The organism is Ruegeria sp. BG8 (genome assembly GCF_056538325.1).
In genome coordinates this window covers 284,835-339,989 of the sequence record NZ_JBQFSZ010000004.1, presented here as the reverse complement: position 1 = coordinate 339,989, position 55,155 = coordinate 284,835, and the positions used below count along the sequence as shown (strand labels likewise).

Genomic DNA, 55,155 nt, shown 5'->3' with positions numbered 1-55,155 from the left:
GCAGCGCATAGGCCCCGCCGTCGCGCCAAGTGACGTCGATTTCCTTGAGCGCATAGTCCTGCGGGCCTTGCGGCTCAGGCATATAGCTGTGCCGTAGGTTCGAAAGTTTGATCTGTGCCATGTCAGGCCACCCTTTTGCCGTCTTGGCCGAAATACCGACAGTGCGCCGGGTTCATGTAGAAACTGTGATCTTCGCCGACCTGATAGGGATGCACGCCAGCCGCCAGTGAAACCCAGTCATCCGAGCCATGCCGGAAATGCGCGCTGGAATCCGAGCCCGACAGCTCGGTCACGATCACGCGGCCCGTCAGTTCCACATCTGCATCCGACGTGCGGAACGGTGTCACCCGGTGCGGGCGCACGGCGACCATGTAGTCTCCGTCGGCCATGTCAGAGACAGCCCAGCCTCCGCCACCTGCCAGTTGCGCCTGCGCGCCTGATACGGTGATTTGGGCCACGTTGATCGGCGGGTCCGAGAACACACGCGCCGCGGCGATGTTTTCGGGGTTGCGATAGATGTCGGCGGTGGGGCCGAACTGCGTCACGCGACCATCCTCCATCAGGGCGGTGTAGCCGCCCAGCAGCAGCGCCTCTTCGGGCTCGGACGTGGCATAGACCACGACGGCCCCGCGCCCTGCGAACAGGTCAGGCAGTTGCTCGCGCAATTCCTCGCGCAGTTTGTAGTCGAGGTTGGCCAGGGGCTCGTCCAGAAACACAGCGCGGCTTTCCTTGGCAATCGCCCGGGCCAGCGCTGTTCGCTGCTGCTGTCCGCCCGACAACTCGTGCGGTCGGCGGTGCAACATCGGGCGCAGTTGCAGCAGGTCGGCGGCCTCTTCCACGCGGCCTTCGATCTCGGATTGCGCCATGCCCGCCACGCGCAGGGGCGAGGCAATGTTGTCGAATACGGTCATATGCGGGTAGTTCACGAAGAACTGGTGCACCAGGCTGATCTGCCGCTTTTGCGTGTTCAGCCGCGTGACGTCCTGCCCATCCATCAGAACCTTGCCTGAGGCGATCGGGTCCAGCCCGGCCATCATCTTGATCAGAGAGGTCTTGCCTGATCCCGTCGCGCCCAGCAGCACATTGAAATGGCCGGTCTGCAGCGTCAGATTGGTGGGCTTGATATGAATAACGTTGCCAACCCGTTTGGTGGCATCTTGAAGTTCGATCATGTCCGTGGGTTCCGGTCGTTCAGTGCCGCGCACTGGTCGTAGGGTGGGGATGCCGCGCACGGCATCCCCGGTTGCATTGGCTTAGTTGGCCTGCCAGCGGGCAACCAGTTCGTCATAGTTGACGGTCTGGCCCTGCGGCTTTTCGTTTTCCAGCTTGGCCTTGGGCGAGCCTGCTTTTTCCAGCCAGAAGGCAGGATCCTGCGGTTCGTTCAGGCGTGGGCCACAGCCGCCATAGACACCGGCGCTTTCATCCGCGGCCTGCATGCGGGCCATGGTGATGTCCATTTCCTCGGCCAGACGGTCCATCGCCTCTTGCGGGGTGAAGGCGCCCGAGTTCACGTCACCGATCTGCTGCCACCAGATCTGGGCCAGCTTCGGATAGTCCGGAACGTTGATACCGGTCGGCGACCATGCCACACGATCAGGCGAGCGGTAGAACTCGACCAGACCACCCAGCTTGGGGGCGCGTTCGGTGAAAGACTCGTGGTTGACCGAGCTGTCGCGGATGAAGGTCAGACCCACATGGGACTTCTTCACATCGACAGTCTTGGACGTCACGAACTGAGCGTAGAGCCACGCGGCCTGCGCACGATCCGAAGGCGTCGATTTCAGGAAGGTCCACGACCCAACGTCCTGATAACCAACCTTCTGGCCTTCTTCCCAATAGGGGCCATGCGGGCTGGGCGCCATCCGCCACAGCGGCGTGCCCTCGTCATCCACGGTGTTGTTGCCTTCGGACTTCGGCTTCACCATGTCGGCGGTAAAGGCGGTGTACCAGAAGATCTGCTGGGCCACGTTGCCTTGGCTAAGTGCCGGCAGCGACTGGTAGAAGTCATAAGACGCCGAACCCGGAGGGGCGTAGTTCCGCAGCCACTCATCCCACTTGCGGATCGCATAGACCGCAGCTGGACCGTTTGCAGCACCACCGCGCGACACGGATGCACCGACAGGGTTACAGGTACCCGCTTCCATGCGGATGCCCCATTCGTCGACGGGAACGCCGTTCGGCTCACCCACGTCACCGGCGCCGGCCATCGACAGCCACGCGTCGGTCATACGCCAGCCAAGGTCAGGCGCGCGCTTGCCATAGTCCATGTGGCCATAGATCGCGACACCGTCGATTTCCTTCACGTCATTGGTGAAGAATTCAGCTATGTCCTCATAGGCTGACCAGTTGACAGGAACGCCCAGTTCATAGCCGTACTTTTCTTTAAAAGCGGCTTTGTTCGCCTCATCGTCGAACCAGTCTTTGCGGAACCAGTAGAGGTTCGCGAACTGCTGGTCGGGCAACTGATACAGGTTGCCATCCGGGCCAGTGGTAAACTGAATGCCCATAAAGTCGTCCAGATCCAGCGTCGGCGATGTGGTCGCCGCCCAGTCACCACCCATCTGTTCGGTCAGGTTATAAGCCAGCTGCAGGCGCGAGTGCGTGCCGATCAGGTCGCTGTCATTGACGTAGCCGTCATACAGGTTCCTACCGGTCTGCATCTGGGTCTGTACAGCCTGAACCACTTCGCCCTCACCAAGGATCTGGTGATTGACTTTGATGCCAGTGATTTCCTCGAAAGCCTTGGTCAGAACCTCGGATTCATACGAGTGGGTTGGGATACCTTCCGACAGGACGTTAATTTCCATGCCGGCGTAAGGTTGTGCAGCTTCGATGAACCACTTCATTTCGCCCATCTGTTCGTCTTTCGACAAAGTCGATGGCTGGAATTCGTCGTCAATCCAACGTTGTGCTGCGGCTTCGTCGGCCCAAGCAGGACCGTGCCCCGCAATGACGGCAGCCGCCGCCACTGCGGAAAGTAGATGTCTCCGCATCTGTCTCCTCCCAAAGATTATGTGATCCGGCGCGGACCGGATGACGATCAGCATCAGCGATTTTCTGCGCAGCTGTCAAACTAATTTTTTAGTAAATGAGTTGGATGGAGGTTAAAATACTGATTTATTTAAATATTATTGCCTAACTGTGGAGGAGTTAAAGATGTATCTCAACATAAACTTTATTTTTTGCCCATGATGCAGTTGCAGCAATTTGAGCGTTGATTCCTTCACAATCGAATATGAATCAAATGATCAGATGGGGGCCAAACCCATGTTCGAAAAGTGTCGGTGACAAGAATTGTCTGACCCGCCGATGCCAACGCCGGTGGTAACATCTAGTAGGCAATCAGATCTGAAGAAAATGGTAGCCCGTAGGGGAATCGAACCCCTCTTTCCAGGTTGAAAACCTGGCGTCCTAACCGATAGACGAACGGGCCATTTAGGCCAAACAAGCACAAGTGGTAGCCCGTAGGGGAATCGAACCCCTCTTTCCAGGTTGAAAACCTGGCGTCCTAACCGATAGACGAACGGGCCACGCTGGCTTGTGGAGGGCCTTTTACGGTTTCACTCAGACCCCCGCAAGCCGAAAAATGCAAGGATGTGAAAGTTTTTTGGCGCGGTCGAAAACGCTGTTAGTGCGCCTCGGCGGCATCTTCCAGCCGAAGTTGCACAGTTTGACGGCCACCCCACGTGTTCACCTCTAGCCGACCCGCGAAATGGAAGCGTGCGCCACCGTGATTTGAGAGTTTTTCACCCATCGGCCCGTCGAACGCACCAAACGCGATTGCGTCTAGGCCAGCCCCAACGCCGTCTGACAGCGATAGCTTCAAATGGGACTCGCCCACGCGTTTGGCAAAACGGACTTGTAGATCTGGCAGAGCATAGCGCGGGGCAGGGGCACCGGCCCCGAACGGCCCTGCTTTTTCAATCTGCTCAATCAATTCTACAGTCGCGGCACCAGGCATGAGGGTGCCATCCAGTTTAAGGTCAGCTGGCCCTGCATCGCCAGCACCTTGTTTGGCCAGCAACTCGCTCAGGCGTGCCATAGCGGGCTCAAGCTGATCGCGCATGACTGTCAGGCCTGCCGCCATCTTGTGCCCTCCACCTTTGACCAACAAACCCTCGGATGCCAAACGCTGGATCGATGCGCCAAGATCTACACCCGTGACCGAGCGCCCCGAACCTTTTCCTTCCTCTCCGTCAAAGCCAATGACAATGGCCGGGCGGTTCGCTGCGTCTTTCAGGCGCGAGGCCACGATTCCCACGACACCGGGATGCCAGCCATCGGCAGCGGCCCAAACCAAAGGTGCGTCCAGCCCCCGTTCCTGGGCCTGTTCCATGGCTGACGCGCGCACGGCGTTTTCGATATCGCGACGCTCGGTGTTCAATTCGTCCAGCCGTTGCGACAAGGCTTCGGCCTCGTGCTTTGAATCGGTGCTGAGCAATCGTGCGCCCAAATCGGCCTGTCCAATCCGCCCACCGGCGTTGACGCGCGGCCCAAGAAGAAAGCCGAGGTGATAGCTGTTGGGCGCGGCATCCATCCGCGCGACATCCGACAACGCCACAAGGCCCGGTCGCTGCCGTTGGGCCATGACCTTGAGCCCCTGCCGTACCAAGGCGCGGTTGGCCTCTATCAACGGCGCGACATCTGAGACAGTGGCCAGCGCCACAAGGTCCAGCAGTGAGATTAAGTCCGGCCCTTTCAGACCTGCGTCCCGCAATTGGCGGCCTGCCTCAACAAGCATAAGAAACACAACACCCGCTGCGCAAAGGTACCCCAGATCGCCGCTTTCGTCCTGCCGGTTCGGGTTCACCACAGCCACACAGTCGGGCAGTGTTTCGCCGCCAAGGTGGTGGTCCAGCACGATGACATCCGCACCTTTGGCAGCAGCAATCGGGTCGTGACTGAGCGTTCCGCAATCGACACAGATGATCAGGTCATGTTTCGCAGCAAGCGACTGCATTGCAGGCACGTTGGGGCCGTAGCCCTCATCAATGCGGTCAGGCACATAAAGCGTCGCCTGAAGGCCCATCTGACGCAGCCAGACGATCAGCAACGCGGCCGAGCTTCCGCCGTCAACGTCATAGTCCGCAAAGACCGCAATTCGTTGCTTTTCTCGAACGGCCTTCAAAAACCGGTTCGCAGCAATCTCCATGTCCTTCATCGCGCGGGGGTCGGGCAACAGTTCTTTCAGCTTGGGGTCCAGAAAGCCAGGGGCCTCCATCGCCGGAACTCCACGTCGCGCCAAGACCTGGCAGACCGCGCGTGGCAGGCCGGCCTGTTGCACAAGCATCTCGGTTGCGCGTTCCACATCTGCCGTCGGGCCGACCCAGCGCCGCCCGGACAAAGACTGTTCAACCCCTAGAAAGCTCATGACCTGCCCCTGATATGCCAAGGCCGGACCCTCGCGGACCCGGCCTCTTTGTCTGTATGGATACTCCCGAGGTCATCGGGCGCGCAAGCGGTTATGGTGTGTCGTGCGACCACATCGGCGTGCGGTAGGACATGCGCCGGACCGAGCCAGTTTTTGAACGCATCAGCAGGGTCGTGGTTTCGACCCAACCCGGTTCGCGCTTGATGCGCGGCAGCAGGGATCCGCCTGTTACACCGGTTGCAGCAAAGATCACGTCCGCAGTCACCATCTCGTCCCGCGCATAGACGCGGTCGAGGTCCTTAATACCAGCCTTTGCGGCGCGGCCTCTTTCGTCATCGTTGCGGAACAACAGGCGACCAAAAATCTGACCACCCATGCACTTTAGCGCAGCCGCAGCCAGCACGCCTTCGGGCGCGCCGCCTTGACCCATATACATATCGATACCGGTCACTTCGCTTTCGGCACAGTGCATAACTCCGGCGACGTCACCGTCGGTGATCAGGCGGATCGAAGCGCCTGTCTCGCGTACTTCGGCGATCATGGCCTCGTGCCTTGGTCGTTCAAGGATGCACACAGTGATGTCTGCGGGTTCGCAGCCCTTGGCTTTGGCCAGCGCCTCAACCCGTTCGCTTGGGCTCATGTCCAGGCTAACGACACCCTCGGGAAAACCGGGGCCAACGGCCAGTTTATCCATGTAAACGTCAGGTGCATGCAGCATCGACCCGCGCGGACCCATTGCGATCACGGTCAGAGCGTTGGGCATGTCTTTGGCCGTCAGCGTCGTACCTTCCAGCGGGTCCAGCGCGATATCCACGCCGGGGCCGTTACCAGTGCCAACTTCTTCGCCGATATACAGCATCGGCGCTTCGTCACGCTCGCCTTCGCCGATGACAACGACACCCGCAATGTCCAGCAGGTTCAACTGTTCGCGCATCGCGTTGACAGCCGCCTGATCCGCTGCTTTTTCGTCACCGCGCCCAACCAGCGAGGCAGAGGCCAGCGCGGCCTGTTCTGCGACCCGCGCAAGCCCCAGCGACAGCAGGCGGTCGTTGAAATCAATCTTGGCAGCACTCATTTTTCACTATCCTTAGGTCATTATAGGCGTTTTCTTCGGCATAACCTGCGTATTGGTCAGGCCGCAAGGGTCAAACCTCTTCGATGCGTAAGGCAACGGGTTCGCCTGCAACCACATCCGTATCCCGGAAACCCGACAACGCTATGTCCAAAGTGGCCCGTGTGGTTTTGTGCGTGACGATCAAAACAGGGGCGGTGCTGTCGGAGTGCCCGTACTGGCGCATCCGGTCAATGGACACGCCCGCATCGCCCAGGATTGCCGCGACTTTGGCTAGCGCGCCGGGTTTGTCATACAGTGCCAGTCGCAAGTAGTACGGGGCGGGCAGGCCGGTTATTGCGGGGGTCGACTCTTGCAGAGTGGTTGCTGGGCGCCCAAAGGTCGGGATTTGCAGCCCGCGCGCCAGATCACACACATCCCCCATGACAGCGCTGGCTGTAGGGCCTTCGCCGGCGCCTGGGCCGCGGAGGACAACTTGTTCAACCGCGTCGCCCTCAATCACCACCATGTTTGTGCCGCCTTCGAGTTGGCCCAAAGGTGATCCGCTGGGAACCAGACACGGCTGCATCCGCTGTTCCAGACCGCGCGCCGTTCGCTGTGCCACGCCCAGCAACTTGATACGGTAGCCCATATCGTCGGCCTGATGGATGTCATCCAGACTGATTTGCTGAATGCCCTCAATCTCGATTCCATCAAAGTTAGGCTTGGTGCCAAACGCGATCGAAGACAACAGCGCGAGCTTGTGCGCCGCGTCGATGCCACCGACATCCAGATTGGGGTCTGCTTCCAGATATCCAAGCTGGGCGCATTCCTCAAACAAGGCGTTGTAGCCCAATTCCTGCGATTGCATCCGGGTCAGGATATAATTGCATGTACCGTTCATTACGCCCATGACGCGGGTGATCTCGTTACCCGCAAGGCCTTCGGTCAGCGACTTGATCACCGGGATGCCGCCAGCTACGGCGGCTTCGAACCGGATCACGCGACCCGCGGCTTCGGCCTTTTCGGCCAGTTCCTGCGCGTGTATCGCAAGCAGCGCCTTGTTTGCGGTGACAACATCCTTGCCACTGGCCAACGCCGCCTCGACCGAGGCTTTGGCAGGGCCGTTTTCGCCACCCATCAGCTCGACGAAAACATCGACATCGTCGCGTTTGGCCAACGCGACAGGATCCGTTTCCCACGCGTAATCGGACAGGTTCACACCACGGTCTTTGGTCGCGTCGCGCGCCGAGACAGCGGTAATTTCCACGGGCCGCCCAGTACGCGCCTGCAACAGATCAGCATGGCGACTTACGATCTTGACGACACCCACGCCAACCGTTCCCAAGCCCGCAATTCCAAGCCGCAGCGCCTGTGTCATTCCGTGGGTTCCTTTCCGCTCGAATTCCTTGTTTACGGGCTCAGCCCGTTCTCCGCTGCCTTAGCGGGTTCGGCGCAAGGGTGCAATGCGTCGCGAACCGGTTCGGTTCGAGAAACGCAGGACATCAGTTGATTTGTTCTTGTTGCAGCTGATCCGCCTTTTTCTGCAGCGCTTCGCGTCGTGCGATCAGGTCTTCCTCGACCTCTGCTGCTTCGTTCACCGGATCAACCGGAGGGCCAAGGTTTTCCTGCAGGGGGATCAGCTTGGGGTATCGCGCGGATTTCAGGCTTGTCGGTTCGCTGCCCTCCAGTTCTGGGAAGTCGACGCACCCGGCAAGGGCAAACATCGCGATCAGGAATGGCAGGGGTTTCATTCACAGCCCTTTCGATAACACGTGTAACTGTGTTGCATCTTTTCCATCGTTCATTCAAGCGGGGTTCTATCTGAACGAACGTTCAGATACGGTTGCAGAATGGCACGCACACAAGGCTCTCATTCAGACATCACTGGCCCGCGTATCCGCAAAGCTGCGCTGGCCCTTTTCGCACGTCACGGCTATGCCGCTGTTTCCATGCGCCAAATCGCAAGCGTGGTAGGGGTGCAGGCTGGGGCGCTTTATAACTACACGCCTGACAAACAAAGCCTGCTCTACCGTTTGATGCATGATCACATGAAGGACTTGCTTGCCACATACAAAGGACGAAAAAAACCCAACAGCCCGGTTGAAGCCCTGCGCCAGTTTGTGGGGTTCCACATCCGGTTCCACCTTGAACGCCCGGATGAGGTGTTCATTGCCTACATGGAGCTGCGCAATCTTACGGCCGAGAATTTCTCTGAGATTGAAGCACTCCGCCGTGATTATGAGGATTCACTGGAAGCAATCCTGCAAGAAGGTGAGCGGGCAGGGGTATTCGATATTTCCGATACCAAGATCGCCACGCTGGCCGTAATCGCGATGCTGAATGGTGTTATGACGTGGTACCGCGCCGGCGGACGCCTGTCACTCGACGAGGTGGAACAGGTCTATTGGGATATGGTCCGGCGCGCGGTTACAGCCTGATCAATGAGCGGGCCTTATGAAAGTGCCGTTCTGCAACTCACGGAAGGCTTGTTCCAGCTCGGCGCGCGTATTCATTACGATGGGGCCGTGCCAGGCGACGGGCTCTTCTATCGGTGCCCCTGAGATCAGCAGGAACCGGACGCCCTCCGGACCGGCCTGAACCGTGATTTCGTCACCGGTACCGAAACGCACAAGCGTTCGGTCGCCCGACATGTCGCGTATGTTGACCTCTTGCCCGGCAACCTCTTTCTCCAAAAGAACGCCTGTTGGCTGGGACGCGTCCGCAAACGCAGCTTGTCCCTGAAACACATACGCAAAAGCGCGTCTGTATGTGTCTATTCGGAAGGTCTTTTTTACGCCGGCGGGGATTGAGATATCCAGATATTGAGGATCAGCCGCAATGCCGTCGACAGGGCCTGTCTTCCCCCAGAATTCCCCGACGATAACGCGCACAGTTGTACCGTCATCATCGGTTACTTCGGGGATGTCCTTGCTCTGCACGTCCTGGTAGCGCGGCGAGGTCATTTTCTGATCCGACGGAAGATTTCCCCAAAGTTGGAAGCCGTGCATCTGGCCGACTGCATTTCCCTTGGGCATCTCTTGGTGCAAGATGCCCGAGCCCGCCGTCATCCATTGCACGTCACCGGCACCCAGTGTCCCTGTGTTTCCCAGCGAGTCGGAATGCTCGACCGTGCCGGACAAGACGTAGGTAATGGTTTCAATCCCACGGTGTGGGTGCCAGGGAAAGCCCGCTTGGTAGTCCTGCGGGCGTTCATTCCGAAAGTCGTCGAACAAAAGGAACGGGTCCAGCTCGGACGGATCTTGAAACCCGAATGCACGATGCAATTTGACCCCGGCACCTTCAAGGGTGGGGACGGATTTTCGTGTTTCCAAGGTTGGTCTTAAGGACATGCTGGCCTCCTGTTTTCACACAGATCATGTAACGCTGGGGTGCTGTGCGTCAATTTGCAGACGGGCACGGCAGGTGTGCGAAAAATTGCAGGTCCGACCCCTCTGTCTTTCACGGTTCAAAGCCGTTACACCCACATAAAGGAAATGAGGGGATGAACATGCAGGAAGAAGTGCTGGCGACTGTAAAGGCATCAACGTCACGGCGATGGCTTGGGGTCGGAATGCTGGGTGTCGTTGGCGCAATGGTTCTGTATGTCGTCCTGGCCGCACCACCAGAGCCCCTCTGGCAGGTGTTTCTGCTGGTAGTAGGGGGCGCGTCCTTTTGGCTTGCGCATCGCATGTGGCACGCAACCAATGACAGTATCGAATTGACAAAAACCGAGCTGAGGACCGGCCAAGGCCGCGTAATCGCCCTGGTTCAGGATATCGAAGTTGTGGATCGCGGTGTCTTTGCCTTTAAACCCTCAAACGGGTTTCTTGTGCGCACGCGAAACAAACAAGCAAATGTTTGGGCCCCAGGCCTTTGGTGGCGGCTGGGCCGCCGGGTGGGTATTGGCGGCATGACTGCAGCCGCCGAAACCAAATTTATGTCGGAGTTGCTATCGGTTCTTCTTGCGGACAGACGCCAGAGCTAACTTGGGGGCCAAGATCGTCGGCGATTGAGTTGGTGAAGCGGGGTCTCGTAAACACGAAATTCTCGAACGTGAGGTCATCGGAAACCCAGGTGCCTACCACCCAGTTAGAACCAAGGACGGGTGTGTATGCGTTGGACGTTTCAACAAGAATAAGGGTGTCTTGATCCGGCATTGGGGGAAGGCTTGCGCGCAACGCGCCAATGTTGTCATTGTCCAGCTGCTCACAAAAACCGCGGATTGCCGACCACTCAACGTAGTGACGATCATCGCCACTATCAAAAACAATCAACGAGACACGCAATCTAACTTCGTTGGGATTGTCGACCATCGCAGCTAGAAGCTCTTGCATCGAATTGATATACGTATCCGTAATACTGCCCGTTTCGCGAGAGATAAGATCACCAACTGTGTAGGCCGCTTTTAAGTTCGCTGCGCTTTGTCGAAATCCGTCAAAAAATGCGAAGGTTCCCGTGACCGTCCAAAGCAATATCGGGAAAATTAGCACTGCCTCTACTGCCAAAACTCCGCGTTCGTCGCGTCTGGCAGCAAATAAGAATTTTCTCATTCTGGAAAATAAGGTCATGATCTTACGTTGGCTCCTGAACGAAGGCGGTCGTCGCTGTCAACGCGATTTGACCTGTTTCATCAACAAGGGCTCTGCCCATGGCCGAAGTCGGAAAGACGGGATCTACACGAGCGCAGGCGCGTAATATCATCAATTCATTCGACAATCCGTTTTGAAATGTGCGAACTGGCTTTACTTCTTCTGAATTGTCCGTGCAATCCGGTACTTCAGGCAGGTTAACACCCGTAAACGCGCTCTGTTGGATCATCTCCAGTCGGAGGTTCTCTGTGCAGTTGCGGACCACTGTCGTGTTTTCGCAAATAGATGCCTTGATCGTATCATGGTCGGGGTTGGTGCCGGTCCCGAGTCGAATATCGCGCACGGTAATGTCAACCGCACGCTCAAGCATCGCTTGTTGTATTGTCACAATTGCATATTCCGTCGCACTTAGAATGAAGAATATGAAAATAGGAAAGATAAGTACGAACTCGACGACGACATTACCCTCCTCAGACGTCCTATACTTTCGAAGGCGGGAAGAGATGTTTCTAATCATTGGGTTAGCCTCAACTTTTTGATCGATGACGCAATGGAGGTAAATGCTTCTTCCAGAGAGATTCCTTCTGGGTCATCAAATTCGTCTACTTCATAGACATGGCTGTCTGAACTGGCGCAGTTCTTGATCGTTGTCAGTCCGGCGTCCGGCGCTTCAAACGCGATACCATAGACTATGGTGCCCTGATCTTTGGTCGCCGAGCATACATTGGTTGTCCGAGTGTTTTTTGATGTGGTCCCTGTGAAGCGGTAAGCGTCACGATACCAAATGGAAACATTGTTGTTTAGCCAACGATAGTTGTTGATAGCGTTCCAATACAGGGATGCCTGATTAAACAACTCTGGGTAAGTAAGACGTGTCGCGTTTCCCGGCTCGCTGTCGCCGTATGGATGATCCCGAAACACGCGTTGGCGCGTCCAAAAATACTGGGCAGGGTTATTAGAAATTCGGGTGCTGTACTCACCGATCGAGCCATCGGTATGGACGTAGTCTGGGTTGTACCAAACATCGGAATTTCCGCTGCGCAAATCTGACCGAAGTCTGAATTGAGACGTGTTTTGTCCGTCGGTCATGACAATTGCTACCTTGAGCACGTCGTCATTATAACCCAGCGGGCGATCCTTGAATTTGTCTGGTACTGCACCGTCAGTAGCGAGTCCGCTCACAATGGGTTCAAATGATGGGTCGAGCAAAGCTGCACCCCATTTCATTCCGACGTCGATTGAGGTGTTTCCATTAGCGGTCAACTCATCGATTTGTCTGTGTAATACGGTAATGTCGTCGGTAACTGGCGTTATTTCGCTGCCTGCCCTAACAGGGCAAACTGGCAGGATGATTGGGTTTTCCGAATTGGTAAACACATCGAAATGCCCGGTACGGTTAAGCGAAGTGCTGGGGTTAAGAGAAGCGTCTTGGAATTGGGAGGAAGTGAAATTTACACAATGGGAATAGTCATGTTCGCTCGAGACATTCGTGAATTTGTCCAGGATTTGAGCCCCCGCATTCACTTGAGTGGCGTAGGGAATAATGGACATTGAAATCTCGCTTCCCTCCTGCTTTTCCAGCATAAGGGTGACAAATTTCTTTGCCGCGTCCTGAAGTACCTCGAGCTTGGTTCTATTGGGTTCTGCTGAATCTTCGTTCATCGATCCAGACATATCCAAGACCAGAGAAATCTCTACCGCACCAATGGACTCTTCGGCGGTGCTGGCAGCGTTCGCTGTTAGAAAATCATATCCTGAAAGCCGCATGAAATGGGTTTTAACATCCGTCCTGGCAGTTGCTGCAACCGTGCGAGATCCAAGCCCTTCTCGTACGTCTACTGATGTTAGCTTGCCGGACAAACCAGACTTATCAAGGTAGGACTCAACTACTTGGCGGGGAGGCAACGTCTGGTCGAGGTCGGCTGCTGCCAGAACCGCCCTGTCTAATGTTGATTGCAGGGTCGCTCGGTCGCGTTCGTAGTTCATGATATCGACGCCGATGCCCGTTGTCGCAAATATTACAATTAGGCCTAGCAAGACAAATATCGTGAAAGACCCGTCTTCGCTGTGCGTAAAACATCCTAACTTAGACTTCGTATATTCACCTTTTTTAGAGTGATCTCTAAAAACACGGTTAGTCATCTCGCCGACCTCGCTGAACAGTCATCCACTACTGCTAAGGAATAGTTAACGAAGAGAAATTAGCGCCGAAACGTGGCGGTAATTGGGCGAAAACAGCGCGCATAAGTCCTATTTCCAGGCAATTGATAGATAATCCGGGCCGCGTTTGGCTTCTGTTTTTCGAGCGTTGACAATACGCAAGCCGGTGCAGGTCTGGGCCGACTCAGTCTCAAGAGGACGAGGCCGACCAGATTTTGAACTTTTATTTCTGCTTAATTATTGATCGTTTATGAAAGGGGTGCGACAAAGCGTCTGAACGCTAATTTTACGTTCGCACGGAGGTTAATAATGACGACCAAAAATGAACCCAGTTTTCGCGAGAGTGTTGATTTAATGTTTAACAGGGCGGCAGCCCTGATGGATTTACCTCCGGGGCTTGAACAGAAGATACGGGTCTGCAACGCGACTTATACCGTGCGCTTCGGCGTTCGCTTGCGCGGGGAAATCCATACGTTCACCGGGTATCGCTCAGTCCACTCTGAGCATATGGAGCCCGTGAAAGGCGGTATTCGCTACGCCTTGGCGGTGAATCAGGATGAGGTCGAAGCGCTCGCCGCGCTTATGACGTATAAATGCGCGTTGGTTGAGACACCTTTCGGCGGATCCAAGGGCGGTTTGTGCATCGATCCCAGGAAATACGAAGAACATGAGCTTGAGCAGATCACCCGCCGGTTCGCGTATGAGCTGGCTAAAAGGGACCTGATTAATCCTTCTCAAAACGTACCGGCCCCCGACATGGGAACGGGTGAGCGTGAGATGGCCTGGATGGCTGACCAGTACGCACGGATGAACACGACCGACATCAACGCGCGGGCCTGCGTGACCGGCAAGCCGTTGAACGCGGGCGGGATTGCCGGTCGGGTTGAAGCAACCGGCCGCGGTATTCAGTATGCCTTGAGGGAATTCTTCCGGCACCCTGAAGATATCGCCAAGGCAGGTTTGTCCGGCAAGCTGGATGGCAAACGCGTTGTCGTGCAGGGGTTGGGCAACGTGGGCTACCACGCGGCAAAATTCCTGAGCGAGGAAGACGGCAGCCGCATCGTTGGCATCATTGAATGGGACGGCGCGCTGTATAATCCCGAAGGCATTGATGTTGAGTCAGTGCGCCAATGGATCGTCAAGCACGGCGGTGTCAGCAACTATCCCGATGCAACGCACTCCGCCGAAGGTGCAGACGTTCTGGAGGCTGATTGCGACATCCTGATCCCGGCTGCTTTGGAAGGTGTGATTAACCTTTCGAATGCGGAGCGGATCAAAGCTCCGTTGATCATCGAAGCGGCGAATGGCCCGGTGACGGCTGGCGCGGATGAAATCCTGCGCAAGAAAGGAACCGTGATTATTCCGGACATGTACGCGAATGCCGGCGGTGTGACGGTCTCGTATTTCGAGTGGGTCAAAAACCTCAGCCATATTCGGTTCGGTCGGATGCAACGCCGCCAGGAAGAGGCGCGGCATGAGCTGATCGTAAGCGAGCTGGAGCGTCTGGATCGGTATCTGGGCGATGCCTGGTCGATGTCTCCGGACTTCAAAGCCAAGTATCTTAAGGGCGCGGATGAGCTTGAACTGGTGCGCTCGGGCCTGGATGACACAATGCGGATCGCCTACCAGTCGATGCGTGAGGTCTGGCATGGCCGCGACGACGTCCAAGACCTGCGGACGGCGGCTTATATCGTGGCTATCGACCGGGTCTCGAAAAGCTATCGGGCCAAGGGGCTGTAAGCTTATATCGGGCGACTGGACGTATCTGGTCGCCCGAACTGCTTGCGCTAATTCGCAACACGAAGCCGCGAGGCATAAAACGGCGATGGCGGGGGCGGTTGCGCGCAGGTAAGCTGTCGCGAAACAAACGATTCCGGGAGACCCCCATGCTGCGCATCGCAATTGCGGCCATCGTCCTGGCCACGCCTCTGGCTGCTCAGGAAACCACCGCTCAGGAAACCAAAGAACAAAGCTGCAAGTTCCAGGCCGATGTGGTCGCTGCCATTCAACAAGCGCGCCTTGATCGGGTGAAAGAGCGTGATGTGGCACAGGCTGTCGCGGAATCGGGGCCGACCTGGCCAGAAAACTACAATGCCGCGATCCCACTGATCACGCCTTGGGTCTATGAACAAAAGATGCGCGACGTGCGCAAGCAAGACCTCGGAGCCGCGTGGCTTGAGCTGTGCTTGCAGCAATAATCCCCAGACACGCGATTTCGTTGTGGACAAACACTTGCCAGTCTCTTGGCGAGCGTTTGCATTTCTGGCAGGTTTGACGAATGTCTTTGCCTCCCGGTTTTCTTGATGAGCTGCGCACCCGGTTAAGCCTGTCACAGGTTGTTGGCCGCAAAGTGATGTGGGATGCCCGCAAATCCAATCAGGGCAAGGGTGACATGTGGGCGCCGTGCCCGTTCCACCACGAGAAGACCGCGTCGTTCCACGTGGATGACCAGAAAGGGTTCTACTACTGTTTTGGGTGTCACGCCAAAGGGGATGCCATCAGCTTTGTGAAAGAGACTGAGAACGTCTCGTTCATCGAAGCAGTTGAGATTCTGGCGCGTGAGGCTGGAATGCCTATGCCGCAACGCGACCCTAAGGCGCGGGAAAAGCAGGACCGCCGGGCACAACTGGCCGAAGTAATGGAGCAGGCTGTTCAGTTCTTCCGGCTTCAGCTGAAAACCGGGGCAGGGGGTGCTGCACGCGATTACCTGACCCGCCGGGGATTGGACGCGCAGGCGCTGGATCGGTGGGAGATCGGATTTGCCCCGGACGGTTGGCAGGCCCTTTGGGATCACTTGACCGGCAAGAACGTGGCTGAGGACCTGATTCTTGGGGCAGGACTGGCTAAACCGTCGAACAAGGGTAAGAAGCCTTACGACACGTTCCGCAATCGTATCATATACCCAATCCGCGATCCGCGCGGACGCTGTATCGCGTTTGGCGGTCGGGCGATGGACCCCAATGACAACGCCAAATACCTGAACTCGCCCGAGACCGAGTTGTTCGACAAGGGGCGCAGCCTCTATAACCACGGCCCCGCGCGACAGGCGGCGGGGAAGGGGCAGCCGCTCATCGTGGCCGAAGGGTATATGGACGTGATCGCGCTGGCCGAGGCTGGGTTTGGCGCGTCGGTTGCGCCGTTGGGCACCGCGATCACCGAGCATCAGTTGCAGCTTCTGTGGCGGATTTCCGATGAGCCGATCATCGCGTTGGATGGCGATACGGCAGGTCTGCGTGCGGCTATGCGCGCGGTTGATCTTGCGTTGCCGCTGTTAGAGGCAGGGAAGTCCCTGCGCTTTGCGCTGATGCCCGAAGGGAAAGATCCCGATGATCTGCTGCGCGCCGAAGGGCCGGGGGCCGTTCAAGCCGTACTTGAAGGCGCGATCCCGATGGTCAAGCTGCTGTGGCAGCGCGAAACCGAAGGCAAGGTTTTCGACAGTCCGGAACGAAAAGCTGCGCTGGACAAGTCGTTGCGAGAAAAGATCAAGCTGATCCGCGATCCGTCGATCCGGTCGCATTACGGGCAAGAGATCAAGGACCTTCGCTGGCAACTTTTTCGTCCGCAACGGCAGCAACAGGGTCGCCAGTGGCAGCCTCGGGATAAGTGGCAACCGCCTAAACCGGCGGCAACACCGGGGGCAAGATCGTCTTTTCTGGCCTCGTCCGAAAATGCGGATATCCAATTGCGCGAGGCTGCAATTCTGGCGATCGCCATTCTCAATCCCAAGGTCGTCGTCCAATTCGAACATCAGCTGGAAGAGATGGACTGCCACGACCCGGATCACGCGGCGCTACGACATGCCATCCTGCGCCATGCCATTGATGACCCGGACAACCTGCAAGACCACATCATTCAAACTTTGGGACCTGAACCCCTTGAAAACCTGCTGGCCCTTCGCCATGTCGCAGTGATCCCTTGTGTGCATAAACCGGGCGATGTCGAAAAGGCCGAAATGACGCTGGCCGAGGAACTCGCAAAGATCAAAGCTCTCAGGGGGTTGGACGCAGAGATTGCCGAAGCCGCAGAGGAGCTGTCTGATCTGGCAGATGAGGCGCTGACATATCGGTTGGCTCAGGCCGCCGAAGAGCGCAACCGCACAAGCCGTAGCCAGAACGAAGACAGGGCTGTATTCGACGTTGCCGACAATGGTGCGCGAATCAACCGTGACGAGAAGGACGCGTTTGAGGCAATCATGTCCGGGATCAATTTCGAGCGAAAACGCCGGTAAAGTGGTGTTTTCGTAAGGCACTGGAAAAGAAAAACGGGTAAACGGGTGGCCGAATCACTTCTACGCGCTAATGATTCGGTTCAAACGAATCACCCATCCCTGCAGGAGCATTGAATGGCCGCCAAGGATACCAACGAAGACCGCAAATCCGACGAGCAGGAGCAGGAAATCTCGCTGGACATGAGCCAGGCCCAGGTCAAGAAGATGATCGCCGAGGCCCGCGAGAAAGGTTACATCACATATGACCAGTTGAATCAGGTTCTGCCACCTGATCAGGTCAGTTCGGAACAGATCGAAGACGTGATGTCGATGCTGTCCGAAATGGGCATCAACATCATCGAAGATGAAGAGGCCGAAGAAGAAGAAAACAAAGGCTCGACCGAGCTTGTGTCGACCGAAAGCAACCGTGAGGTTGCGCTGGCAGGCGCCGCGACTGAAAAACTGGATCGCACCGATGACCCTGTGCGCATGTATCTACGCGAGATGGGTAGCGTCGAACTGCTGAGCCGGGAAGGCGAGATTGCCATCGCCAAACGGATCGAAGCAGGCCGGAACACGATGATCCAAGGGCTTTGCGAAAGCCCGCTGACCTTCCAGGCGATCACCATCTGGCATGACGAACTTCTGTCCGAAGACATCCTGTTACGTGACGTAATCGATCTGGAGGCCACTTTTGGCAACCAAATGGACGAAGACGGCGATGTGGATGAACCGGTCGTGGATACGTCGAATGTGCAGGCCGCCAAACCAGCCAAGGACGAAGGTCCCGAGTTGGACGCTGACGGCAATCCGCTGAACAATGACGATGACGACGATGATGATGATCAAGCCAACATGTCATTGGCCGCGATGGAAGCGGCGCTGAAAGATCAGGTTCTGACAACGCTGGAGCGTATCTCGACGGACTTCGCGCAACTGAGCGAAATGCAGGACAGCCGGATTTCGGCGACCCTGAACGAAGACGGGACATTTAGCGCGCAAGACGAAGAGACCTATCAGAAACTGCGGGCCGAGATTGTTGAGCTGGTGAACGGTCTTCACCTGCATAACAACCGGATCGAGGCTCTGATCGACCAGCTTTACGGCATTAACCGCCGGGTCATGTCCTTGGACAGCTCGATGGTGAAGCTGGCGGATCAGGCGCGGATCAATCGTCGTGAGTTCATCGACGCCTATCGTGGCCGCGAACTTGACCCCAACTGGCTGGCCGAGATGGCGGAAAAGCCGGGTCGGGGCTGGCAGATGTTCATCGAACGCTCGACCGCCAAGGTCGAGGAACTGCGCAACGATATGGCTCAGGTCGGGCAATATGTCGGTCTGGACATCCCTGAATTCCGCCGCATCGTGCAGCAGGTTCAAAAGGGTGAGAAAGAGGCGCGACAGGCCAAAAAGGAAATGGTCGAAGCCAACCTGCGTCTGGTGATCTCGATCGCCAAAAAGTACACGAACCGCGGCTTGCAATTCCTTGATCTTATTCAGGAAGGTAACATCGGCCTGATGAAGGCGGTGGACAAGTTCGAATACCGTCGCGGTTACAAGTTCTCGACCTATGCGACATGGTGGATCCGCCAGGCGATCACGCGATCAATCGCGGATCAGGCGCGGACGATCCGTATTCCGGTGCATATGATCGAAACGATCAACAAGCTGGTTCGGACCGGCCGTCAGATGCTGCACGAGATCGGTCGCGAGCCGACGCCAGAGGAATTGGCCGAAAAGCTGCAAATGCCGCTTGAGAAGGTCCGCAAGGTGATGAAAATCGCCAAAGAGCCGATCTCACTGGAAACGCCAATCGGCGACGAGGAAGACAGCCAACTGGGCGATTTCATCGAGGACAAGAATGCCGTGCTGCCTTTGGACAGCGCCATTCAGGAAAACCTTAAAGAAACCACAACTCGCGTTCTGGCTTCGCTTACGCCACGTGAAGAGCGGGTTCTGCGGATGCGTTTTGGCATCGGCATGAACACCGACCACACGCTGGAAGAGGTGGGTCAGCAGTTTAGCGTGACCCGCGAACGGATCCGTCAGATCGAGGCGAAGGCGCTGCGGAAGCTGAAACACCCCAGCAGGTCGCGGAAACTACGATCCTTCCTGGATCAGTAAGAAAAAGGCGCCTCAACCGAGGCGCCTTTTTTCTTGCGTGTCTGATGTCATGTTTGACACTCAAATTGGCAAAAATTCACAAGAGGCGTGTTCCGTCGTGGCCTATATCCGCGGTGTCCACTCATGGGACGGGCCGGGGCGAGGTCGCATTGGCTGATGACCCCCGGTCTCAGGCCCGGTTCAGAAGTCCAACCGGCTGCGGAAGGCACTGGGGGCTTGCCCGGTCCACCGTTTGAATGCGGTCGAAAACGCCGGTTGATCCGCGTAACCCAAGGAAAACGCAATTTCGGACAGCGGCATGCCATTTGTTATGAACGTCTGCGCAAGGTCGCATCGCAAGTCGTCTACAATCTCGCGATAGCTCGTACCTTCATCTTTCAAGCGGCGCGCAAACGTGCGCGTGCTTAGGCCCAAATTGGCGGCGGCATCATCCGCGTGGATGATTGCCCCGGGCAATGAGCGCGTGATCAAGCCTTCGACTTGGGCCCGTAGCTTTTGCACCGGCTGCCTTCGTTCGGCCAGAACGCGATCGCCGTATTCCAGCAGATGTTGGCGTAGCTTGGGGTCGTAGGTGGGGACCGGCAAATCAAGTGAGGACAACGCTAAAACGATTTCTTGTCGCTCGGCGCCAAATGTGACGGGAAACCCTGCAAGCTTTTGATAGTGTTTTCGGTTTTCGCCAACTTCGTGTTGAAAACGTATTTCAATCGGAAAAAAATCGATCTGTGTAAGGTCACGCATACGTGCCAGTCCCGCAAACATCAGGAACTCAGTGCGTCGATGATACCGGGCATAGCTTGCGTCTTTCCATTCGGCTTCGATCGCGGCAAAATTTCCGGCAACGCGCAGGCTGAACATCAGGGCTGGGTCAATGATGCCGTGAAAGCGCGATGTGTTCTCGAGAACTTGTTTGAGATCCCGAGAGTATTTGCTGATGTAGGCTGTTAGGCTTGAAGACGATTTGAAGTCCAGCCCGGCCTCTGCGGCAAAGGTCGCGTCGCCCAAAGTGTCGCAAGCATAGCGAACAAACAGAGCCTCTTTCTGAGCGCTATACAGGGCCGCGGGCGTTTGGATGTCTTCACGAGTCAGACCACATTTTTCCAGTACGCGATCCGTGACAGACGTATCCTGCGCCCTGTTGTCGAGCGATCGTGTGAGAACCTGAAGGCGTGCAATATCGACTTCCATGTTGGTAATCATACTGCGTTGATTTTGTTTTTGCACCCGGCTTGCACGGTCAGACGGTGATATCTGAATTTCAGAATTGTCGGGATTTCGAATGGGCTTGGCGGAAAGTCACAAGAATAAGCTAGTTCGGAAATCTATCTGTACGGCGTTGTCGGGTCGAACCTTTCGGGGATGAGGTCAGAGCCCAGCCCATAAGTCGAGCAGGTCTGCTGCGGCTCCCCGACACGCTATTCCTAACTCTGGTGCCCATGTCGCATTGCCGGGAAACGGTTGTATTGCGACATTGTCTGCAATCAAAATGCAGGGAATGCCGGACGTGGCGTTGAGTAGGTTGGCAAATGATCAGGACTTTATCGTTTTTGACGGTGAGTGCGTTCTGTGCAGCCGCTTTTTTCAGTTCATGATCAATCACGATACAGCGCAAAGGTTCAAATTCGCAACTGCGCAGTCCGCTCTTGGGCAAGAACTTTACACTGAACTGGGTCTGCCGACCGACGACTATGAAACCAACTTAGTTGTTGTCCGAGGCAGAGTTTACCGGGAGCTGGATGCTTTCGCCGCTGCGATGCGGGCATTGCCGGGGCCTTGGCCGGTTTTATCACTTTGCAGATTCCTGCCCGCGTTTCTCAAAGGCTTTTTGTACCGAGCAATCGCGCGAAACAGATACAACGTTTTTGGCCGGAGCGAAGCTTGTCTGATTCCCGATCAGAAGATTGTCGACCGATTTATGCCCGATGGGTTTTAGATGATGCCGGATGCATTTTGCGAGTGCTTGCCCGAAGATGCGCAACTGCCTCCTGCATTAGCGCGTTTGCACGGCGATGTCGGGCGGTATGTCGGGCAGTGTGATGTGAAGCGCGGTAAAGGGTGGTTGAAGGGACTGGCTTTGCGGTTTGGGGGCTTTCCACCAGATGGGCAGCGGATGCGCGTGGAATTAACTGTTTCGCAGGCTGGGCCGGACCGTATCTGGATCAGGCAGTTTGCCGATCATGTCACACGCTCACGCATTTCCTACGACAGCAAATCCCACTGCGTGCACGAGCGTATGGGGTGGCTGCGCTTATGGATGAAGCCGGTGTTTTCAGAGGGGCGCCTCTCGATTGAAATTGTACATCTGGCGGTTTTGGGGCCGCCATGTCCAAAGGTATTGCTGCCCAGATCATCGACGGTCGAGTGGCAGGATGAGCAGGGGAGATTTCGCTTCGATGTCTCTGCGGACATGCCATTTTTGGGGCGTTTGATCCGATATCACGGGTGGCTAACACCCGATCACGCCAACCCGTTTTAGGGCTGAATTGATCGTGAACCGCCTTTGCTGGTCATTCGGCTATACTATTTTCAATCGTACCTCGTAACAGGAAAGAGTATGATTATGAAACAGGTTATCACTTACGCCGCACTTGCTGCGGTCGTACTGAGCACACCGGTCACGGCGGGTGGCTTTGCTCGGTTCAACTATCAAACCGTACCGGTCAGTAACAGCGTGTTCGAAGTAATCCCAAGAGGCCGCACCGCTGTCGAAGGCTATTGGTGCGCGGCGGCTGACTATGCCCGCAGAACGTTGGGTTTGGGTTGGCAACAACCGATTTACGTAGCACGCGGGTATGGACCAAGCGAGGCGACTGGACGCAAGACAGCCGTGCAGTTCTCGACCACGCCACCGGCAGGTGTTAGTCTTGACACCAAGACCGTATCCATTGGTTTTGTACCCGGCCAAAGCAGATCGGTGCAAAGCGCAAACGGACTGTGCTTCCGGACGCAAATTGATGATGACTAAAGGGGCGTAGCCACGTCTTGCAGACCGAGTTTTTAATTTCGACGCACGGACCTGGGTTGTATGAGTTCACCCGGAATGTGCGCAACTGGCTTAACTCGGTCGATCAGGACGGGCTGCTGACTCTGTTTGTGCGCCACACGTCGTGTTCCCTCGTGATACAGGAAAACGCGGATCCTGAGGTGCAAACCGATCTGGGCGCTTTCTTCGAGCGCCTTGTGCCGGCTTCGGATCATCCTTCGATGTCCTATCTGAAGCATACCTATGAAGGCCCAGATGATATGCCCGCGCATATAAAGGCGGCGCTGTTGCCAGTGTCGCTCAGTATCCCGGTGGTGGCGGGTCAACCCGTGCTGGGAACATGGCAGGGGATTTACCTGTTTGAACATCGCTCCATGTCGCATAACCGCAAGGTTGCCGCGCATTTCGCGTGACCCCTTTATCTTGCGGTGAAAAATTCCGACTACCCAAACTCTAGCGGCTGCCCTATAGTTGTGGATAAGTAAGCCAAAGTGCTTACAAAAAGAGGCGGAATTAGGGACGAGGAGACGGCGGATGCGCTGCCCGTTTTGCGGAAATATCGACACTCAGGTGAAAGATTCACGACCTGCAGAGGACCACGTCGCAATCCGTCGACGCCGTTTCTGCCCGGCCTGCGGTGGACGCTTCACAACGTATGAGCGCGTTCAGCTACGCGATCTTGTGGTGATCAAAACCAACGGCAAACGCGAAGACTTTGACCGGGACAAGCTGGAACGCTCGATCCGAATCTCCATGCAGAAACGCCCCATTGATCCAGAGCGTATCGACCAGATGATCTCGGGCATCGTGCGCCGTTTGGAAAGCATGGGCGAGACTGACATCCCGTCCAGCAAGATCGGTGAGATTGTCATGGAAGCTCTGGCGCGTATTGACACCGTCGCCTATGTTCGCTTTGCGAGCGTATACAAGAATTTCCAGGCGGCCGATGATTTCGAGGAATTTGTCCACGAACTGCGCCCGCCGCAGCCTTCGACTGACGAGTGAGCGAAACAGATAAGCGATATATGGCGTTGGCCTTGTCTTTGGGTCGGCGCGGCTGGGGGACGTGTTGGCCCAACCCGTCGGTGGGTTGTGTGATTGTTAACGATGACCGGATCGTTGGTCGCGGGTGGACGCAACATGGCGGACGTCCACATGCCGAAACCGAGGCATTGTCACAAGCGGGGGCGGCGGCAAAAGGTGCCACCGCATATGTGTCGCTTGAACCCTGCGCCCACCACGGCAAGACGCCACCCTGTACCGAGGCGCTGATTGATGCTGGTGTGAAACGCGTTGTCTCTCCGATCGAGGATAGCGATCCGCGCGTTGCAGGGCGTGGTTTTGCAAGGTTGCGAGAAGCAGGGGTCGAAGTCACGACCGGCGTACTGTCGGAGTTGGCCGAGCGGGACCACGCGGGCTTTTTCCTCAAGATTGAACAAGGACGACCGTTCGTTACCCTAAAACTGGCCAGCAGTTTTGACGGACGGATCGCAACGGCCAGCGGTCACAGCAAGTGGATCACCGGGCCACAGGCAAGGCGCGAGGTTCACGCAATGCGCGCCGTCCATGACGCCGTTATGGTCGGTGCGGGTACGGCTCGGGCTGATGATCCTTCGCTCACGGTTCGTGACCTCGGGGTTGAGGCGCAACCTGTTCGTGTCGTTGTCTCGCGGCATCTTGACCTGCCTCTGATGGGGCATCTGGCCCGCACCGCGGCGCAAGTGCCGGTTTGGTTATGCCACGGGCCCTCACCCGATGCGGAACGGGCGCAAGCGTGGAAAAATCTGGGCGCGCGTCTGATCCCTTGTGCCTTGAAAGATCACCACATAGATGCGTTGGATTTGTTGCAACAACTCGGACACGCGGGCCTGACTCGTGTCTTCTGCGAGGGGGGCTCCGCCCTGGCGGCGTCGCTGCTTGAACGCGATTTGGTAGACGAACTGGTAGGTTTTAGCGCTGGCTTAACCATTGGTGCAGAAGGTTTGCCTGCCATCGGCACCCTCGGCCTTGAAACGCTTGAGGCTGCACCTCGGTTCGAACTTGCTGAAACGCGGGCCGTTGGTCCGGACGTTCTGCATCGTTGGAGGCGATCCCTGCGCTAACGTCGCCAGAGGTGCGCGTAAGTGGCCAGAGCACCTTGTAGCTTTGACAGCAGGCGCAACGCAGGTCCTCGGTTTGTCCCGTCACCATCCTCTAGCCGCGCCAATGCGACTTCCACTGGGCAGGGTTGACCAGTGGCAGGGTCAAAATAACGCGGGTAATCGATCAGTGCAGCGTGAACCAAACCCATAAGCGAAGGGCGCGCGCCACGTCGCGCGGGTACGTTCCCAAGGTCGTTGGTCAGCCCCCAGCCTGCATAAAAGGGCGCCCCTAGGGTCGTGACACTTATCCCTCGCAGCAGCGCTTCAAAGCCCAGCAGGGACGTCATTGTCCAGACCTCGTCGACTTGCGACAGAAGCAATGCGGGGTCTGTCTGCGGCGCGACGATGTCTGCGAGGTCGTTTGCATCTATTGCCCCATCGCGCAGCCCCGCTTCGACATCCGGATGTGGTTTGTAGATCACGATCGTATTGGGGTTTTCTTGGCGTGCAACGCGCAGCAGGTCGGCGTTGGTACGAACACTGCCAGCCCCCAACAAAACAGATGCGTCGTTCTCAACCTGGCCGGGCACCAATATCCGATACCCATCGGGCAGGGCAGGAGGGGAGCCGCCGACATTATACTTGCTGATCTGCCCGGAAATAATACGCGACACCAGTTTTTCAGCGCGCAACTCTTGATCCGGCCGCAGTTTTTCCCGACGTGAGATGAGCTCTTCCAGTTTACTGGGGCGTGTCGGATCGTAGTAAATTCCTTGATCGTCAGTCACCAGCGATAGGGGCGGTACCAATTGCGCGCCCAGCCCTTTGGATCGCAATAGCCCATCCTCGACACGGATGACATTTTCAAGGCCATCGGCGTGGCGGGCCCAAATCATGTGAGGTTTGGCGGAAGACGGGGGCGGGCCTTTGGTAAATTCGACCTTATGGACGCTTCCAAAGACATCTTGCAGGTGTTTACGCTTCCACAGCCGCATGCCGGAAGCTGTCCAACCGGCATGATCCTGTCGCCACGCACGGGTGCACGCTTCTAAAGTGTCCAGCACAGTCTCCAACTGGCACAGCTCATCCCGGTAAGGATCATACCAGGTGGGGTACAGGATCATTGCAACTGCGAATAGCTGAGCAGCCGTTAGTGTGCGTTGGCGGCGTGGAAAATATGCTTCGTCCTGGGTCAGGCCCCACCCAGCGTAAAACGGCTGGCCGAATACACGTGGCTTATGCCCTGCCAGGATCGCTTCGAACCCGAACTGAGAGGACAGCGTGTAGACCCCGACCGCGCCCTCTAGCAGCGACCAGGGGCTAATAGGATCACTAAATTCTGACACGCGGTCCGTCAGATCCTGTTCCGAGTAATACCCGCTGCGGTGCCCGGCGATCGTCTCGGGGTGAGTCTTGATCAGGACACGGGCACCCGGGTTTTCCTCTTGCGCCATAACCAGCATTTCGCGAAAGCGCGCTGTGTCACCTGCGCTGGCGGTGACTGATGCATCATCGCGTGCCTGATCGACAACGAGAACGTATCCCGGGTCCGGCGGAGGGCGCGTCGGATCGAAAGCCGAATACTTACTAAGATGTAATTCCTTTATCCGCGCAATCGCGCCACGTGCTCGGTTCAACAGGGCCGTGTCGTCCAGCGGGTGGGTCGCCAACAACGTCTCGACATCCGATGACTGGGCTGGATCAAAATGGACCCCAGAGCGATCCAGAAGCAACCCCAGAGGCGGCTCGCCGCTGCGACCCGGATGGAGCGATCGCAAAAACGCGTCTTCGACGCGCAGGACAGGCGCGCTGTGTCTCTCGGCGACGCCCAGACCGCGATGGGCGGTGGGGCTATTGCCCCAGACGCCAACAACACTGTCAGCTTCCTTGGGTTTGCCCAGCTTTATGTCGTACCCGGCCAGCGAAAGGATACGCCGAACCCGACGGTCTGTCAGAAAACCACCGTTGTAGACAAACAGCTGTGTGCGTTCATCGTTTACCGGTATGTCGGATGACATCACCCGCCCGTTAACGTGGTGACATTGGCAAGTGGGGTGAGGCCGCCCGCGATCAATGAGATCGACTTGCTCCACTGAGCGTACGGGGCTTCGGTCACGTAAATCGTGTCGTCGTCTCGAATGACAAAATCACGCGCAATGAACAGGCCATTCGGGGCGGTCAGGTTCAGCAGGTAAATCACGCGTTGATCGCCTTGCAGGTCTGCCCGTCCCATTACGGTTCTGGCAATGTCCTGTCGCTCTTTCCTGAGGACAAAAATGCCTGTTGGATCCGAGGACAAAGATTGCAAGCCGCCGACCTGAGCCAAAGCTTCAAGAGCCGAGAGATCCTGACTGTCAAAGGCGACGCGTGATTGTCCCGTCGCGCCAAGTGCTACATATGAGCGGCTGTCGGCCTCGACCAGAATGCGGTCACCGGCGCGCAAGGCGATATCCAGTTCCGGGTTGCTGAAGAGGTCGTCGTACCAGACCGTGCCCCTTTGGTTTCCACGCAGCACCGTTACCAGCGCTATATCAGACCCGACAGACACGCCGCCAGCTTGCGACAACATCCCTGCCAATGTGCGCGTGGGGCTTTCGATTGGGTAAATGCCCGGCGCCCCGATTTCGCCGTTCAATGATACAGTTGAGCCGTTTCCGGCAGACCTGCGAACCTCGACCTGAGGGTCAGGGGTCTGCTCGCGCAGCTCACCGGTAATCAACTGGCGCAGCTGCTCGGGCGTGTTTCCTGCCGCGCGAACACGGCCAGCGTAGGGCACAAAGATAAAGCCATCGCTGTCGACCTGGATATCGTTCAGCGAAGTGGCGCCGCCTGCCTGGGACGTCAAAAGGCCGTCATCCACGTTTTCCCAAATGGAGAGGCTTAGAACATCACCCGGCCGAACGGTATCCGCTTTCAGGTTCTCTGCGCTGCGAAACGATTGTGAGAATCCGAAATGTGGGATCGCAGACGTGGCTTGAGCCACTCGGTCATCCACTTCGACGACAAAGGCGTTGCCGCCATTTTCCACCGAACCGGCAAGTATTTCGTTTTTGCTGGGGCCAGACTTAGGGAGCTGGCACGCGGCCAGCAGACCAAAAGCGGCAACAAGGGAAATCCCCCGCACCCATTGGGTAGGAAAGCGCTGCACTGCCGAATATCCTCAGTCTTCTTTTGTTTGTTTCAAGTTACCCGGTCGATGCTTCAAACTCCAGCACCAACCTGTTTATGCCCACCAACGACCTTCAACTGTGTCGTCCGCGCCTCTTTCGGCTTGAGAAGAGCCTGATAGGGATCCTCTGCTGACAACATCATGTCCGTCACACGCCTAAGTAGCTGGCGCCTTCCTCGTCTGGAATAAAAACCCCCAGGGATCTGAGAGGTTTTCAAAAGAAACTGACGGTAGGTTTGATATGCGGCTACATCGGGTGGCGTCGGATTGGCAAAAAAGTCAGCTATGGACTGTCGCGAGTTGAACTCGGGTTTGTCGTAAACGGATCGCCCAAACGCCCGCAGTGGGATGCCGCGCCAAAGCACTTGCTGGCCAGCGGTAGAATTGATCGTTATTGCCGAATTCGCGTCATTCAGCAGGCGGGCAAGTTTTCCTCCGGGGACATAGTGGACCCGGTCGGCGACCCCATATTGGGCGGCAATCTCTCGACTGAGTCGGCCCAACGGTTCCCGATGATTTTCAAGCGGATGCTCTTTAATGACCAGTTGGTGATGCTGGGGTGCGCCTTTTGCAAAGCCTTGGATGGCGTGCTCCAAAAACTCGGACGTACACTTATAGTCCGAGTGAGATTGAACAGAACTGTCATGCCCAAGCTGCAGTAGCGCAAGGTGATAGGGCATGCCGCTTTTCCGCGCGCGCAGCGTGGCCCAGCGGCGGTGAATTCTGTGGAACGGCATGAACATCAACCGTTTGAAATAAAGGCAGAACTCTTTTGAGACCGGAAGGTCGCGGTGACGGCGAAAGTTTCGGTACTTTTGATTAAGAAACAGAACAAACCAGTGATAGAGAGCCCCGTAAAAGATGTGCTGTCGCATGTCGCCCCAATGGGATGGTGGGGGCGGCTCTTGCGTATCGGATCGTTCCAGGGCGTGCTCCATATCCGCTACGTCTAGCGTCATAAGACGCGAGTTTCCGTTGGATCCCGCACGCTCATACGTCACCCACCAAGGCCGCAAATAGCCTTCTTCGAAGACGTGAACTGTGATGTTGCGGTCGTTCGCGATCTCCACGGCATGTGCGTGGATTGGACGCGTATCGCCGTAAAGCACGATATCGGTGACGCCCAGAGAAGTTATCAGCTCATATAACCGAGCGGGCCATTGTTCGGGGCGGTCGGTGTAGGGAATGTAACTGCCAGGGTCGCTCCAAAAAGCCTTGTCACCAGCGTTGAACCCGACGCGCCACGTCTCAGCCCCGGTTTTACGCAGAGCGTGCGCCAAGCTGCTGAAAAACGGGCCATGTGGTCCCTGTAAAAACAGGAAAACGCGGCCCTGATTGCCGGTGGTGAGTGGTGGCATCTGTGCTGCTCTTGTCTTTGGGTTCCAAATTTATGCCTTTTTGCGCCGCGTGCGGCAAGGCAGGGCTTGCCCGGACGGGCGGTTACCCTTACCTCGGCACTGACAACGGCTCATAGTCTAAACACCGAGGGTAAAGTAAATGTTCACTGGGATCGTCACCGATGTTGGCACCGTAACCGAGCTTGACCAGCAGGGTGATCTGCGGGCCCGCATCAAAACGGGCTATGACACTGCCGGAATCGATATCGGCGCGTCCATTGCCAGCGATGGTGTGTGCCTGACCGTGATTGCGCTGGGCGACGACTGGTACGATGTCCAGATCAGCGCCGAGACCGTGTCGAAGACCAATCTGGACGTTTGGCAACTCGGTAAACGCGTCAATCTGGAACGTGCGCTTAAGGTCGGGGATGAGCTGGGCGGTCACATCGTTTCTGGTCACGTAGATGGCGTAGCCGAAGTTGTTGCCGTGCAGGATGAGGGTGACAGCACCCGCGTTACACTTCGTGCGCCTAAGGATCTGGCGCGGTTCATCGCGCCTAAGGGGTCTGTCGCACTGAACGGCACATCTCTGACCGTGAATGACGTGGACGATTGCGATTTCGGCATCAACTTCATCCCGCACACCAAAGAGGTGACAACCTGGGGTGATGTCTCGGTTGGGGACAAGGTGAACCTTGAGATCGACACGCTGGCCCGTTACGTGGCGCGTCTGGCCGAAATGTCCTGATTGAAACGCCGCGTTCTGACCGGTTCGCGGCGTTTGCAGACTGGCCTTTGCGCGCGCGGTGGTCTATCCACCCGTGCAAACTTGCTCAGCGAAAGGCTGCCCAATGAGCTTTGAAACCCCCGGACCCGTCGAAGCGCAACTGCGCGACGCGATCAGCCCGATCGAAGAGATCATCGAAGAGGCGCGCAAAGGCCGGATGTATATTCTGGTCGACCACGAAGATCGCGAGAACGAAGGCGATCTGGTCATCGCGGCCGAGTTTGCGGATGCCGAGGCGATCAATTTCATGGCCACCCATGGGCGCGGGCTGATCTGTCTGCCGATGACGGCGGAACGTGTGGATGCACTGGGCCTGCCGATGATGGCCGTGAACAACTCATCGCGTCACGAGACAGCGTTCACCGTGTCAATCGAAGCGCGTGAGGGTGTCTCGACTGGGATTTCCGCCGCAGATCGCGCGCTTACCGTAGCAACAGCGATCAACGAACAGAACACGATGGCGCATATCGCAACACCGGGTCACATCTTCCCCTTACGGGCCAAGCGGGGTGGGGTGCTGGTGCGCGCGGGTCATACCGAAGCTGCCGTGGATATCTCACGCCTCGCTGGTCTGAATCCTTCGGGTGTAATCTGCGAGATCATGAAGCCGGACGGCACAATGGCACGACTGCCCGATCTGGTGGAGTTCGCCAAAACCCATGACATGAAGATCGGCACGATCAGCGATCTGATCAGTTACCGATCGCGCAATGATAACCTTGTCGTCGAAACCTCGCGCGAAACGGTCACCTCCGAATATGGGGGCGAATGGGAGATGCGGATTTTCACCGATCAGACCCACGGCATCGAACATGTGGTGATGATCAAAGGCGACATCACGACGCCTGAACCGGTTCTAACCCGCACCCACGCGCTGCACGAAGCACCTGATATTCTGGGTCTTGGCCCCAAGTCCTCGCGCGAATTGCCACGCGCGATGGAGAAGATCGCCGAGGAAGGCAGGGGCGTCGTCTGCCTGTTCCGCCAGCCGCGCAACTCGCTTTACGCGCCGGAAGATGAAGGCCCGCGGACCATCAAGCAAACCGGCCTTGGTTCGCAGATCCTGTCCAAGATGGGCATTCAGGAACTGGTACTGCTGACCGACTCGCCTGAAACCGTATATCTGGGGCTCGACGCCTTTGGTCTGTCCATCGTCGGCACCCGTTCCATTCTCAAGGAAGACTGATTGTGGCTGAACAAGACAAACACGGCGTCCTGCCGACTCCGACATTCGACAAGCCGGTGAAACTGCTGCTGGTGGTGGCTCCGTTTTATCGCGCCATCGCCGACAATATGGTCGCCGGTGCCAAGGCCGAGATTGAGGCCGCAGGCGGCACCTTTGACGTGGTCGAAGTACCCGGTGCGCTGGAAATCCCGACCGCCATCGCCATGGCCGATCGTCAGTGCAACTATGACGGCTATGTCGCGCTGGGCTGCGTTATTCGCGGCGAGACGACGCATTATGAAACCGTGTGCAACGATTCCAGCCGCGCCATTCAGCTGATGGGCCTGCAGGGCCTTCTGATTGGCAACGGCATCCTGACCGTCGAAAATGACGAACAGGCTGAGGTTCGCGCCAATCCAGAAAAGATGAATAAAGGTGGCGGAGCGGCCGCTGCGGCCTTGCATCTGATCGCGCTCAGCCGTAAGTGGGGCTCTTCCAAAAAGGGCGTGGGCTTTAAGCCCCCGTCCGAGTCCATCCTTGTGGCGGGCGACAGCAACGGACCCACGACAGCATGACCCAGACAGACGCGCCGAAACCGGCCAACCAGAAACGCCTGATGAAATCTGCCGCCCGGCTTTATGCCGTGCAGGCGTTGTTCCAAATGGAGCAGTCAGGCCAGACGACCGAGCAGGTTGTGACCGAGTTTCTGGATCACCGGTTTGGTGCCGTCTACGAGGGCGAAGAAATGCTGGACGGTGACATCCGCCTGTTCCGCAAACTGGTTGAGGATGCGGTGAACTATCAGGCCCCCATTGACCAGATGACGGACCGTGCACTGGTGGCCAAATGGCCGATCGCACGCATCGACCCGACCCTGCGTGCCACTTTCCGCGCTGCGGGCGCTGAGCTGACCCAAAATGACACGCCGCCCAAGGTCGTCATCAACGAATTTGTAGACGTGGCCCGCGCCTTTTTCCCCGAAGGCAAAGAGCCGAAGTTCGTCAACGCCGTTTTGGACCACATGGCCCGCGAAGCCCAGCCCGAGGCGTTCTGACGCCTTTACCAGCAACCGACTTGCGCTACAGTTACGGTCGTAGCGCAAGGAGGCCCAACATGCCCAAACTGATCCGCTTGTATATCACCCAAGTCGCGTGGGGCTTCGTCATCGCGGCCGTTTTCGTAGGTATGTTGCTGGCATTGAACGTCGGAAACTTGCGTCATCTGATCACCGGCTCTGACATAGGCCTGATCGCTTTGTTCATGATATGGTTCATGAATGGGATCGTGTTTGCAGGCGTACAATTCGCGTATAAAATCATGAGCATGGCCGAAAAACCCCAAGGCCCGCGCCGCGGGACGACGATTACGCCGAACAAACGCCTTTCCCTGGTTCACCAAGAGATAAAAAGATAAGAAGTTGTGTTCTGCGATTTTTCTTAAAGAATTCAGAATATTGACCTGAATCGCTCTGGTATGACAAATGTCTTTTGACCAACAAAGTTTGCATGCTTCCATATTCCTCGTTTTTCTTCGAACCGCCACCGCTTCTCGATCTTCCGACGAAAACGCTTGAATGAGAAATCGGTTGTTTCTGGAGGGCCAAATTCGGCAAGGTCACGAAGCTGGGCATCCACTTGCGCAACTGTTCTCATCCAGCCGGCGCCGGCCACACCTTGAACAATATCTGCTTCGGAGTTTATCGTATGTTGATAACGTAGTTTTTGCCGTTCTAGCAGGATTTCTCGATCAAAGAACCGCAGATGGAATAGAAATAGATCAGACGACAAGTGTAGCGTAGGGTAATTGGAATAATGCTGACCCAAGCTCCAGTTTATTGGCGTACGTGTAATGCACGGTTTGCAATATGACGCTTTAGTGCGCCCATGCGTGCGTTGTTCCAATATAGGACGCTTGTTGTCGAGCGGTTGATCAATATCTAAGCGGTGCACAACTTCTATCGCAAACGGAGAAATTACTTTCTCATATGTATTCTGCAGGATGTACTGGATTGGGTTATTCCCGACCAAGGGATCCAGAACGATAAGTTCGTCTACGTCGCCGCCGATCACCACCTCAAACCTGTAAGTCAATGCACTTACAAACTGAGACAAAAAACTCCAACGCTTTCGGTCCCATCCTGGCCCCGGAGGAATGTGTGGAAAGGTGATAATCTGACAGCCATGCAGATTTACTGGAAGTGCACTATCTGCTCCATCAACTAAAATATATAGGTTCTCTCGCGGAACGAAGCGAGAATAATAGTCGATCCATAATTTAAGAAAAACCTCATCGTTCCGGACCATTGTCCAGATAGCAGCGCTATGACTCACGATTGTCCGATCATATTCAAACCTGTTTCTTGTCAGGGCATTGATAACCGACGGACCTACCCAAGTCCATTGGGTCCCGCCGCGTAGAAGGACAGTCTATATGAGGATGTGGCGGGACCACCAGTCAACCGTGCGGTTTGATTCCCGAGGACCTGTATGTACAGGTGGGCGCCGGGTAATCAGGCCAGGACCTGAACAGAGCCAGCCCCCTCGGAATTGCTTAAGGCCACCAGAATGCTACCTGTCACAAGAAGGGCAGAACCCGCCAAGCGCTTACCTAGGGCGTCCGGAGGGTTCGCACAAGGGGGCAGGCATCAACTGTTTCGTTCAAAGCCGTGCTCGTTCCATCAGCTAATCTGTTTCGGTTCGATAACCGCAACCGGCATAGACCATAGTGCAAAGATAAAAGGTTGTTCTCTTCTGTGCGACTCAACGGTCTTCAAGACACCATTCCATTGCGCCGTATAACGTTTTTTGGGGCGGTAAGAGACATTTCGATACGATTGGACCACTGAAAGATGGACATGCCTAACCGCATCAATTCCAAACTTTGGATTCAATGTGTTGCTCCTTGCCTTTTGTTCTCTAATTGTTCACATTTCTGAAATGACGTTGGATCTTCAACCCGGACAAAAACTTGCGCGAGGCGTCGCGCGGCATTTGTCGGCGCATGGGTTTGTGTCTGTGGAAGAGTTCGTACCCACACGCGGTCTTCGTGTGGATGTTATGGGATTGGGTCCCCGGGGCGAGCTTTGGGTTGTCGAGTGTAAGTCCGGTCGGGCTGACTATCAGTCAGACGCGAAATGGCAGGGTTACTTGGAATGGTGTGACAGGTTTTTCTGGGCCGTCGATATTGATTTTCCAACGGAACTGCTGCCTGCGCAAACCGGTCTGATTGTTGCTGACGCTTATGACGCGGAAATCGTGCGTATGGCCCCGGAAGAAAAGGTGGCTCCGGCGCGGCGTAAGAAAATGATTCAGAAATTTGCGATGGACGCCGCGCGCAGATTACAAACCTTGCGCGACCCAAGGCTTTAGGTCGTCAGCTTTTTACGGCCAGTGCGGCTTGCGCCGCAGCGCGAATTTCTTCTGCGATTTCCTCGGCTTCTTCGGGTTCAAAGTCCATGGGAATCTCGACGCCATCGGCTTCGATGAACAGGCGTACCATTCCCTGATCGGTGGGGCCGATCTGCAGGTTGGCCTGAATGTCACGTTCGGTGTTGATGCCCATTTGCGCCTCCGGAGATGAAGGTTCGTGCTAGCGCGCAAAGACTTGAGAATCAAGCCGCCGATGCGATCAGATGGGGTATGCATGATATTCAGCTTCGACCGTTTGATGCGAATGATGTTCCTTGGCTGGTTGAACAGCACGGTACCCTATACGAACGCGACGAAGGGTTCGACAAAAGCTTTGCGCAGTTAGTGCATCAAATTCTGGATGATTTTGTGGTGAACCATGATCCCAGTTTCGAACGCGGATGGATTGCAGAAGATAGCGGCCGCAAACTGGGCAGCATATTTTGCGTAAAACTTGATGAACAAACTGCCAAGCTACGCCTGTTTTTTCTTGTCCCAGAGGCCCGCGGAAAAGGGTTGGGAAAACAGATGTTAACGGCGTGTATGTCGCATGCGCGGGACAGGGGTTTTGTCAAAATGGAGCTTTGGACGCATGAAAGTCACAAGGCTGCATGCGCGCTTTACAAGTCCATGGGCTGGCAATTGACCGACAGTCGTCTGGTCCATTCTTTCGGCGTCGATCTGGTTGAACAAAGCTGGAAAATTCAGCTTTAATCCTCTTGCATTCCCCGGGCGCGTTCGGTACATCGCCCTTCACGAGTGCCGCCTTAGCTCAGTTGGTTAGAGCGCTGGATTGTGGATCCAGAGGTCCCCTGTTCAAGCCAGGGAGGCGGTACCATTACCCCCAAAAGCTTCGGAAACATGGCGCAACGTCTGAATGTTAACTTGCGTTGGAATGAAAAAAACGTGCCCGCAAAAGCACGCCCGTTAGGTCACTGCGAATGGCGCCCTGCATCAACGTGCGAGGTTCAGTCGGAACCTCATTTTCGATTTCTGGGCAGTGGGAAGGTGCCGGTTCAACCGCTTGTTAACCATGCCGAAACCCCAGACGATCACAAGTGTCAGCAGGATGAAATAGAACGCCAGAATCGGGTAGGGGACGAACGGATTAAACGTCTTATCCGCAAAGTAACTCGCGTAATACAGCGCGTCTCCTCGCTGCTGCCACGCTGGGAAGGCTGAGAAAAAGACCAACGTGGTGGACTGAAACAGAAAGATCGCTTCATTCGTGTATGCAGGCCACGCAAGGCGTAGCATTGTTGGCCAGACAATGCGGCGGAACCGCGACCAACCTGTCATGCCATAAGCATCAGCAGCCTCAATGTCGCCTTTGGGGATCGACCGAAGCGCACCGTAGAAGATTTCCCCCGAATAGGCGGCCGTGTTCAGGAACAAGACAATCAACGCACCAAGCCAAGCTGATGTAAGCGCGTCGAACATTGGGTAGGATTTCTTCAATGACAGGAAGAGGAAATAGGCAAAGAAGAACTGAATAAACAAGGGCGAGCCGCGGAAGATAAAGATAAACCATTCCGAAGGCTTACGTATCCATTTATTCGGTGAGGCCTTTCCCAGCGCGACAGCCGTCGCCAAAAAGAACCCGGTCGCCAATGCAACAAAACCGAAATAGACGTTCCAGATCATCCCTGAGCCAATCAGGGTAAAATGCTCGCACAGCGTAAAGTCGGTCTTGGGTAGCAGCCGCTCGCCATAACCGATCGACCGCAGGCCGTAATCCTGAATTGTTTGCAAGCAGCTCATGCCGTCGTCTCCTTGCGCAGAAGCTCTCCGCCTGCGGTGGCCTGACCGTGAGACAAACGCCGCATCAGTTTCTCAAGTCCGATTTCGGAAACGCGGGTCATGCCAAGGTAGAAAATCAGCAGGAACAGGAAGTACCACATGCGCCAGTCGCCGTGAGGGTAGCTTGTAAAGCGCGAGGTCTTGGTGCCACCCAGTTCGCGCGCCCAATAGACGATGTCTTCGATGCCCAGCAGGAACAGCAGCGGAGTGGCTTTGATCAACACCATCCAAAGGTTCGACAAGCCGGGCAGGGCGTAGACCCACATTTGGGGCACAAGGATGCGCCAGAACGTCTGGCGACGAGTCATGCCATAGGCTTCGGCCGTTTCCAGTTGGGCATGCGGCACTGCACGCATACCCCCGAAGAGAACGTTGGCCGCAAACGCGCCGAACACGATCGAGAATGTAACGACCGCCAGAAAAAACCCGTATGTTTCGTGAATCCATTCAGGGGCGCTGCCAAGCGGCAGTTTCGCAGCCTGACATACGATAAAGTCGTTGCCTTGTCGTACTGGGTCTGTCCATTCGGGGCACATCACCTGATGCCGTGTCCATTCAAAAGCCTGATCCAGCGCGATCACGAAGAACAGAAAGAATGCGATGTCAGGAACACCCCTGACAACGGCAATATACCCTTTCCCTAGCCAGCTGAGCGGCAGGAAATGCGAACGGGCGGCCATTGCGCCGGCAAAGCCGAAACTCAGCGCCACGGGGGCTGTGACAGCCAGCAGAGCCAGAACCTTGATAAAGGACAGGTAGAAGGACCAATGAACGCCATTGGTCAGATAGCACGAGAACCACCGGAACGTACCGAGCGTGTCTGGATCAGCGCAATAGGAGAACATCGGGCGTCTTTCGAACGTCAGGCCGGGTTATCGGCCAAGGTGGCCCGGCACACGATGGGGCGCCGGGCCATGAGATGGCACTTAGTTGGTTACGATCGAACCATCAGTGTCGTAAGTCGGTGTACCTTCGCCGAACCATTTGATCAGCATTTCGTTCAAGGTACCGTCGGCTTTCATCGAGGTGATTGCCTCGTCAAATTTGCCGCGTAACTCACCGTCGCTTTCGCGAATGCCCAGACCAATGCCGCCGCCCAGCGGTACATCGGGGCCCACAAAGATCAGTTCGCCACCTGATTCCTCGACCAGCGGGGCAAGGTAGTCTTTGTCGGCGAAGACAGCGTCAGCCTCACCGTTGCGCACAGCTGCGATGGTTTCTTCGGGTGTCGCGAACTCTACCAGTGTCGCGCCGCTTTCGGCGATGTGTCCGGCCTGAATGGTTGCTGTCTGCGCGGCTACGATGCCACCTTCCAGATCAACACCTTCCGAAGCTGCGACGTAGGCCGAAGCGGTGGGCGGGAAATAGTTCTGGGTAAAGTCGATGACCTCGTCGCGTTCATCAGTGATCGACATACCGGCAATGATCGTGTCGTAGTTGCCCGAGACGAGGTTCGGGATGATCGAATCCCAATCGTTTTTGACCCATTCGCATTCCAAGTTGGCGCGTTTGCACAGCTCATCGCCCACTTCGCGCTCGAACCCGTCAATCTCACCTGCATCGTTGATGAAGTTATACGGAGGGTAAGCGCCTTCCGTGCCCATGCGCACGGTGTCGGCCATAGCGATACCAGCCGTCAGGGCCAGTGCTGCAGTGGTCAGAATCAGGTTTTTCATTGGTTACTCCCCAGTTTAGTTCTGTCCAGAATTTACGCCGCCTTAGTGGCGGAGAGAAAGCCCTGAAGCCGTTCGGATTCAGGGGTAGTGAAGATGTCTTCCGGCAGGCCTTCTTCTTCGATGAGGCCCTGATGAAGGAAGACAACATGGCTGGAAATATCCGCTGCCATCTTCATGTCATGCGTGACGATGATCATGGTGCGGCCTTCTGCGGCAAGGTCTTTGATGACCTTGATCACTTCCTGTTCCAGCTCGGGATCAAGCGCTGATGTCGGTTCGTCAAACAACAGTGCCTCAGGCTCCATGCACAGTCCACGCGCAATCGCCGCGCGCTGTTGCTGACCCCCGGAAAGCTGGGCCGGATAGACATCGCACTTGTCGCCGATCCCTACCTTATCCAGATATTTGCGCGCGCTGTCTTCAACCTCTGCTTTGTCGCGGCCCAGAACGGTGACAGGCGCTTCCATCACGTTTTGCAGGATGGTCATATGAGCCCAAAGGTTGAATTGCTGAAACACCATCGACAGGTTGGTACGGATGCGCAAAACCTGCTTAGGATCGGCGGGACGGCGATTGTGGCCTTTTCCGCTCCAGCGTACGGGTTCACCTTTGAACAGGATTTCCCCTTGTTGACTGTCTTCCAACAGATTGCAGCACCGCAAAAGCGTCGATTTTCCTGAACCGGACGAGCCGATCAGTGACACGACGTCACCCCGTCTTGCTGTAATGTCCACCCCTTTCAGCACTTCGAGATTGCCGAAACTCTTGTGTAGGTTTTTGATCTCGATGACCGGAGTGGAATCTGTCACGGGTTGTCCAGGTTTGGTTGGTGTTGGTGCGGTACTAGGGCTTAAAATTCAGCTCAATGCAATGCGCAAATGACACGTTCAGGGTCTGAAACCGACGAAATGACCAGACGTTCTTACCAAATTGGTCAGGGATTGAGCAGGTCGACCGCCGTTTGGGGCGGGTTCGGCACAGACAGGTATGCATCCGCTGGAACTGAGATCAGGTCGCGTACGTGCAGTAAATCACGATCCTGATCAGACAGCATGTTGATGGCGGACTGAACGGACTGGGCAACGCGCTGAGCATCCTGTCCAAGTGATGTGATGTACGGCAAGGCAGGGGTGGGTTCAGTGACCTCGACAGTGCGTAAACCCTCGCCAAGGGTGGTGTGCTCTTTCAAAAGTTCCCACGTCAGGGCGTCCAGCGCAGCAAAATCGGCAGTTCTATCTGCGACCGCCTGCGCCGATAAGGCGTGACCTCCTGTTTTCGCAACGACACTGAGGCTTAGATGCAGCCGCGCCAGAGAGACGGTCGGAGCAGCCCAACCCGATTGAGACATTGAGTCGTTAATAGCAAACGTCCCCTTAACTAATTCCTCCAACCCCCGCGGATCGCATTTTCTTGCGACAAAAATCGACCGGTAGTATCCCGGCGGGCATCCTCTGAGCCCATAGTCGGGTGTGCCGACAAGCTGCACCTTGCCGTGTAAACAATTGCGATAAGGCATCCCGCAGGTCTGGGCGAACACGAGGCCTTCATCTTGCCAGACCTTCCAGTCGTCAACGCCTCGGGACAACTCCTCGGGGCCGTAGCCAAGGTTTTGACGAATCAAACGCCAGAAACGGTCATTTGCGGGCTGTAGCGCGGGCAAGTCATACATGCCCAACGACGCGATCACGAACTGGCGGCTTTCTGGCGGGCCAATGCGGAATCCACATCACTGACGCCTAACAAACTGACCACAAGCCGCAGCAGAGAGTCTTCTTCACCTGTCCGTTGCCCGTCCGCCAACGCGACTGACCACATGGCCTGAACCACCGCCAGCCGGTCTTCGTAAGCAACGGCCTCTTTGATTGCGCGGGTAAAGCGAACTGTGTCAGGGGCTTCAGCCTCGAGGTCTTCGGCTCGGGCGCGCAATGCAGCGGCTTCAAATGGCGAAAGACCATAGCGCTCGGCAGAAACCCGGTCGATTCTGGCCATTTCGCTGTCTGCGTAATCGTTGTCAGACCGTGCAATACGCACCAACAAGGCCGTCAGGGCCAAACGGGCATCTTCATCGGCAAGCGGATCGGGCTTCGGCTGCGTCAGCCGGGACAGAAAATCACTAAACATGAACCAGATATAGAGGTGAGCTAGGTCTCTTCCAAGCGTCTTTGCACACGCTCGCGGGCGGTTTGGCTGTCTTTGAAACTCAGGCCCATTGCGATGCGGGCCTCTTCGACGATTTTCATCTCGCCCTCATCGGACTCGCCATCGGCCAGAACGACCTCCCACAATGCATCCAGCGCGGCCAAACGTTCGTGTTGATCCGTTGTTTCGCGGATCAGCTTTCCAAACGTATTCGTCTCGGGCGCGGCTGCATGTAGCTTTTCGCAGGTGGCCCGCACCTTTGCCGCTTCGATCGCGTTGTGCTGGTAGAGGCGGGCCAATATGCGGTCGATCAGGCTGATTTCTTCCAGTTTGTAATCGCGATCCGCCTGAGCCACACGAACCATCAGCGCCCCAAGCGCAAGCTCGGCATCTGGATCAGGTAGTTTATCATGCTGCGGCGGGCGGAAAGCCTGAAAGAACTTTTTCAACATACTGCGAGGTTAGTCTATATTTGGTACCCCGCCAAGCACGGACTACCGCACATAGCCGCATATGTTCATACGGCCACATAACGTGCTTCACCCGCACAAAAAATCGACGACGGTAAAAGAGTTAGCCAGCGGATTGAATTGCGTGTTCCGCTTGCTCCTGCAGCCATCCAAGCATCTGGCGATACGGAACAGGGCCATAGCTTATGCGTGCAACACCCAGTCTTGCCAAAGTCGCTGTATCGGGCGTGCCGGGTAAGGCGATGATGTTGACCGGCAAATCGGTCGAGTCGCACAGGCGCGCAATCAGTTTTTCATCCTTTAGACCCGGAGCGAAGAACCCACTTGCCCCTGCGTCGGCATAGGCTTTTGCGCGGGAAATTGCATCGTCCAGCATCGCTTCGTCATGTGTTTCCGGCTTGGCTTTCAGAAAGATATCCGTGCGCGCGTTGATAAAGGCCGAAACACCTGCCGCATCGCATCCTTCACGCATGGCAGCGACCCGGGCGGCCTGGGTCTCGATGTCATAAAGGTCTTTTGTTCCAATAATTTGGTCTTCAAAGTTGAATCCAACGACACCCGTTTCCAGCGCGAGGCGCGCGTTTGCTGCAATGTTGGCGGGGTCCTCAGCGTAGCCACCTTCGAAGTCCAGAGTGACCGGCAGATCAACCGCTGAAACGATGCGCCGGACATTGTCCAGTGCAAACTCCATCGGGATGTTCTGCCCGTCTCCAAAACCCTGCGCCATGGCGACCGGAGCACTACCCGTCGCTATGGCCTTTGCACCTGCATCGCGGACGGCACCTGCGCTACCAGCGTCCCAGATGTTATACAGAATGACCGGCTCGCCCTTTTTGTGCAGGGCGGCAAAGGTTGCTGCGCGGGTTGCTTGATCGGTCATAGCAGGTCTCCTGTCTGGTCATTTGGCGACAGTTAACCCTGTAAGAGGGTGTTTCGAACAGTAAATTCCGAAACAGCCCTCAATTTGCGGTGAGTTACACCAGTCGCGACGTCTCTTTGGCGGCGCGTACGAATTCACGGAACAGCGGATGCGGCTCGAATGGTTTGGACTTCAGTTCCGGGTGGTACTGGACGCCAATGAACCAGGGATGGTCGGACCATTCGACGATCTCGGGCAGGCGGCCATCGGGCGACATGCCCGAAAAGTTAAGGCCGGCCTTTTCAAGTTGTTCGCGATATTTGATGTCGACTTCATAGCGATGACGATGGCGTTCTTCGATGTTGGTGCCGCCATAGACCTCGGCGACCTTTGAGCCATCCGCAAGCACCGCATCATACGCACCCAAACGCATGGTGCCGCCCTTGTCGTCACCGACCTTGCGTTCGACCTTGTGGTTACCCTGAACCCATTCCTTGAGGTGATAAACAACTGGCTCAAAACGTTTTTTACCGGCCTCGTGGTCGAATTCCTCGGATCCGGCTTCGGTGATGCCAGCCGCATTGCGGGCTGCTTCGATCACTGCCATCTGCATGCCAAGGCAGATACCAAGGTAGGGTACCTTGTGCTCGCGCGCGTATTGGGCTGCTTTGATTTTACCCTCTGTACCACGTTCGCCGAAACCACCCGGAACAAGAATTGCGTGGAAACCTTCCAGATGTGGCGCGGCATCCTCGGTGTCGAACACTTCGGCGTCGACCCATTCAACCTTGACCTTGACGCGGTTTGCCATGCCGCCGTGGGTCAGTGCCTCAGCAATCGACTTATAGGCGTCTTCAAGCTGGGTATACTTACCGACGATAGCGACCTTCACTTCACCTTCGGCGTTATGGATACGGTCGCTGACGTCTTCCCACTTGGCCAGATCGGGCTTGGGGGCAGGGCTGATCTGGAACGCGTCCAGAACCGCCTGATCCAACCCCTCGCGGTGATAGGCCAGCGGAGCGTCGTAGATGGTGCTGAGGTCTTGCGCTGCAATCACGCTGTCGGGGCGTACGTTACAGAACAGCGCCAGTTTTTCGCGTTCCTTGGCGGGAATCGGCCCCTCGGAACGGCAAACCAAAATATCAGGGGCCAGACCGATCGAGCGCAGCTCTTTCACTGAGTGCTGGGTCGGCTTGGTTTTCAACTCACCCGAGGCTTTGATGTAGGGCAACAGTGTCAGGTGCATAAAGATACACTGACCGCGCGGCTTGTCCTGGCTGAACTGACGAATGGCTTCGAAAAAGGGCAGGCCCTCGATATCGCCGACGGTGCCGCCGATCTCACACAGCATGAAATCAACCTCATCCTCGCCAATGGCGATGAAATCCTTGATCTCGTTGGTGACGTGCGGGATCACCTGAATGGTCTTACCGAGGTAATCGCCCCGACGCTCTTTCTCGAGCACGTTGGAATAAATCCGGCCCGAGCTGACCGAGTCGGTCTTACGCGCGGCAACACCGGTGAAGCGCTCATAATGGCCAAGGTCCAGATCGGTTTCAGCACCATCGTCGGTGACAAACACTTCGCCATGTTCAAACGGCGACATGGTGCCCGGGTCGACGTTCAGGTAGGGGTCTAGTTTGCGCAGGCGAACCGAGTATCCTCTGGCCTGCAACAGCGCACCCAAGGCCGCCGAAGCCAGTCCTTTGCCCAAGGATGAAACCACACCACCAGTGATGAAAATAAATCGCGCCATGTTTTTTCGGCTGCTCCCGTGAGACGTCAATATCAACTGCCCGGCGGCTTGAAAAAACCGCAGCACCACGGGACTTCACATATAAAGGATTCGCGCCAATAGCGCAAGAGAACCGCAAGATGCTGTTGCAGTTCTCTTTCAGATTTCTAAGTGTAGTGGATCAGTCGGCCTGCGGCAGCAACGGAGCGTTGTCACCCTGAGCCGGAGGCAGAAGATCGTCGGCAGATGGAACTGCAGGTGCACTTTCCTCAGCCGGGGCTGGGGCAGGAACACCCAGACGATCAATGACCGAGCTGCCCGAGGACTTCTGGGCTGCCAGAATGGTCAGCGTGATCGACGTTACGATAAAGCACGCGGCCAGTATCCAGGTGACCTTGCCCAAAGCTGTCGCTGCCGCGCGGCCCGTCATGGCACCACCGCCGCCGCCACCCATGCCAAGACCACCGCCTTCGGACCGCTGCATCAGAACAACAGCGATCAGGCCCAAAGCCAAAAGAAGATGGATGATGAGAACGACGTTTTCCATGGTGGTCCTGTACAGCGTGGCGTGTATCGCGTGGTACTTATGCAAGTTTGGTTCCGGGGGCAAGGGAGGAGTTCGCATCACGGTTGGTGATGATGCGTATCACGTCAAAGGGACTGGACAGATCGGTACATGATCGCGCAACCTCCACCCATGCCACATGACGATCACGACCACCCGCACGCCCTTTTGCCACCTGAACCTGCGCTGCGGGTCAAAGCGTTGGAAACGATTCTGACTCGGAAGGGTTTGATTGATCCCGCGGCATTGGATGAAATCATAGACACCTATCAAAACAAGATAGGTCCGCAGAACGGCGCGCGCGTTGTGGCCAAGGCTTGGGTGGACCCAGAATTCCGACAGGCACTGTTAGAAGATGCAACACCCGTCGTCGCAGATCTGGGCTTTTTCGGCCGCCAGGGTGAGCATATTGTTGCGGTCGAAAACACGCCGTCGCTGCACAACATGGTGGTGTGTACGCTGTGTAGTTGCTACCCGTGGCCGCTGTTGGGAATACCTCCGGGTTGGTACAAGTCTGATGCCTATCGGGCCCGGGCCGTGCGCGAACCACGCAAAGTTCTGGCCGACTTCGGTGTGACGCTCGACGAAGATACATCTGTTCGCGTTTGGGATTCGACCGCCGAAATACGCTATCTTGTTCTTCCATTGAGGCCAGAGGGCACTGAAGGTCTAACCGAGGATGAACTCGCGGCGCTGGTAACCCGTGACAGCATGATTGGCACCGGACTGCCACGGGTGCCATCATGACCCGTGTTCACGATATGGGCGGCCGCTTTGGCGACGGTCCGGTCATACCAGACGCCGAAGACGCGCCGGTATTCCCGCAAGAGTGGCACGGTCGCGCCCTTGCGGTCACTCTGGCCGCTGGTTTTCTGGGGCAATGGAATATCGACACGTCGCGCCACGCACGCGAGAAATTGTCACCGGAAGACTACGCCCGGTTTTCGTATTACGAGAAATGGATATCCGCGTTGGCCGACCTTTTGGTCGAACAGGGCGTTTTGACCGTGGATGACTTAAAGGGGGTGCAAACAGACAAACCTCATCCCCTGACGTCGCGCATGTTGAAGGCCGATTCTGTAGCAGCCGCGTTGTCCAAAGGCGCTCCGGCGGACCGACCGTCAAACATCCCGGTACAATTCGAACCCGGCCAGGCGGTTCGAACGTTACGACCGGCATCAAACCGTCTTAAAGACGGCGGGCATACGCGCTTGCCTGCTTACGCATCAGGTGCAGTTGGTCGAATAGTCAGGGTGCACGGAACACATGTGCTTCCAGATTCCAGCGCACACGGATTAGGGGAAGCACCCGAGCCTTTGTACGCAGTCGGCTTTCCAGCGTCTGAACTTTGGGTAAACCCGGAAAGCCCACATGACGAGGTCGTGCTCGATCTTTGGCAAAGCTATCTGGAACCTGCATGAGCGACTGCTTTACACATTCCGCCCCGGAACCCGTCTTCGCGGCTCCTTGGCATGCCGATCTATTTGCATTGACCGTCGCGCTAAACGAGTCTGGATGTTTCAGTTGGCCGGATTGGGCCACACAGTTTTCCGCTACGTTAAAACGTCATGGGCTCGATAAGGAGCTGGATGGCGGAGACGATTATTTCAAAGCTTGGCTGGAGACTTTGGAAACTTTCCTGGCCGAGATAGGTGAAACCAGCGTACAGGACGTTACCGATTTCTCGGCGGCCTGGGAGCAAGCCTACCTCACGACGCCCCACGGACAACCTGTCAAGTTGGCGGCAGGGTAGGTAGGGGGGCTCTGCCCCCGCCGCCCGTTCCGGGCGACTCCCCCGGGATATTTGTGGCCAGATGAAGCAGGGGATCCGAACTTCATCTGGCTGAAAATATCCCCGCCGGAGGCTTCGCGCGTATGCGCGAATGTCATCTGCGGCGAAATATCGGTTTCCCTGCCGTCTGAGCCTCGCTATACGAGCCGGGTTTGAATACTCAGCGCGAAAAGGACCGGATATGGCCAACGTGGTTGTTGTCGGCGCCCAATGGGGTGACGAGGGAAAGGGCAAGATCGTCGACTGGCTCAGTGAACGGGCCGATGTGATTGCGCGTTTTCAAGGCGGGCACAATGCCGGGCATACTTTGGTAATTGATGGTGCGGTCTACAAACTGCACGCGTTGCCGTCGGGTGTTGTTCGCGGTGGCAAGTTAAGTGTGATCGGCAACGGCGTTGTTCTGGACCCCTGGCACTTGCTTAAAGAGATTGCGACTATTCGTGCGCAGGGCGTGGAGATTTCACCTGATACGTTGATGATCGCGGAAAACACGCCGCTGATTCTGCCGATCCACGGGGAATTGGACCGGGCGCGTGAAGAAGCTGCCAGCAAGGGGACAAAGATCGGAACAACCGGGCGGGGCATCGGGCCTGCATATGAGGACAAGGTTGGTCGACGGTCCGTGCGTGTTGCCGATCTGGCTGATGAAGCAACCCTAGAGGCGCGCGTTGACCGGGCGCTGCAGCATCATGATCCGCTTCGGAAGGGTCTGGGGATCGCGCCCGTAGATCGCGACGCTCTTGTCGCGCAACTCAAGGAAATCGCGTCTGAAATCCTACCTTTTTCTGCTCCTGTCTGGAAGGTGCTGAACGAAAAGCGCAAAGCCGGGAAGCGCATTCTCTTTGAAGGTGCGCAAGGCGCGTTGCTGGACATTGATTTTGGTACATATCCTTTTGTGACCTCGTCGAATGTAATCGCGGGGCAGGCTGCGACCGGTGTTGGTATCGGCCCCGGGTCGATCGATTTTGTGCTGGGAATTGTCAAAGCCTATACCACCCGTGTTGGAGAGGGTCCTTTCCCGACCGAACTGGAAGACGCCGACGGTCAGCGCCTAGGTGAGCGCGGGCATGAATTTGGTACGACAACAGGGCGCAAGCGTCGCTGCGGCTGGTTTGACGCGTGTCTTGTGCGCCAGACTTGTGCCACCAGCGGTGTGAATGGAATTTCTTTGACAAAACTTGACGTTCTGGACGGTTTCGAAACCCTGAAGATCTGCGTTGGATACGAGTTGGATGGCGAGCGTCTGGACTATTTGCCTACTGCCGCTGATCAACAAGCGCGGTGCACGCCAATTTACGAAGAAATGCCGGGGTGGAGCGAATCGACAGAGGGTGCCCGCAGCTGGGCAGATCTGCCCGCCAATGCGATCAAATACGTCCGCCGTGTAGAAGAACTGATCGAATGCCCTGTGGCCTTGTTGTCGACCAGCCCGGAGAGGGATGACACCATATTGGTGACAGACCCGTTTGCAGACTGATGGCTGACGAACAGAAATCGGGCCTCAGCTACAAAGCCCGCCGACGTTGGTCATTGGTTTTGCTGCTGGTTGGCTTGCCGCTCTACATCGTTGCCGTGGTGACTGTGGTTAATTGGCTGGACCGTCCGCCAATTTGGCTGGAGTTTGTGGTTTACGTTGTGCTGGGCATTTTGTGGGCCCTGCCGTTCAAGTTTGTCTTCAAAGGTGTTGGCAAAGAAGACCCGAACGATCCAAACGGTTAACGTTATCCGCTACCGGCTAGCGGTGGAATCCAATCCCGGCCATCGAAGAATTGCGCGGGCCATTGCGTGGTACTCTCCGGAAATTTCCTCGGCAACGCTGAATGGGGTTGGCCATGGCGTGGCCAGTGTAGCCTCGATCTGACCGGTGATCAGGTTCAGGTCCGCATCGTGTTTTGATGCCAGACGACGCATCTTTTGGTTGGTTGCCAAACACAGCATATGCACTTCTCGAATGCCTCGGTTCCGGGCAGCTGCAATTATTCGGGACAAAAGTGCATCACCAATCCCGCGGTCCTGCCAGGAGGTTTCGACCGAAAAGGCGACTTCTGCGACGTGGTTGGTATTGTCCGGCACCACTCGCATCTCGCCAACACCGCGCAAGCACGCGTCGGGAAACGCGCCATAAACAAGCGCTGCATTGTCGAAAATATCAGATAGATAGGCCTGAATGAATTCGGGTTTAACCGAAACACCGAACCTCGACAGGAGCGCGTCGGTGTCCAAGCTATTGAAATGGCTCTCTATCTTTGGCTTGTCGTAAATTCTAAGACGTCTAATTGGAAGTTCATACATGGCGCAGCCTCTGTTTGAACACGGGAAGACTTAAAACTGTCGTACTAGGGCTATCATAACAGATTTTTCTGCAGTGCAGCATAAATTTCTGAAAGTTGATCAGGAAAAGCAGTCGTCCGCGTAAATTCGCGCAAAAGAAAAGGCCGGGGAAATCCCCGGCCTAACTCTATTGTTGGTCAATTTCAGCCTGCTGCGCGTTCGTCGTCATCCGGGCGGAAACCAATATGAGTCGACGCGGCAAACCGGCCACCGCCTGCTTTTTCGATTTTGCCGTCACGAAGCAGTTGGCCGAATGAGCGCAGGCTTTCTTCGCGATTGAATTCGTCCTGTTTGAGCGAGCGAATCTTGTTCATCAGCTGAGGGCGCGAGAACTGCTCCTGTCCCTCGATGAACGACAGATAAGATGCGGCGGCTTCCAGTAGATCCGGAAGGGACTGAGCACCTTGTTCTTGTGCGTAATTCGCAAATCCGCCTTCCTCTGTCGCCATTTCTTCGTCCTGTGCGCGAACACGACGCGGAGTGATCGGGGCGGCTTCGTCAGCGGGTGTATCTATACGCTGCTCGGCCACAAGTTTCAGCGGGGCCAAAGTGTCAGATTGCGGACGCATGCTGGTGACTTCGATTTCGGGACGGCGCGGGCTGACCGACGACGTGAAATCCCGGTATTCGGCTTCATCAGTTTCTTCGGCTTCTGGTGCTTTTTCTTTGCGTTCCGCCTCGGTAGCGGCAACGGCGGCGCGCAACTGCGAATAGGTTTCACGCTGATCACTGGTCGCGGGATCGTCCATCTGCACATTCGCCTTGTCCATCAGGCGGGATACATCCTGATCTGGACCGGAATCGTCAGAAGATTCGGTTGCCCGCTTTGCCAGGAACGCTTCAACGTTCGAGATTTCGCTTAACAGGTCTTGCTCATCCGCTGCCGTCAGGATGCCTTCCTCAAACTCTTCTACAGGTTCTTCTTCCTGCTCGTCCGAGACGTCATCCATGGCGTAGTCGCCCAGAATGTTGACCGGCTCATCCTCTTCCTCGGCGGGTTCGTCATCTTCAAGAAGATCTTCTTCTTCAGACGTTTCGTCTTCGACCTGGGGCTCTTCCTCGGTCACCTCTTCTTGCAGAGCGATCTCTTCATCGACAGAAGGTTCTAGGTCTTCGCCGACCTGTTCATCGTCTTCAATGGCGAACTCGGACGCCATCTCATCTTCCGACGCAGGTTCTTCTTCCGCTTCGACCGGGCTGGCTTGCATGTCTTCGGCGATGGCATCCATCGCTTCTTCGGATTCGTCTTCGAAATCCGATGCGCTAAGCGAACCAGCCTCAAACGCAGCAGCAACGGCGTCCGTTGGCGCGGCGGCTGCGTTCATCAGTGTGGTTTCTTCGTCTTCGGCATAGATGACCGAGTTTTCGTCGGTATGAGATACGACAGCCCGAATACGCTGCAGTTTGGCAGCAATGCTGTCGGCTGCTGGGGCAGGTGTCTCTTCGACGGGTTCAGACGTTTCAGCAACGGGTTCTGCGGGCGCAGTTTGCTGCATAAAACCAGAGACTTCGTTCGGCGTGGGAGCCGCAGAAATCGTCGCGGGCGCGGCTTGTTCTGTAGCTCGCAGGACAAGGCCGTGGTCGTTCTGGCTGGCTTCGACACGACGCGATGCGTCGCGTTGGGCGATACGAGCCAGCATTTCTGCGTCAGGCTGCGGAGGTTCGGATCCAAAGTAACGATCTTCGGCAGCGAGATCGCGAAAATACTCGGCAATCGCTTTCATCGTCTCGAACGAGTCGTCAAAGCCTTCCAATGTGCATGAGAAGGTTCCGTATGAAACGGTTAAAACCTTGTTATTCTGTACCATCAGACGCACGTCCTTTACAAACTACGACAGCCAACCCGCCCTGTGCCGGGCACACCTATTGGCTCAAACCTCTGCCTATGAACCTACCATTTTGTGGTCTCAATGTGTCCAAATCCGGGAAAAATGATCAATCTTACGAAAAATATGCCAATTGTACGGTCAGACGACCCAATAACGCTGGTTGGCGGCGGTCTAATCATGCCCGAAGACCTGAAATTGGCGCTGATTCGTACACAAACAATAGTCGCCGCAGATGGCGGAGCGATACCTTTGGTCGAAAATGGGCGCATTCCGGATGCTGTCATCGGCGATTTCGATTCGCTTGAGCCGCGTATCCAAGACCTTATACCATCGGAACGTCAGTTTCCGATCAAGGAACAAGACAGCACTGACTTTGATAAGGCGCTTCGTAGTATCGACACCCCCCTGGTTTTGGGAATCGGATTTCTTGGACACAGGTTGGACCATCAACTCGCGGTCCTTAACACACTGGTTCGCCAGCAAGATCGCCCCTGTGTTTTGCTGGGCGCGCATGAGGTCGTTTTTCACGCGCCACCTCGTCTTGCGTTAAATCTATCGGTTGGAGATATCGTGTCCTTGTTTCCACTTGAGCGCGTGACAGGACGAAGCAAGGGGTTGGAATGGCCCATTGATGGCTTGGTGTTCGAACCCGGCGGGCAAATCGGTACGTCCAATCGGGTCATCGCTGAGGTCGAGTTGAACATCGACGGCCCGGGTATGATCGTTATGGTTCCGCGCGGCGCGCTAGAGCAGGTTATGCAGGTGTTTCAGTCGGAGCAGACCGGGCGCTGGCCCTCTCGCGCAGGATGACATAAAGGCCCGAAGCGACCGTGATTGCAATCCCAAGTGCGGCCAGCCCGTCTGGTAAGTCGTGAAAGATGATCCAACCGAATACGGTGGCGACCGGGATTTCAAGATACTGCATCGGGGCTAAAGTGGCCGACGGGGCATACCGCAGCGACCAGGTCATGAAAAGATGCGCGACCGTTCCCAAAACCCCGATGGCCAACAACAACACGTGGCTGTCGCCTTCGGGGACGACTAGTGAAAGCTGCCATATCTGGGCCGATGTTCCAGCCAGCAGAAACGGCAGCATCAGACCAGTTGCCATCAGGCCGGACACAGCTTGAAGCGCGATTGGGTCCGTATCTTTGGCGATCTGACGCGTCACCAGCATGAACAGGGCAAAGACCACGGCGACTACTAAGGGCAACAACGCGGCCGCGCCGACCTGCACAAAACTGGGTTGAATGACAAGCAATGTGCCCACAAACCCTACGACGCAGGCGATCAGCCGCCGCGCCCCGACTTCTTCGCCCAGTACGTAACGGCCCAATAGCAGCATTATGAATGGCATCACAAAAGCGATGGCGACCGCGTCTGCCAGAGGTAAATACTGCAACGCACTGAACATCGCGCTAATGCCGATAATGTGCAGAACCGTTCGAATAAACGTCAGGCGCAGAACGCGCCCTCGCATCATCCAGGGTCTGCGGGTCAATAGAACAAGCGGCGTCAGAATAAGCGCCTGAACCGCAAAGCGGATAAAAACCAGCATTGCCACCGGAGTCGTCTCGCCCAGCAGTTTCGCCATTGCGTCACCCAACGGCGCAAGCAGGCAAAATCCAAGCATCAAGACGATGCCAAAGACGGGGCGATCCTGTGTCATGTGCGCGACGCTAAGGGTTTTGCGGATCAGTTGAAAGGTCTTCTGGCAAGGGCTGAACCTTGGTGTAGTCGGGACCAATGCAAACCGGCAACCCGTCGGACAACTGCAACCAATCCAGCTTTTCTTCGTGCGCAACATGCAATGTGGGTCGCAGCTGGTTTGGGTCGTCCAACAGGGCGGTGTAAAGGTGCAGTACACCAGACATGGCTTCGGATCGAAAGGAAATGGGGCTGCCGCAATCGGCACAAAAACTGCGCTCGACACCGGGCGAAGACGCAAATGTCTTTGGCGTAGACCCCGTCCAACGCCACTGACCATCTCTGACGCCGAAATACGCTGTCATCGGGGCGGCGCATTGTCGGCGACAGCTATCGCAATGGCAGGTCACGCAGGACAGGACCGGGGGGTCGACCTGAAAAGAAACGGCACCACAAAGGCAATGTCCCTGCATGTTATTCCTTCCGTAAAGGTCAGCAGTTCGGCACGTTTACAGCCAATCCGCCTAAAGAGGTTTCCTTGTATTTCTCGTGCATGTCGTGGCCCGTCTGACGCATGGTTTCAATCACCGCGTCCAGAGGGACGAAATGATGCCCATCCCCGCGCAACGCCAGCGAAGCAGCCGAAACTGCCTTGATGGCACCCAAGCCGTTGCGTTCAATGCAGGGAACCTGAACCAATCCTGCCACGGGATCGCAGGTCATGCCCAAATGATGCTCGAGCGCGATTTCAGCCGCATTTTCCACTTGCTCGGGCGTGCCGCCCATCACAGCGCAAAGACCGGCTGCTGCCATAGCCGCCGCGCTGCCAACCTCGGCCTGACAACCGGCCTCGGCACCCGAAATTGAGGCGTTGAACTTGACCAAGCCGCCAATTGCAGCAGCTGTCAGCAGGAAGTCCTCGATATGGTTTTCAGAGGCACCGGGGACATGGTCGAGGTAATAGCGCAACACCGCCGGTAGTACGCCTGCGGCCCCGTTGGTGGGTGCGGTGACAACCTGTCCGCCGGCTGCGTTTTCCTCGTTCACGGCCATGGCGTAGACGCTCATCCAGTCGTTGATCGTATGCGGCGCGTTGAGGTTCATCCCGCGCTCGGCCTGCAGCGCGTCATGGATGCCCTTGGCGCGGCGTCGAACGTGCAAACCGCCGGGCAGGATGCCGTCGGTGGTCAGGCCGCGTTCGATACAATCGTTCATCACCTGCCAAAGCCGCGCAGTGCCCTTGGCAAAGCTGTCGGCGCACCCCCGCGAGATTTCATTGGCGCGCTTCATCTCGGCAATGCTTTTGCCGCTGGATTTGGCCATGTCGAGCATCTCGACCGCAGATTTGAAAGGAAAAGGAACCGGCTTGCCTTCGTCTGTGGCTTTACCGTCTGCCAGTTCCTCTTCGGTCAGGACGAACCCGCCACCGATAGAGTAGTACACCTGACGCAAGATCACATCGCCCTGCGCATCAGTGGCCATCAAGATCATGCCGTTGGCGTGGCCGGGCAGGTGGTGTTCGTAATCAAAGACCAGATCACTTTTGGGGTCAAACTGCAGCGTCGGCAACCCATCGACCGTGACAGTGTGGGTTTCGTTGATGGCGGCCAGCGCCGCTTCGGCCTTTTCATGGTCATACGTATCGGGGACAAAGCCCGCCAGACCCAAAATAGTCGCTCTGTCCGTCGCGTGACCGACGCCCGTGAACGCCAATGATCCGTGCAGTGACCCACGCAAACCCGCAAATTCGAACGGCGAGGCGCGCATCTGGTCCAAGAACCGCGCAGCGGCTACCATCGGACCCATAGTGTGCGATGACGATGGGCCAATGCCCACTTTGAACATATCGAAGACAGATAGGAACATATCAGTTAGCAGAGCCTTCTGGTGGGTTAGGGTAAATCGGGGCTGTGAAGGGTGTAACCCCCAACCCCTCGGCTGCGATAGCGGCACGCGTCGCGGGACGGGATTCCAGTTGCATCAGAATCCGCTGCAGATGGGGCGTGTCCGCAAGTTGAAACCAGCTGCGATCAGCTTTCATGGGGTAAAGGCCCATCCATCGCATCTGACAAGCGACATAGTAGGTCAGAATAGAAGGTTTTTCCGGGTGCAGCCACTCAGGCGTCTTTGCAGCCTGCGCATCCAACAGACGAAGGTGGTTCCGCAGCCGAGGACGGATTCCGGCGCGCAGGGTGTCTGCCTGACCTGCCTCAATGTACTTTTCCGCATAGAACAGGATCCGTAGATCGGCGTGCAGCGTATTGGACGCAAAGAACAGCCACTTCAAGAACGAGGCCCGGTCTGGCGCATCCGGGGTAGGGGCAAGCTGTTTATGCGTGTCCGCCAGCCACAATAAAATGGCCGCGGTTTCAAAAATTGGCCCGTGCGGTGTCTCAAGAACGGGGATCAACCCATTCGGGTTCAATGCACGATAAGCATCAGATTCCTGTTCGTTCACGCTGCGGTCAACCAGAACGGTTTCGTACTCTAGGCGCATCTCTTCCAGCGCCAGCCGGATCACCAGCGAGGCGTTGTCAGGGGCGTAGTGCAGGCGATAGGGCGTGTTCATGGTCCATATGTATACGCTGAACGTCGGCCAGAAAGCCTCGATTGCGACGTTTCCAATAGGAAACGCGTAGTTTTAGGATTCGCGCGCCGGGTGACGTGATCAATTCCCTCTCGCAGTTTCTGAGGGCATTCCGTATACGTTTCGGCAGCAAGACAAGGGGGTGCTGCAATGACCACAGAGATGTCGCCCATCGACAAGGCCAAATACGTGGCCGCGCGCCGTGCTGCTGACTTGGTTGAGGACGGGATGCGCGTCGGATTGGGCACCGGGTCGACTGCCGCCTGGATGGTACGTCGTCTGGGCGAGCGGGTGCAGCAGGACGGTTTGAAGATCAGGGGTGTACCGACCTCGACCCGCACGGCCCAACTGGCGCGCGAGGTCGGGATTGAGGTTGTGTCATTGGATCAGGCGCGGTGGCTGGACATGACCATCGACGGGGCGGATGAATTTGACGGCGAACTGAACCTGATCAAAGGCGGTGGCGGCGCGCATCTGCAGGAAAAGATCGTCGCGACGGCAAGTGATCAGATGGTGGTCATCGCCGATGCCGGAAAAGAGGTTGAGACATTGGGCGCGTTCCCCTTGCCGTTGGAGGTGATCCCCTTTGGCTGGCAAACCACCCGCACCCTTGTTGAAGAGGCGCTGGACACAATGGACGTGCTGGGCACACGCACGTCGCTTCGGATGAACCAAGAGGTGCCGTTTGTCACCGATGAGGGTAACCATGTGCTTGATCTGCATTTGCAGCGCATCGGGAATGTGCGGCAACTGGCGCTGGTTCTGAACCAAGTGCCGGGTGTTGTCGAAAACGGTCTGTTCATCGACATTTGTGACAAGGTTGTGGTCGGTTACGGCGACGGTCGCGTCGAAATCCGCGATATCAATGACGGCACTGTCGAGACCGAGCAGCCAGCCGATAGCCACGAGAATCTATTCTCGGACCTAGCGGATTGAGCTTAACCAATCGTGTTTTCAGTGTCTTTGATACATTTTCTGAAACACCAAGGGTTGGCAGCTTGTTATTCGACCCCAGATACTCAACGAATTTTGGCCTGACGGAAAGAAGGAACTCAGGATGAGCTTTGACTATGATCTGTTTGTCATCGGCGGAGGCTCTGGCGGAGTCCGCGCGGCGCGCGTAGCGGCTGGTGAAACCGGGGCCAAGGTCGCACTTGCCGAAGAAGACCGCTATGGCGGCACATGTGTTATTCGAGGATGCGTGCCCAAAAAGCTGATGGTCTTTGCCAGCGAGTATTCGGGCATGGTGGGCGACGCGCAAGCCTATGGCTGGGACATCCAGCCCGGC

The 55,155-nt window shown here is 56.4% G+C and carries 60 protein-coding genes and 3 tRNA genes (2 of these 63 running past the window's edge); 28 read left to right on the top strand and 35 right to left on the bottom strand.

Features of this window, described 5'->3' with window-relative positions:
- The 9 genes from ACR0DG_RS11240 to ACR0DG_RS11200 form a co-directional block, all read right to left on the bottom strand.
- Positions 1–121: the beginning of an ABC transporter ATP-binding protein gene (locus tag ACR0DG_RS11240; RefSeq protein WP_480697868.1), read on the bottom strand. The gene continues 953 nt to the left of window position 1, outside the view; 121 of the gene's 1,074 nt are visible here — the first part of the coding sequence; the start codon lies at positions 119–121; its stop codon lies beyond the left edge, outside the window.
- Position 122: 1 nt separating this feature from the next.
- Positions 123–1,172, bottom strand: a complete 1,050-nt coding sequence (locus ACR0DG_RS11235; RefSeq protein WP_480697866.1) for an ABC transporter ATP-binding protein — start codon at positions 1,170–1,172, stop codon at positions 123–125.
- Positions 1,173–1,253: 81 nt separating this feature from the next.
- Positions 1,254–2,993 carry an ABC transporter substrate-binding protein gene (locus tag ACR0DG_RS11230; protein WP_480697864.1) on the bottom strand — a complete coding sequence of 580 codons (1,740 nt, stop codon included), beginning with the start codon at positions 2,991–2,993 and terminating at the stop codon, positions 1,254–1,256.
- 365 nt (positions 2,994–3,358) lie between these two features.
- A tRNA-Glu gene (locus ACR0DG_RS11225) sits at positions 3,359–3,433 on the bottom strand.
- Between the two features lie 22 nt (positions 3,434–3,455).
- Positions 3,456–3,530: transfer RNA gene (locus tag ACR0DG_RS11220), tRNA-Glu, on the bottom strand.
- A gap of 98 nt (positions 3,531–3,628) precedes the next feature.
- Complete coding sequence (recJ, locus tag ACR0DG_RS11215) at positions 3,629–5,371, bottom strand: single-stranded-DNA-specific exonuclease RecJ (protein ID WP_480697862.1); 1,743 nt, start codon at positions 5,369–5,371, stop codon at positions 3,629–3,631.
- Between the two features lie 91 nt (positions 5,372–5,462).
- Entirely contained in the window at positions 5,463–6,446 is a 984-nt protein-coding gene (gene glpX, locus ACR0DG_RS11210; RefSeq protein ID WP_480697861.1) for a class II fructose-bisphosphatase, read from the bottom strand.
- Positions 6,447–6,516: 70 nt separating this feature from the next.
- On the bottom strand, positions 6,517–7,803 hold the full coding sequence (locus tag ACR0DG_RS11205) for a homoserine dehydrogenase (RefSeq protein ID WP_480697860.1): 1,287 nt from the start codon (positions 7,801–7,803) through the stop codon (positions 6,517–6,519).
- Positions 7,804–7,927: 124 nt separating this feature from the next.
- Positions 7,928–8,176, bottom strand: a complete 249-nt coding sequence (locus tag ACR0DG_RS11200; RefSeq protein ID WP_480697858.1) for a hypothetical protein — start codon at positions 8,174–8,176, stop codon at positions 7,928–7,930.
- Positions 8,177–8,275: 99 nt separating this feature from the next.
- Here ACR0DG_RS11200 and ACR0DG_RS11195 point away from each other — a divergent pair, with 99 nt between their 5' ends.
- Positions 8,276–8,863, top strand: a complete 588-nt coding sequence (locus ACR0DG_RS11195) for a TetR/AcrR family transcriptional regulator (protein WP_480697857.1) — start codon at positions 8,276–8,278, stop codon at positions 8,861–8,863.
- Here ACR0DG_RS11195 and ACR0DG_RS11190 read toward each other — a convergent pair whose 3' ends face one another.
- A complete protein-coding gene (locus ACR0DG_RS11190) occupies positions 8,864–9,775 on the bottom strand; it encodes a pirin family protein (RefSeq protein WP_480697855.1) in 912 nt (303 codons plus the stop codon).
- A 152-nt stretch (positions 9,776–9,927) separates the two neighbouring features.
- Between ACR0DG_RS11190 and ACR0DG_RS11185 the strand changes: the two genes are divergently transcribed.
- Entirely contained in the window at positions 9,928–10,410 is a 483-nt protein-coding gene (locus tag ACR0DG_RS11185; protein WP_480697853.1) for a hypothetical protein, read from the top strand.
- Here the strand turns inward: ACR0DG_RS11185 and ACR0DG_RS11180 are convergent.
- The 3 genes from ACR0DG_RS11180 to ACR0DG_RS11170 are packed head-to-tail and all read right to left on the bottom strand — an operon-like array spanning position 10,361 to position 13,156.
- Entirely contained in the window at positions 10,361–10,993 is a 633-nt protein-coding gene (locus tag ACR0DG_RS11180; RefSeq protein WP_480697851.1) for a TadE/TadG family type IV pilus assembly protein, read from the bottom strand. The two genes, ACR0DG_RS11185 and ACR0DG_RS11180, sit on opposite strands and share 50 nt — an antisense overlap.
- 4 nt (positions 10,994–10,997) lie before the next feature.
- Positions 10,998–11,531, bottom strand: coding sequence for a TadE/TadG family type IV pilus assembly protein (locus ACR0DG_RS11175; protein WP_480697849.1), 534 nt, complete (start codon positions 11,529–11,531; stop codon positions 10,998–11,000).
- Complete coding sequence (locus ACR0DG_RS11170; RefSeq protein ID WP_480697847.1) at positions 11,528–13,156, bottom strand: pilus assembly protein TadG-related protein; 1,629 nt, start codon at positions 13,154–13,156, stop codon at positions 11,528–11,530. The genes ACR0DG_RS11175 and ACR0DG_RS11170 overlap by 4 nt, the downstream gene beginning before the upstream one ends.
- Before the next feature lie 327 nt (positions 13,157–13,483).
- Between ACR0DG_RS11170 and ACR0DG_RS11165 the strand changes: the two genes are divergently transcribed.
- The 4 genes from ACR0DG_RS11165 to rpoD all read left to right on the top strand — a co-directional run bounded on the left by ACR0DG_RS11165 (position 13,484) and on the right by rpoD (position 19,505).
- Positions 13,484–14,914, top strand: a complete 1,431-nt coding sequence (locus ACR0DG_RS11165) for a Glu/Leu/Phe/Val family dehydrogenase (protein ID WP_480697846.1) — start codon at positions 13,484–13,486, stop codon at positions 14,912–14,914.
- A gap of 146 nt (positions 14,915–15,060) precedes the next feature.
- Positions 15,061–15,372, top strand: coding sequence for a hypothetical protein (locus ACR0DG_RS11160; protein WP_480697844.1), 312 nt, complete (start codon positions 15,061–15,063; stop codon positions 15,370–15,372).
- Positions 15,373–15,452: 80 nt separating this feature from the next.
- A complete protein-coding gene (gene dnaG, locus ACR0DG_RS11155) occupies positions 15,453–17,402 on the top strand; it encodes a DNA primase (RefSeq protein ID WP_480697842.1) in 1,950 nt (649 codons plus the stop codon).
- Positions 17,403–17,516: 114 nt separating this feature from the next.
- Complete coding sequence (rpoD, locus tag ACR0DG_RS11150; protein WP_480697840.1) at positions 17,517–19,505, top strand: RNA polymerase sigma factor RpoD; 1,989 nt, start codon at positions 17,517–17,519, stop codon at positions 19,503–19,505.
- A 180-nt stretch (positions 19,506–19,685) separates the two neighbouring features.
- Here the strand turns inward: rpoD and ACR0DG_RS11145 are convergent, their stop codons facing one another.
- A complete protein-coding gene (locus tag ACR0DG_RS11145) occupies positions 19,686–20,693 on the bottom strand; it encodes an AraC family transcriptional regulator (protein ID WP_480697838.1) in 1,008 nt (335 codons plus the stop codon).
- A 283-nt stretch (positions 20,694–20,976) separates the two neighbouring features.
- On the opposite strand from ACR0DG_RS11145, the gene ACR0DG_RS11140 reads away from it, so the two are divergent.
- The 6 genes from ACR0DG_RS11140 (at position 20,977) to ribD (ending at position 24,590) form a co-directional block, all read left to right on the top strand.
- Positions 20,977–21,438 (top strand): thiol-disulfide oxidoreductase DCC family protein, encoded by a 462-nt coding sequence (locus tag ACR0DG_RS11140; RefSeq protein ID WP_480707152.1) that lies wholly within the window; start codon positions 20,977–20,979, stop codon positions 21,436–21,438.
- A 3-nt stretch (positions 21,439–21,441) separates the two neighbouring features.
- Positions 21,442–21,981, top strand: a complete 540-nt coding sequence (locus ACR0DG_RS11135; RefSeq protein ID WP_480707150.1) for a DUF4166 domain-containing protein — start codon at positions 21,442–21,444, stop codon at positions 21,979–21,981.
- An 84-nt stretch (positions 21,982–22,065) separates the two neighbouring features.
- Complete coding sequence (locus ACR0DG_RS11130) at positions 22,066–22,470, top strand: hypothetical protein (protein WP_480697834.1); 405 nt, start codon at positions 22,066–22,068, stop codon at positions 22,468–22,470.
- 17 nt (positions 22,471–22,487) lie between these two features.
- On the top strand, positions 22,488–22,901 hold the full coding sequence (locus ACR0DG_RS11125) for a secondary thiamine-phosphate synthase enzyme YjbQ (protein WP_480697833.1): 414 nt from the start codon (positions 22,488–22,490) through the stop codon (positions 22,899–22,901).
- 121 nt (positions 22,902–23,022) lie between these two features.
- A complete protein-coding gene (gene nrdR, locus ACR0DG_RS11120; protein ID WP_037307671.1) occupies positions 23,023–23,493 on the top strand; it encodes a transcriptional regulator NrdR in 471 nt (156 codons plus the stop codon).
- Positions 23,490–24,590: a bifunctional diaminohydroxyphosphoribosylaminopyrimidine deaminase/5-amino-6-(5-phosphoribosylamino)uracil reductase RibD gene (gene ribD, locus ACR0DG_RS11115; protein ID WP_480697831.1), complete on the top strand. Its 1,101-nt coding sequence runs from the start codon at positions 23,490–23,492 to the stop codon at positions 24,588–24,590. Before nrdR ends, ribD begins: the two co-directional genes overlap by 4 nt.
- Here ribD and ACR0DG_RS11110 read toward each other — a convergent pair.
- The 3 genes from ACR0DG_RS11110 to ACR0DG_RS11100 are packed head-to-tail and all read right to left on the bottom strand — an operon-like array spanning position 24,587 to position 29,096.
- Entirely contained in the window at positions 24,587–26,587 is a 2,001-nt protein-coding gene (locus tag ACR0DG_RS11110) for a capsular polysaccharide biosynthesis protein (protein ID WP_480697829.1), read from the bottom strand. The two genes, ribD and ACR0DG_RS11110, sit on opposite strands and share 4 nt — an antisense overlap.
- The gene (locus ACR0DG_RS11105) at positions 26,587–27,717 is read right to left on the bottom strand and encodes a polysaccharide biosynthesis/export family protein (RefSeq protein WP_480697828.1); all 1,131 of its coding nucleotides are present in this window, start codon (positions 27,715–27,717) and stop codon (positions 26,587–26,589) included. Before ACR0DG_RS11105 ends, ACR0DG_RS11110 begins: the two co-directional genes overlap by 1 nt.
- A gap of 53 nt (positions 27,718–27,770) precedes the next feature.
- Positions 27,771–29,096, bottom strand: a complete 1,326-nt coding sequence (locus tag ACR0DG_RS11100; protein ID WP_480697826.1) for a capsule biosynthesis protein — start codon at positions 29,094–29,096, stop codon at positions 27,771–27,773.
- Between the two features lie 139 nt (positions 29,097–29,235).
- On the opposite strand from ACR0DG_RS11100, the gene ACR0DG_RS11095 reads away from it, so the two are divergent.
- The 5 genes from ACR0DG_RS11095 (at position 29,236) to ACR0DG_RS11075 (ending at position 32,440) form a co-directional block, all read left to right on the top strand.
- Complete coding sequence (locus tag ACR0DG_RS11095) at positions 29,236–29,823, top strand: riboflavin synthase (RefSeq protein WP_480697824.1); 588 nt, start codon at positions 29,236–29,238, stop codon at positions 29,821–29,823.
- 103 nt (positions 29,824–29,926) lie between these two features.
- The gene (ribB, locus tag ACR0DG_RS11090; protein WP_480697822.1) at positions 29,927–31,048 is read left to right on the top strand and encodes a 3,4-dihydroxy-2-butanone-4-phosphate synthase; all 1,122 of its coding nucleotides are present in this window, start codon (positions 29,927–29,929) and stop codon (positions 31,046–31,048) included.
- Between the two features lie 2 nt (positions 31,049–31,050).
- Positions 31,051–31,602 carry a 6,7-dimethyl-8-ribityllumazine synthase gene (locus ACR0DG_RS11085; RefSeq protein ID WP_480697820.1) on the top strand — a complete coding sequence of 184 codons (552 nt, stop codon included), beginning with the start codon at positions 31,051–31,053 and terminating at the stop codon, positions 31,600–31,602.
- Positions 31,599–32,081 carry a transcription antitermination factor NusB gene (nusB, locus tag ACR0DG_RS11080; RefSeq protein ID WP_480697818.1) on the top strand — a complete coding sequence of 161 codons (483 nt, stop codon included), beginning with the start codon at positions 31,599–31,601 and terminating at the stop codon, positions 32,079–32,081. Before ACR0DG_RS11085 ends, nusB begins: the two co-directional genes overlap by 4 nt.
- A 59-nt stretch (positions 32,082–32,140) precedes the next feature.
- Positions 32,141–32,440, top strand: a complete 300-nt coding sequence (locus ACR0DG_RS11075; protein ID WP_480697816.1) for a hypothetical protein — start codon at positions 32,141–32,143, stop codon at positions 32,438–32,440.
- A gap of 32 nt (positions 32,441–32,472) precedes the next feature.
- Here the strand turns inward: ACR0DG_RS11075 and ACR0DG_RS11070 are convergent, their stop codons facing one another.
- The gene (locus ACR0DG_RS11070) at positions 32,473–33,357 is read right to left on the bottom strand and encodes a hypothetical protein (protein WP_480707149.1); all 885 of its coding nucleotides are present in this window, start codon (positions 33,355–33,357) and stop codon (positions 32,473–32,475) included.
- A 606-nt stretch (positions 33,358–33,963) separates the two neighbouring features.
- Here ACR0DG_RS11070 and ACR0DG_RS11065 point away from each other — a divergent pair.
- The gene (locus ACR0DG_RS11065) at positions 33,964–34,395 is read left to right on the top strand and encodes an MmcB family DNA repair protein (protein WP_480697812.1); all 432 of its coding nucleotides are present in this window, start codon (positions 33,964–33,966) and stop codon (positions 34,393–34,395) included.
- A gap of 4 nt (positions 34,396–34,399) precedes the next feature.
- On the opposite strand, the gene ACR0DG_RS11060 is transcribed toward ACR0DG_RS11065, so the two are convergent.
- On the bottom strand, positions 34,400–34,588 hold the full coding sequence (locus ACR0DG_RS11060) for a DUF6324 family protein (protein WP_480697810.1): 189 nt from the start codon (positions 34,586–34,588) through the stop codon (positions 34,400–34,402).
- A 77-nt stretch (positions 34,589–34,665) separates the two neighbouring features.
- Between ACR0DG_RS11060 and ACR0DG_RS11055 the strand changes: the two genes are divergently transcribed.
- Positions 34,666–35,148, top strand: coding sequence for a GNAT family N-acetyltransferase (locus ACR0DG_RS11055; RefSeq protein WP_480697808.1), 483 nt, complete (start codon positions 34,666–34,668; stop codon positions 35,146–35,148).
- A gap of 47 nt (positions 35,149–35,195) precedes the next feature.
- Positions 35,196–35,272, top strand: a tRNA-His gene (locus ACR0DG_RS11050).
- A gap of 116 nt (positions 35,273–35,388) precedes the next feature.
- Here ACR0DG_RS11050 and ACR0DG_RS11045 read toward each other — a convergent pair.
- From ACR0DG_RS11045 to secG, 10 genes are all read right to left on the bottom strand, one after another.
- The gene (locus ACR0DG_RS11045; RefSeq protein WP_480697806.1) at positions 35,389–36,195 is read right to left on the bottom strand and encodes an ABC transporter permease; all 807 of its coding nucleotides are present in this window, start codon (positions 36,193–36,195) and stop codon (positions 35,389–35,391) included.
- Positions 36,192–37,079, bottom strand: coding sequence for an ABC transporter permease (locus ACR0DG_RS11040; protein WP_480697804.1), 888 nt, complete (start codon positions 37,077–37,079; stop codon positions 36,192–36,194). Before ACR0DG_RS11040 ends, ACR0DG_RS11045 begins: the two co-directional genes overlap by 4 nt.
- 81 nt (positions 37,080–37,160) lie before the next feature.
- Entirely contained in the window at positions 37,161–37,910 is a 750-nt protein-coding gene (locus ACR0DG_RS11035; protein WP_480697802.1) for a transporter substrate-binding domain-containing protein, read from the bottom strand.
- Between the two features lie 32 nt (positions 37,911–37,942).
- Positions 37,943–38,719: an ABC transporter ATP-binding protein gene (locus ACR0DG_RS11030; RefSeq protein ID WP_480697800.1), complete on the bottom strand. Its 777-nt coding sequence runs from the start codon at positions 38,717–38,719 to the stop codon at positions 37,943–37,945.
- A gap of 125 nt (positions 38,720–38,844) precedes the next feature.
- Positions 38,845–39,597 carry a phosphate/phosphite/phosphonate ABC transporter substrate-binding protein gene (locus tag ACR0DG_RS11025; protein ID WP_480697798.1) on the bottom strand — a complete coding sequence of 251 codons (753 nt, stop codon included), beginning with the start codon at positions 39,595–39,597 and terminating at the stop codon, positions 38,845–38,847.
- The gene (locus ACR0DG_RS11020) at positions 39,594–40,031 is read right to left on the bottom strand and encodes a tellurite resistance TerB family protein (RefSeq protein WP_480697796.1); all 438 of its coding nucleotides are present in this window, start codon (positions 40,029–40,031) and stop codon (positions 39,594–39,596) included. The genes ACR0DG_RS11025 and ACR0DG_RS11020 overlap by 4 nt, the downstream gene beginning before the upstream one ends.
- Positions 40,032–40,051: 20 nt before the next feature.
- Entirely contained in the window at positions 40,052–40,501 is a 450-nt protein-coding gene (locus ACR0DG_RS11015) for a tellurite resistance TerB family protein (protein WP_480697795.1), read from the bottom strand.
- A 121-nt stretch (positions 40,502–40,622) separates the two neighbouring features.
- Complete coding sequence (locus ACR0DG_RS11010) at positions 40,623–41,399, bottom strand: isocitrate lyase/PEP mutase family protein (protein ID WP_480697793.1); 777 nt, start codon at positions 41,397–41,399, stop codon at positions 40,623–40,625.
- Positions 41,400–41,493: 94 nt separating this feature from the next.
- Complete coding sequence (locus ACR0DG_RS11005) at positions 41,494–43,137, bottom strand: CTP synthase (RefSeq protein ID WP_480697791.1); 1,644 nt, start codon at positions 43,135–43,137, stop codon at positions 41,494–41,496.
- Between the two features lie 160 nt (positions 43,138–43,297).
- Positions 43,298–43,663 (bottom strand): preprotein translocase subunit SecG, encoded by a 366-nt coding sequence (secG, locus tag ACR0DG_RS11000; protein ID WP_480697789.1) that lies wholly within the window; start codon positions 43,661–43,663, stop codon positions 43,298–43,300.
- Positions 43,664–43,813: 150 nt separating this feature from the next.
- Here secG and nthA point away from each other — a divergent pair, with 150 nt between their 5' ends.
- The 5 genes from nthA (at position 43,814) to ACR0DG_RS10975 (ending at position 47,192) form a co-directional block, all read left to right on the top strand.
- Positions 43,814–44,428, top strand: a complete 615-nt coding sequence (gene nthA, locus ACR0DG_RS10995) for a nitrile hydratase subunit alpha (protein WP_480697897.1) — start codon at positions 43,814–43,816, stop codon at positions 44,426–44,428.
- The gene (nthB, locus tag ACR0DG_RS10990) at positions 44,425–45,102 is read left to right on the top strand and encodes a nitrile hydratase subunit beta (RefSeq protein WP_480697787.1); all 678 of its coding nucleotides are present in this window, start codon (positions 44,425–44,427) and stop codon (positions 45,100–45,102) included. Before nthA ends, nthB begins: the two co-directional genes overlap by 4 nt.
- On the top strand, positions 45,099–45,434 hold the full coding sequence (locus ACR0DG_RS10985) for a nitrile hydratase accessory protein (RefSeq protein WP_480697785.1): 336 nt from the start codon (positions 45,099–45,101) through the stop codon (positions 45,432–45,434). The genes nthB and ACR0DG_RS10985 overlap by 4 nt, the downstream gene beginning before the upstream one ends.
- 220 nt (positions 45,435–45,654) lie before the next feature.
- Complete coding sequence (locus tag ACR0DG_RS10980; protein ID WP_480697783.1) at positions 45,655–46,950, top strand: adenylosuccinate synthase; 1,296 nt, start codon at positions 45,655–45,657, stop codon at positions 46,948–46,950.
- Positions 46,950–47,192, top strand: coding sequence for a DUF2842 domain-containing protein (locus ACR0DG_RS10975; RefSeq protein WP_480697781.1), 243 nt, complete (start codon positions 46,950–46,952; stop codon positions 47,190–47,192). Before ACR0DG_RS10980 ends, ACR0DG_RS10975 begins: the two co-directional genes overlap by 1 nt.
- Before the next feature lie 9 nt (positions 47,193–47,201).
- Here ACR0DG_RS10975 and ACR0DG_RS10970 read toward each other — a convergent pair whose 3' ends face one another.
- Both ACR0DG_RS10970 and ACR0DG_RS10965 read right to left on the bottom strand, forming a co-directional pair.
- Positions 47,202–47,765 carry an N-acetyltransferase family protein gene (locus ACR0DG_RS10970; protein ID WP_480697779.1) on the bottom strand — a complete coding sequence of 188 codons (564 nt, stop codon included), beginning with the start codon at positions 47,763–47,765 and terminating at the stop codon, positions 47,202–47,204.
- 182 nt (positions 47,766–47,947) lie between these two features.
- Positions 47,948–49,612 (bottom strand): hypothetical protein, encoded by a 1,665-nt coding sequence (locus ACR0DG_RS10965; protein WP_480697777.1) that lies wholly within the window; start codon positions 49,610–49,612, stop codon positions 47,948–47,950.
- A gap of 144 nt (positions 49,613–49,756) precedes the next feature.
- Between ACR0DG_RS10965 and ACR0DG_RS10960 the strand changes: the two genes are divergently transcribed.
- Positions 49,757–50,443 carry a thiamine diphosphokinase gene (locus tag ACR0DG_RS10960; RefSeq protein WP_480707147.1) on the top strand — a complete coding sequence of 229 codons (687 nt, stop codon included), beginning with the start codon at positions 49,757–49,759 and terminating at the stop codon, positions 50,441–50,443.
- On the opposite strand, the gene ACR0DG_RS10955 is transcribed toward ACR0DG_RS10960, so the two are convergent.
- The 4 genes from ACR0DG_RS10955 to ACR0DG_RS10940 are packed head-to-tail and all read right to left on the bottom strand — an operon-like array spanning position 50,388 to position 53,849.
- Positions 50,388–51,302, bottom strand: a complete 915-nt coding sequence (locus tag ACR0DG_RS10955; protein WP_480697773.1) for a DMT family transporter — start codon at positions 51,300–51,302, stop codon at positions 50,388–50,390. The genes ACR0DG_RS10960 and ACR0DG_RS10955 overlap by 56 nt on opposite strands.
- 10 nt (positions 51,303–51,312) lie before the next feature.
- Complete coding sequence (locus ACR0DG_RS10950) at positions 51,313–51,753, bottom strand: GFA family protein (protein ID WP_480697771.1); 441 nt, start codon at positions 51,751–51,753, stop codon at positions 51,313–51,315.
- Positions 51,754–51,772: 19 nt separating this feature from the next.
- Entirely contained in the window at positions 51,773–53,146 is a 1,374-nt protein-coding gene (locus ACR0DG_RS10945; protein ID WP_480697769.1) for an L-serine ammonia-lyase, read from the bottom strand.
- A gap of 1 nt (position 53,147) precedes the next feature.
- Positions 53,148–53,849, bottom strand: coding sequence for a glutathione S-transferase family protein (locus tag ACR0DG_RS10940; protein ID WP_480697767.1), 702 nt, complete (start codon positions 53,847–53,849; stop codon positions 53,148–53,150).
- A gap of 168 nt (positions 53,850–54,017) precedes the next feature.
- Here ACR0DG_RS10940 and rpiA point away from each other — a divergent pair, with 168 nt between their 5' ends.
- Positions 54,018–54,803 carry a ribose-5-phosphate isomerase RpiA gene (gene rpiA, locus ACR0DG_RS10935; RefSeq protein ID WP_480697765.1) on the top strand — a complete coding sequence of 262 codons (786 nt, stop codon included), beginning with the start codon at positions 54,018–54,020 and terminating at the stop codon, positions 54,801–54,803.
- A 121-nt stretch (positions 54,804–54,924) separates the two neighbouring features.
- Positions 54,925–55,155: the 5' portion of a glutathione-disulfide reductase gene (gene gor, locus ACR0DG_RS10930; RefSeq protein WP_480697763.1), read on the top strand. 1,128 nt of this gene lie beyond the right edge of the window; only the first 231 of its 1,359 coding nucleotides appear in the window; the start codon lies at positions 54,925–54,927; its stop codon lies off the right edge, out of view.

Excerpts from the sequence above, each read along its gene's own strand:
- nusB (WP_480697818.1), top strand. The coding sequence starts at position 31,599 with ATGACCCAGACAGACGCGCCGAAACCGGCCAACCAGAAACGCCTGATG.
- ACR0DG_RS11065 (WP_480697812.1), top strand. The coding sequence starts at position 33,964 with ATGACGTTGGATCTTCAACCCGGACAAAAACTTGCGCGAGGCGTCGCG.
- ACR0DG_RS11235 (WP_480697866.1), bottom strand. The coding sequence starts at position 1,172 with ATGATCGAACTTCAAGATGCCACCAAACGGGTTGGCAACGTTATTCAT.
- ACR0DG_RS10960 (WP_480707147.1), top strand. The coding sequence starts at position 49,757 with ATGCCAATTGTACGGTCAGACGACCCAATAACGCTGGTTGGCGGCGGT.
- ACR0DG_RS11055 (WP_480697808.1), top strand. The coding sequence starts at position 34,666 with ATGCATGATATTCAGCTTCGACCGTTTGATGCGAATGATGTTCCTTGG.
- rpoD (WP_480697840.1), top strand. The coding sequence starts at position 17,517 with ATGGCCGCCAAGGATACCAACGAAGACCGCAAATCCGACGAGCAGGAG.
- nthB (WP_480697787.1), top strand. The coding sequence starts at position 44,425 with ATGACCCGTGTTCACGATATGGGCGGCCGCTTTGGCGACGGTCCGGTC.
- ACR0DG_RS11020 (WP_480697796.1), bottom strand. The coding sequence starts at position 40,031 with ATGTTTAGTGATTTTCTGTCCCGGCTGACGCAGCCGAAGCCCGATCCG.
- ribB (WP_480697822.1), top strand. The coding sequence starts at position 29,927 with ATGAGCTTTGAAACCCCCGGACCCGTCGAAGCGCAACTGCGCGACGCG.
- ACR0DG_RS10980 (WP_480697783.1), top strand. The coding sequence starts at position 45,655 with ATGGCCAACGTGGTTGTTGTCGGCGCCCAATGGGGTGACGAGGGAAAG.
- ACR0DG_RS11015 (WP_480697795.1), bottom strand. The coding sequence starts at position 40,501 with ATGTTGAAAAAGTTCTTTCAGGCTTTCCGCCCGCCGCAGCATGATAAA.
- ACR0DG_RS11035 (WP_480697802.1), bottom strand. The coding sequence starts at position 37,910 with ATGAAAAACCTGATTCTGACCACTGCAGCACTGGCCCTGACGGCTGGT.
- ACR0DG_RS11200 (WP_480697858.1), bottom strand. The coding sequence starts at position 8,176 with ATGAAACCCCTGCCATTCCTGATCGCGATGTTTGCCCTTGCCGGGTGC.
- nthA (WP_480697897.1), top strand. The coding sequence starts at position 43,814 with ATGCCACATGACGATCACGACCACCCGCACGCCCTTTTGCCACCTGAA.
- rpiA (WP_480697765.1), top strand. The coding sequence starts at position 54,018 with ATGACCACAGAGATGTCGCCCATCGACAAGGCCAAATACGTGGCCGCG.
- ACR0DG_RS11060 (WP_480697810.1), bottom strand. The coding sequence starts at position 34,588 with ATGGGCATCAACACCGAACGTGACATTCAGGCCAACCTGCAGATCGGC.
- ACR0DG_RS10945 (WP_480697769.1), bottom strand. The coding sequence starts at position 53,146 with ATGTTCCTATCTGTCTTCGATATGTTCAAAGTGGGCATTGGCCCATCG.
- glpX (WP_480697861.1), bottom strand. The coding sequence starts at position 6,446 with ATGAGTGCTGCCAAGATTGATTTCAACGACCGCCTGCTGTCGCTGGGG.
- ACR0DG_RS11175 (WP_480697849.1), bottom strand. The coding sequence starts at position 11,531 with ATGATTAGAAACATCTCTTCCCGCCTTCGAAAGTATAGGACGTCTGAG.
- dnaG (WP_480697842.1), top strand. The coding sequence starts at position 15,453 with ATGTCTTTGCCTCCCGGTTTTCTTGATGAGCTGCGCACCCGGTTAAGC.
- ACR0DG_RS11160 (WP_480697844.1), top strand. The coding sequence starts at position 15,061 with ATGCTGCGCATCGCAATTGCGGCCATCGTCCTGGCCACGCCTCTGGCT.
- ACR0DG_RS11040 (WP_480697804.1), bottom strand. The coding sequence starts at position 37,079 with ATGTTCTCCTATTGCGCTGATCCAGACACGCTCGGTACGTTCCGGTGG.
- ACR0DG_RS10950 (WP_480697771.1), bottom strand. The coding sequence starts at position 51,753 with ATGCAGGGACATTGCCTTTGTGGTGCCGTTTCTTTTCAGGTCGACCCC.
- ACR0DG_RS11135 (WP_480707150.1), top strand. The coding sequence starts at position 21,442 with ATGCCGGATGCATTTTGCGAGTGCTTGCCCGAAGATGCGCAACTGCCT.
- ACR0DG_RS10985 (WP_480697785.1), top strand. The coding sequence starts at position 45,099 with ATGAGCGACTGCTTTACACATTCCGCCCCGGAACCCGTCTTCGCGGCT.
- ACR0DG_RS11165 (WP_480697846.1), top strand. The coding sequence starts at position 13,484 with ATGACGACCAAAAATGAACCCAGTTTTCGCGAGAGTGTTGATTTAATG.
- ACR0DG_RS11230 (WP_480697864.1), bottom strand. The coding sequence starts at position 2,993 with ATGCGGAGACATCTACTTTCCGCAGTGGCGGCGGCTGCCGTCATTGCG.
- ACR0DG_RS11195 (WP_480697857.1), top strand. The coding sequence starts at position 8,276 with ATGGCACGCACACAAGGCTCTCATTCAGACATCACTGGCCCGCGTATC.
- ACR0DG_RS11130 (WP_480697834.1), top strand. The coding sequence starts at position 22,066 with ATGAAACAGGTTATCACTTACGCCGCACTTGCTGCGGTCGTACTGAGC.
- ACR0DG_RS11045 (WP_480697806.1), bottom strand. The coding sequence starts at position 36,195 with ATGAGCTGCTTGCAAACAATTCAGGATTACGGCCTGCGGTCGATCGGT.
- nrdR (WP_037307671.1), top strand. The coding sequence starts at position 23,023 with ATGCGCTGCCCGTTTTGCGGAAATATCGACACTCAGGTGAAAGATTCA.
- ACR0DG_RS10970 (WP_480697779.1), bottom strand. The coding sequence starts at position 47,765 with ATGTATGAACTTCCAATTAGACGTCTTAGAATTTACGACAAGCCAAAG.
- ACR0DG_RS11170 (WP_480697847.1), bottom strand. The coding sequence starts at position 13,156 with ATGACTAACCGTGTTTTTAGAGATCACTCTAAAAAAGGTGAATATACG.
- ACR0DG_RS11010 (WP_480697793.1), bottom strand. The coding sequence starts at position 41,399 with ATGACCGATCAAGCAACCCGCGCAGCAACCTTTGCCGCCCTGCACAAA.
- ACR0DG_RS10975 (WP_480697781.1), top strand. The coding sequence starts at position 46,950 with ATGGCTGACGAACAGAAATCGGGCCTCAGCTACAAAGCCCGCCGACGT.
- ACR0DG_RS11205 (WP_480697860.1), bottom strand. The coding sequence starts at position 7,803 with ATGACACAGGCGCTGCGGCTTGGAATTGCGGGCTTGGGAACGGTTGGC.
- ACR0DG_RS11145 (WP_480697838.1), bottom strand. The coding sequence starts at position 20,693 with ATGGAAGTCGATATTGCACGCCTTCAGGTTCTCACACGATCGCTCGAC.
- secG (WP_480697789.1), bottom strand. The coding sequence starts at position 43,663 with ATGGAAAACGTCGTTCTCATCATCCATCTTCTTTTGGCTTTGGGCCTG.
- ACR0DG_RS11110 (WP_480697829.1), bottom strand. The coding sequence starts at position 26,587 with ATGTCATCCGACATACCGGTAAACGATGAACGCACACAGCTGTTTGTC.
- ACR0DG_RS11095 (WP_480697824.1), top strand. The coding sequence starts at position 29,236 with ATGTTCACTGGGATCGTCACCGATGTTGGCACCGTAACCGAGCTTGAC.
- ACR0DG_RS10940 (WP_480697767.1), bottom strand. The coding sequence starts at position 53,849 with ATGAACACGCCCTATCGCCTGCACTACGCCCCTGACAACGCCTCGCTG.
- ACR0DG_RS11185 (WP_480697853.1), top strand. The coding sequence starts at position 9,928 with ATGAACATGCAGGAAGAAGTGCTGGCGACTGTAAAGGCATCAACGTCA.
- recJ (WP_480697862.1), bottom strand. The coding sequence starts at position 5,371 with ATGAGCTTTCTAGGGGTTGAACAGTCTTTGTCCGGGCGGCGCTGGGTC.
- ACR0DG_RS10955 (WP_480697773.1), bottom strand. The coding sequence starts at position 51,302 with ATGACACAGGATCGCCCCGTCTTTGGCATCGTCTTGATGCTTGGATTT.
- ACR0DG_RS11005 (WP_480697791.1), bottom strand. The coding sequence starts at position 43,137 with ATGGCGCGATTTATTTTCATCACTGGTGGTGTGGTTTCATCCTTGGGC.
- ACR0DG_RS10965 (WP_480697777.1), bottom strand. The coding sequence starts at position 49,612 with ATGGTACAGAATAACAAGGTTTTAACCGTTTCATACGGAACCTTCTCA.
- ACR0DG_RS11190 (WP_480697855.1), bottom strand. The coding sequence starts at position 9,775 with ATGTCCTTAAGACCAACCTTGGAAACACGAAAATCCGTCCCCACCCTT.
- ACR0DG_RS11180 (WP_480697851.1), bottom strand. The coding sequence starts at position 10,993 with ATGACCTTATTTTCCAGAATGAGAAAATTCTTATTTGCTGCCAGACGC.
- ACR0DG_RS11075 (WP_480697816.1), top strand. The coding sequence starts at position 32,141 with ATGCCCAAACTGATCCGCTTGTATATCACCCAAGTCGCGTGGGGCTTC.
- ACR0DG_RS11100 (WP_480697826.1), bottom strand. The coding sequence starts at position 29,096 with ATGCCACCACTCACCACCGGCAATCAGGGCCGCGTTTTCCTGTTTTTA.